General features: G+C 32.0%; 46 protein-coding genes, 10 tRNA genes, 1 pseudogene and 1 other annotated feature (2 of these 58 cut by a window edge). Of the genes and pseudogenes, 26 read left to right on the forward strand and 31 right to left on the reverse strand.

The window, feature by feature from the left end:
* Nucleotides 1–1,535, reverse strand: the 5' end (the start) of a protein-coding gene (locus tag ABWU82_RS01565) for an ABC transporter permease (RefSeq protein WP_353289757.1). It extends 2,869 nt beyond the left edge of the window; only the first 1,535 of its 4,404 coding nucleotides appear in the window; its start codon is at nt 1,533–1,535; the stop codon falls past the left edge of the window.
* A gap of 419 nt (nt 1,536–1,954) precedes the next feature.
* Nucleotides 1,955–2,626, reverse strand: coding sequence for a potassium channel family protein (locus ABWU82_RS01570; protein ID WP_353289758.1), 672 nt, complete (start codon nt 2,624–2,626; stop codon nt 1,955–1,957).
* A 181-nt stretch (nt 2,627–2,807) separates the two neighbouring features.
* Here ABWU82_RS01570 and ABWU82_RS01575 point away from each other — a divergent pair, with 181 nt between their 5' ends.
* Nucleotides 2,808–4,445, forward strand: coding sequence for a potassium transporter TrkG (locus tag ABWU82_RS01575; RefSeq protein ID WP_353289759.1), 1,638 nt, complete (start codon nt 2,808–2,810; stop codon nt 4,443–4,445).
* A 59-nt stretch (nt 4,446–4,504) separates the two neighbouring features.
* Here the strand turns inward: ABWU82_RS01575 and ABWU82_RS01580 are convergent, their stop codons facing one another.
* Both ABWU82_RS01580 and ABWU82_RS01585 read right to left on the reverse strand, forming a co-directional pair.
* A complete protein-coding gene (locus ABWU82_RS01580; protein ID WP_353289760.1) occupies nt 4,505–5,176 on the reverse strand; it encodes a deoxynucleoside kinase in 672 nt (223 codons plus the stop codon).
* Nucleotides 5,177–5,219: 43 nt separating this feature from the next.
* Nucleotides 5,220–7,043: a ribonuclease J gene (locus ABWU82_RS01585; RefSeq protein ID WP_353289761.1), complete on the reverse strand. Its 1,824-nt coding sequence runs from the start codon at nt 7,041–7,043 to the stop codon at nt 5,220–5,222.
* A 334-nt stretch (nt 7,044–7,377) separates the two neighbouring features.
* Nucleotides 7,378–7,471: a sequence feature (ribosomal protein L10 leader region), on the forward strand.
* Nucleotides 7,472–7,506: 35 nt separating this feature from the next.
* Here ABWU82_RS01585 and rplJ point away from each other — a divergent pair.
* The 5 genes from rplJ (at nt 7,507) to ABWU82_RS01610 (ending at nt 11,129) form a co-directional block, all read left to right on the forward strand.
* Complete coding sequence (gene rplJ, locus ABWU82_RS01590; protein WP_353289762.1) at nt 7,507–8,001, forward strand: 50S ribosomal protein L10; 495 nt, start codon at nt 7,507–7,509, stop codon at nt 7,999–8,001.
* Nucleotides 8,002–8,043: 42 nt separating this feature from the next.
* Nucleotides 8,044–8,409: a 50S ribosomal protein L7/L12 gene (gene rplL, locus ABWU82_RS01595; protein ID WP_353289763.1), complete on the forward strand. Its 366-nt coding sequence runs from the start codon at nt 8,044–8,046 to the stop codon at nt 8,407–8,409.
* A gap of 88 nt (nt 8,410–8,497) precedes the next feature.
* Nucleotides 8,498–9,154 (forward strand): hypothetical protein, encoded by a 657-nt coding sequence (locus tag ABWU82_RS01600; RefSeq protein ID WP_353289764.1) that lies wholly within the window; start codon nt 8,498–8,500, stop codon nt 9,152–9,154.
* Nucleotides 9,155–9,276: 122 nt separating this feature from the next.
* Nucleotides 9,277–10,728 (forward strand): MFS transporter, encoded by a 1,452-nt coding sequence (locus ABWU82_RS01605; protein WP_353289765.1) that lies wholly within the window; start codon nt 9,277–9,279, stop codon nt 10,726–10,728.
* A gap of 257 nt (nt 10,729–10,985) precedes the next feature.
* Nucleotides 10,986–11,129: a hypothetical protein gene (locus ABWU82_RS01610; protein WP_353289766.1), complete on the forward strand. Its 144-nt coding sequence runs from the start codon at nt 10,986–10,988 to the stop codon at nt 11,127–11,129.
* Nucleotides 11,130–11,923: 794 nt separating this feature from the next.
* Here ABWU82_RS01610 and ABWU82_RS01615 read toward each other — a convergent pair.
* The 5 genes from ABWU82_RS01615 to ABWU82_RS01635 form a co-directional block, all read right to left on the reverse strand.
* Nucleotides 11,924–13,477: an ABC-F family ATP-binding cassette domain-containing protein gene (locus ABWU82_RS01615; RefSeq protein WP_353289767.1), complete on the reverse strand. Its 1,554-nt coding sequence runs from the start codon at nt 13,475–13,477 to the stop codon at nt 11,924–11,926.
* Nucleotides 13,477–14,265 carry a Nif3-like dinuclear metal center hexameric protein gene (locus tag ABWU82_RS01620; RefSeq protein ID WP_353289768.1) on the reverse strand — a complete coding sequence of 263 codons (789 nt, stop codon included), beginning with the start codon at nt 14,263–14,265 and terminating at the stop codon, nt 13,477–13,479. The genes ABWU82_RS01615 and ABWU82_RS01620 overlap by 1 nt, the downstream gene beginning before the upstream one ends.
* Nucleotides 14,243–14,920, reverse strand: coding sequence for a tRNA (adenine(22)-N(1))-methyltransferase TrmK (locus ABWU82_RS01625; RefSeq protein ID WP_353289769.1), 678 nt, complete (start codon nt 14,918–14,920; stop codon nt 14,243–14,245). Before ABWU82_RS01625 ends, ABWU82_RS01620 begins: the two co-directional genes overlap by 23 nt.
* The gene (locus tag ABWU82_RS01630) at nt 14,910–16,577 is read right to left on the reverse strand and encodes an RNA polymerase sigma factor (RefSeq protein ID WP_353289770.1); all 1,668 of its coding nucleotides are present in this window, start codon (nt 16,575–16,577) and stop codon (nt 14,910–14,912) included. The genes ABWU82_RS01625 and ABWU82_RS01630 overlap by 11 nt, the downstream gene beginning before the upstream one ends.
* Before the next feature lie 134 nt (nt 16,578–16,711).
* Nucleotides 16,712–18,022, reverse strand: a complete 1,311-nt coding sequence (locus ABWU82_RS01635; RefSeq protein WP_353289771.1) for a thymidine phosphorylase — start codon at nt 18,020–18,022, stop codon at nt 16,712–16,714.
* Nucleotides 18,023–18,390: 368 nt separating this feature from the next.
* Between ABWU82_RS01635 and ABWU82_RS01640 the strand changes: the two genes are divergently transcribed.
* The 9 genes from ABWU82_RS01640 (at nt 18,391) to ABWU82_RS01680 (ending at nt 25,341) form a co-directional block, all read left to right on the forward strand.
* On the forward strand, nt 18,391–18,990 hold the full coding sequence (locus ABWU82_RS01640; RefSeq protein WP_353289772.1) for a hypothetical protein: 600 nt from the start codon (nt 18,391–18,393) through the stop codon (nt 18,988–18,990).
* Nucleotides 18,991–19,123: 133 nt separating this feature from the next.
* The gene (locus tag ABWU82_RS01645; RefSeq protein WP_353289773.1) at nt 19,124–19,978 is read left to right on the forward strand and encodes a hypothetical protein; all 855 of its coding nucleotides are present in this window, start codon (nt 19,124–19,126) and stop codon (nt 19,976–19,978) included.
* Nucleotides 19,979–20,379: 401 nt separating this feature from the next.
* Nucleotides 20,380–21,471, forward strand: a complete 1,092-nt coding sequence (locus tag ABWU82_RS01650; protein ID WP_353289774.1) for a hypothetical protein — start codon at nt 20,380–20,382, stop codon at nt 21,469–21,471.
* Nucleotides 21,472–21,477: 6 nt separating this feature from the next.
* A complete protein-coding gene (locus ABWU82_RS01655) occupies nt 21,478–22,107 on the forward strand; it encodes a hypothetical protein (protein WP_353289775.1) in 630 nt (209 codons plus the stop codon).
* 14 nt (nt 22,108–22,121) lie between these two features.
* The gene (locus ABWU82_RS01660; protein ID WP_353289776.1) at nt 22,122–22,751 is read left to right on the forward strand and encodes a hypothetical protein; all 630 of its coding nucleotides are present in this window, start codon (nt 22,122–22,124) and stop codon (nt 22,749–22,751) included.
* 6 nt (nt 22,752–22,757) lie between these two features.
* Nucleotides 22,758–23,387 carry a hypothetical protein gene (locus ABWU82_RS01665; protein ID WP_353289777.1) on the forward strand — a complete coding sequence of 210 codons (630 nt, stop codon included), beginning with the start codon at nt 22,758–22,760 and terminating at the stop codon, nt 23,385–23,387.
* Nucleotides 23,388–23,402: 15 nt separating this feature from the next.
* Nucleotides 23,403–24,032 (forward strand): hypothetical protein, encoded by a 630-nt coding sequence (locus tag ABWU82_RS01670; RefSeq protein ID WP_353289778.1) that lies wholly within the window; start codon nt 23,403–23,405, stop codon nt 24,030–24,032.
* A gap of 14 nt (nt 24,033–24,046) precedes the next feature.
* Complete coding sequence (locus ABWU82_RS01675) at nt 24,047–24,667, forward strand: hypothetical protein (protein ID WP_353289779.1); 621 nt, start codon at nt 24,047–24,049, stop codon at nt 24,665–24,667.
* A 41-nt stretch (nt 24,668–24,708) separates the two neighbouring features.
* Nucleotides 24,709–25,341, forward strand: coding sequence for a hypothetical protein (locus ABWU82_RS01680; protein WP_353289780.1), 633 nt, complete (start codon nt 24,709–24,711; stop codon nt 25,339–25,341).
* 44 nt (nt 25,342–25,385) lie between these two features.
* Here the strand turns inward: ABWU82_RS01680 and ABWU82_RS01685 are convergent, their stop codons facing one another.
* The 15 genes and pseudogenes from ABWU82_RS01685 to ABWU82_RS01755 all read right to left on the reverse strand — a co-directional run bounded on the left by ABWU82_RS01685 (nt 25,386) and on the right by ABWU82_RS01755 (nt 43,981).
* The gene (locus ABWU82_RS01685; protein ID WP_353289781.1) at nt 25,386–27,020 is read right to left on the reverse strand and encodes an MATE family efflux transporter; all 1,635 of its coding nucleotides are present in this window, start codon (nt 27,018–27,020) and stop codon (nt 25,386–25,388) included.
* A gap of 273 nt (nt 27,021–27,293) precedes the next feature.
* A complete protein-coding gene (locus ABWU82_RS01690; protein WP_353289782.1) occupies nt 27,294–28,925 on the reverse strand; it encodes an MATE family efflux transporter in 1,632 nt (543 codons plus the stop codon).
* A gap of 215 nt (nt 28,926–29,140) precedes the next feature.
* Nucleotides 29,141–31,498 (reverse strand): annotated as a pseudogene (lon, locus tag ABWU82_RS01695) (endopeptidase La); the annotation flags it as partial.
* Nucleotides 31,499–31,698: 200 nt separating this feature from the next.
* A complete protein-coding gene (gene tig, locus ABWU82_RS01700; protein ID WP_353289784.1) occupies nt 31,699–33,048 on the reverse strand; it encodes a trigger factor in 1,350 nt (449 codons plus the stop codon).
* Nucleotides 33,049–33,197: 149 nt separating this feature from the next.
* Entirely contained in the window at nt 33,198–33,998 is an 801-nt protein-coding gene (locus ABWU82_RS01705; RefSeq protein ID WP_353289785.1) for a DUF3196 family protein, read from the reverse strand.
* Nucleotides 33,999–34,003: 5 nt separating this feature from the next.
* Nucleotides 34,004–34,591: a DUF402 domain-containing protein gene (locus ABWU82_RS01710; protein ID WP_353289786.1), complete on the reverse strand. Its 588-nt coding sequence runs from the start codon at nt 34,589–34,591 to the stop codon at nt 34,004–34,006.
* Entirely contained in the window at nt 34,581–34,817 is a 237-nt protein-coding gene (locus ABWU82_RS01715; protein ID WP_353289787.1) for a hypothetical protein, read from the reverse strand. The genes ABWU82_RS01710 and ABWU82_RS01715 overlap by 11 nt, the downstream gene beginning before the upstream one ends.
* Nucleotides 34,818–35,218: 401 nt before the next feature.
* Nucleotides 35,219–35,434: a translation initiation factor IF-1 gene (gene infA, locus ABWU82_RS01720; protein ID WP_353289788.1), complete on the reverse strand. Its 216-nt coding sequence runs from the start codon at nt 35,432–35,434 to the stop codon at nt 35,219–35,221.
* Nucleotides 35,435–35,619: 185 nt separating this feature from the next.
* A tRNA-His gene (locus tag ABWU82_RS01725) sits at nt 35,620–35,698 on the reverse strand.
* Between the two features lie 443 nt (nt 35,699–36,141).
* Complete coding sequence (locus ABWU82_RS01730) at nt 36,142–37,776, reverse strand: hypothetical protein (protein WP_353289789.1); 1,635 nt, start codon at nt 37,774–37,776, stop codon at nt 36,142–36,144.
* 311 nt (nt 37,777–38,087) lie between these two features.
* A complete protein-coding gene (locus ABWU82_RS01735) occupies nt 38,088–39,080 on the reverse strand; it encodes a hypothetical protein (protein WP_353289790.1) in 993 nt (330 codons plus the stop codon).
* A gap of 104 nt (nt 39,081–39,184) precedes the next feature.
* Complete coding sequence (locus ABWU82_RS01740) at nt 39,185–41,077, reverse strand: APC family permease (protein ID WP_353289791.1); 1,893 nt, start codon at nt 41,075–41,077, stop codon at nt 39,185–39,187.
* A gap of 60 nt (nt 41,078–41,137) precedes the next feature.
* On the reverse strand, nt 41,138–42,184 hold the full coding sequence (gene scpB / locus ABWU82_RS01745) for an SMC-Scp complex subunit ScpB (protein WP_353289792.1): 1,047 nt from the start codon (nt 42,182–42,184) through the stop codon (nt 41,138–41,140).
* Nucleotides 42,185–42,186: 2 nt separating this feature from the next.
* On the reverse strand, nt 42,187–43,047 hold the full coding sequence (locus tag ABWU82_RS01750; RefSeq protein ID WP_353289793.1) for a segregation and condensation protein A: 861 nt from the start codon (nt 43,045–43,047) through the stop codon (nt 42,187–42,189).
* A 127-nt stretch (nt 43,048–43,174) separates the two neighbouring features.
* On the reverse strand, nt 43,175–43,981 hold the full coding sequence (locus ABWU82_RS01755) for a lysophospholipid acyltransferase family protein (RefSeq protein ID WP_353289794.1): 807 nt from the start codon (nt 43,979–43,981) through the stop codon (nt 43,175–43,177).
* A gap of 144 nt (nt 43,982–44,125) precedes the next feature.
* On the opposite strand from ABWU82_RS01755, the gene ABWU82_RS01760 reads away from it, so the two are divergent.
* Complete coding sequence (locus ABWU82_RS01760; protein ID WP_353289795.1) at nt 44,126–45,055, forward strand: deoxyribonuclease IV; 930 nt, start codon at nt 44,126–44,128, stop codon at nt 45,053–45,055.
* Between the two features lie 75 nt (nt 45,056–45,130).
* Here ABWU82_RS01760 and ABWU82_RS01765 read toward each other — a convergent pair whose 3' ends face one another.
* The 5 genes from ABWU82_RS01765 to ABWU82_RS01785 all read right to left on the reverse strand — a co-directional run bounded on the left by ABWU82_RS01765 (nt 45,131) and on the right by ABWU82_RS01785 (nt 53,122).
* Complete coding sequence (locus tag ABWU82_RS01765) at nt 45,131–47,320, reverse strand: APC family permease (protein ID WP_353289796.1); 2,190 nt, start codon at nt 47,318–47,320, stop codon at nt 45,131–45,133.
* Between the two features lie 320 nt (nt 47,321–47,640).
* Nucleotides 47,641–49,425, reverse strand: a complete 1,785-nt coding sequence (locus ABWU82_RS01770) for a hypothetical protein (RefSeq protein ID WP_353289797.1) — start codon at nt 49,423–49,425, stop codon at nt 47,641–47,643.
* Between the two features lie 346 nt (nt 49,426–49,771).
* Nucleotides 49,772–50,710, reverse strand: a complete 939-nt coding sequence (gene arcC / locus ABWU82_RS01775; RefSeq protein ID WP_353289798.1) for a carbamate kinase — start codon at nt 50,708–50,710, stop codon at nt 49,772–49,774.
* Nucleotides 50,711–50,760: 50 nt separating this feature from the next.
* Entirely contained in the window at nt 50,761–51,786 is a 1,026-nt protein-coding gene (gene argF, locus ABWU82_RS01780; protein ID WP_353289799.1) for an ornithine carbamoyltransferase, read from the reverse strand.
* Between the two features lie 121 nt (nt 51,787–51,907).
* Nucleotides 51,908–53,122: an arginine deiminase family protein gene (locus ABWU82_RS01785; RefSeq protein ID WP_353289800.1), complete on the reverse strand. Its 1,215-nt coding sequence runs from the start codon at nt 53,120–53,122 to the stop codon at nt 51,908–51,910.
* A 403-nt stretch (nt 53,123–53,525) separates the two neighbouring features.
* Here ABWU82_RS01785 and ABWU82_RS01790 point away from each other — a divergent pair.
* From ABWU82_RS01790 to ABWU82_RS01835, 10 genes are all read left to right on the forward strand, one after another.
* Nucleotides 53,526–53,600: transfer RNA gene (locus tag ABWU82_RS01790), tRNA-Cys, on the forward strand.
* 3 nt (nt 53,601–53,603) lie between these two features.
* Nucleotides 53,604–53,680, forward strand: a tRNA-Arg gene (locus tag ABWU82_RS01795).
* A gap of 4 nt (nt 53,681–53,684) precedes the next feature.
* A tRNA-Pro gene (locus tag ABWU82_RS01800) sits at nt 53,685–53,761 on the forward strand.
* 5 nt (nt 53,762–53,766) lie between these two features.
* Nucleotides 53,767–53,843, forward strand: a tRNA-Met gene (locus tag ABWU82_RS01805).
* A 5-nt stretch (nt 53,844–53,848) separates the two neighbouring features.
* Nucleotides 53,849–53,925 (forward strand) — tRNA-Ile (locus ABWU82_RS01810).
* A 6-nt stretch (nt 53,926–53,931) separates the two neighbouring features.
* Nucleotides 53,932–54,024 (forward strand) — tRNA-Ser (locus tag ABWU82_RS01815).
* A 65-nt stretch (nt 54,025–54,089) separates the two neighbouring features.
* Nucleotides 54,090–54,166: transfer RNA gene (locus ABWU82_RS01820), tRNA-Met, on the forward strand.
* 3 nt (nt 54,167–54,169) lie between these two features.
* Nucleotides 54,170–54,245 (forward strand) — tRNA-Asp (locus tag ABWU82_RS01825).
* 1 nt (nt 54,246) lies between these two features.
* Nucleotides 54,247–54,322: transfer RNA gene (locus ABWU82_RS01830), tRNA-Phe, on the forward strand.
* Nucleotides 54,323–54,448: 126 nt separating this feature from the next.
* Nucleotides 54,449–54,889 (forward strand): hypothetical protein, encoded by a 441-nt coding sequence (locus ABWU82_RS01835; protein WP_353289801.1) that lies wholly within the window; start codon nt 54,449–54,451, stop codon nt 54,887–54,889.
* 1,091 nt (nt 54,890–55,980) lie between these two features.
* Here the strand turns inward: ABWU82_RS01835 and tuf are convergent.
* Nucleotides 55,981–57,165, reverse strand: a complete 1,185-nt coding sequence (gene tuf, locus ABWU82_RS01840) for an elongation factor Tu (protein WP_353289802.1) — start codon at nt 57,163–57,165, stop codon at nt 55,981–55,983.
* Between the two features lie 205 nt (nt 57,166–57,370).
* A protein-coding gene (fusA, locus tag ABWU82_RS01845) for an elongation factor G (protein ID WP_353289803.1) crosses the window boundary here: on the reverse strand, nt 57,371–57,671 show its end. 1,772 nt of this gene lie beyond the right edge of the window; the window shows 301 of its 2,073 coding nt (coding positions 1,773–2,073); its start codon lies beyond the right edge, outside the window; it ends in the stop codon at nt 57,371–57,373.

Consider the following 57,671-nt stretch of genomic DNA (forward strand, 5'->3'; position numbering starts at 1 on the left):
AAGAAGGCAACTACATATCCTAATACACTCGCAATAATACATGGGACAACCCCAATTAAGGCAATACTGCTTAATACAGCTAATTTGTTTACCCCGTTAGAAATTAAGATTGCAATTGTTTGTTTGTTTTGTTCAACGAATCTCTTAGCAAATAATGACATCACAAATAGTGATAACACTACGATGAAGATTGTAATCGCAATACTTACCCCTTGAATTGCTGCCACTAGTTGCACAATAAAGTTAACTCTTAAACTAGCGGGTGACATTTGGTTCTTAGGGTTGTAGTATGTATAAGCTGGGGTAACATTGGATGGTCACGCCATATACTTTCTCGCTAAGACATTAATTTTAGATACGATGGCTTCTAAAGCTTCTTTGCCATCATATTTCGCTAAAATAAATGATTCGTGTGGTGCAGTTGGGAATGAGAACTGAGTTCTATTGTAACCCGTTTCATTCATATATAAAATCGCTTCTTTTTGTGGGTTAGGAATCACGTTTTGGAACGAAATAATCGGATACATGAAGTCTGGTGAAATACCAGTTCCCACAATTAAATAAGGAATGCTATTAACGTAAACCTTATATTTATTCGGAATGCTTTGGAACCAGTTAATAAACTGATCGGTTGTTGGCATTGCAGTTGATAAGTCGTGAATATTGCCCATATCCACTGAAGTAGTTTTAGTTTCACCTACTTCTTTTAAATAATTATCATAGTGATAAATTTCTTTATGATTATCTTTCGCAAATTCTGGAGAAACTACAGCTAAGTATGATGACGGATCATCAAAGTAACCCGTTGCTGGAATGTTATTGTTTCATGCATCCATCACAAAAGTAATTCTAGAACCCCTAATCTTTGGCGGAACCACCAAACTATTGTTAGGATCCACGAAAGCTTTAATATAAGGTTCAATCGTCGTTAACGCTTGTTGGTCAGACGTTGATAATCCTGTTAAATCAGGATTATAAGGGTCAATATTAGGATGTTGTAATAAGACCTTTCAGGCCGCTTTAAATTCGTTGGCAAACTTTGAAGTACTTCAAGCTGCGTTCGAAGCGAAGTAGACTAATTCTTGTCTTGCAAAAATATCCTTAGCGCTAGCTTTACCAGTTAAGCCTTGTGAGCTTTGCTGCAAGATTTTATTGAAATCAATTCCTGTTGGTAGGGTAGCTTGGTTATCTTTGTTAACCGGTAAACCATAAGATTGGAAAATATCTAGTTTATCAATCGTATAACTATTACTATATTTAATTACTTTATATTGGTCTTGGTTATTACCGTTAATTACTCTTAATGATTCAAAATTTCTATATTTAACACCAAGCTTATTCAATTCGGCGTTAAAGTCTGACTCATTTTTCTGTCTAACACTATTAACATCAGACCATTTATCATAAATGACAATGTTATGTAAATTATAGTTATCCACTAGGCCATCATAAGACTTAATCATGGACTTACTCAGACTGGTGAATAAAGTAAACGCAGCGATAGCGATAAATAATAAAATAATGAGCCCGAACATCGACGCTTTATTTTTAAAGACATACCGCAGCGTATTTCTAAATAAATTTCGCATGCATCTCTATTCCTTTCTGTGATCTTTTATAAAAAAGACTAGAAGAGAAGAACGTGCAGTTTTCCTGTTTGTAACAAACTCAAAATTACACTTCTTAAAAAAGTTAATTTTAAGTATTTATCGTAAGGTAAGTGTGTTTTTAAGCATAATCAAATTGTAAAAATTAAGACAAAATCAAAAACGTAATAATTAGGTTTTCTAATCATTACTTTTCATAAAAATACAAAAAATGTAGTTAGAGTGCTTAAGGGATTAGCATAATTAATGTTGCTACAACACTCAAGGTTTTTGATTTGCTTCATTTTAATTTGCACTTACATTAAATATGTATATTATATATAAACTTAGTTAGTACTTTTCAATAATTACTTTTTCGTAAATAAGGCAACCACGTTTTCTGTAGTTCCTGACTTACAAGCCAAAGTAACAATGTCACCATTTAATAATTTCGTTTGTGAACTCACTGGGAAAATAACTTCTGTCCCTCTGTTAATCATAATGATGTTAGTTAAGTATTGTGACTTTAATTCAAAGTCTTTGATATCAACTTGGAATAACTTAGGGTTTGTCACCGGAATTTTAATAATGGATACCCCATCATCAAACATTGAAATGTTTAAGTCAATGTCGTGAATTAATCTAAATGAAGTAAATTCGGCCATAGTTTCTTCTGGTCAAATAATTCTAATTTTATTGTCAGTTAAAATGGACAAGACTCTTTTTTGCACTTCATTTCTAACTTTAGCAATAATATTTCTTACTTTTAATTGACGCAAGTTAGACACAATTAAAATTGAGTCTTCCATAGAACTTACCCCAACAATCACTTGATCAAACTCAGAGATATTGATATCTTCTAAAGCTGTTAGGTTAGTAGCATCTGCTTTATACACAAATTCAAATTGGGTAGACAACATGTCTACTTTTTCTTGGTCGTTGTCAATTAACACAACTTTTGCCCCAGCGTTAGCTAAAGAAGTAGCAACTTCTTTAGAAAAGTTTTCTACCCCAATAATACAGAATTCTTTTTTTTGCATTTAAAAAACCTCAATCGATTTATTTCAACTATTATATATAATAGATATGTTTATCTTTAAAATCATAACAAAAATTAGGAATGTTTCATTACACGAATTTAATCTATATTTAAAAGAATAAGCGTAAAATATGACTTCAAGAAAATGAAAACCCTTCGATTGGAAGCGATTCTTATACCGAATGTTTATCGGAGAATCCGCAGCCAAGAAATTATTTTTATTTTATTTATACGCAATTATTATTGGTGTAATTCTATTATTGTTACCCATTTCTTTGCGTAATCCCAGTCATTACGTTGTCACCTTGTATAATGGCGACACGCATCCGTACACGTTCATCGATGCTTTATTCACAGCTATTTCAGCGTTCTCGGATACTGGGTTAACTTCGTTTGCAATTATGCAAACTTACAACATTTTTGGTCAAATTGTAATCTGCTTGTTAATTCAAGTTGGTGGTATGGGATTATTTACCATTTATTGAATTCTTTGAAATGTAGTTTTTAATAACTATATTTATAAAAAAATTAAAAGAATTCCGACTTACGAAAGAAACAAGATTGGTTTCAGTTTCTCACTATTAATGTCTTCTGAAAGAGGAAACAGTAAATTAGGGTTATCTAACCAAACCATTAAATCAGCTGTTATCTTCATTTTAACTACTGAATTAATTTTCGCAATCTTCTACAGTTTATGATTCGGTTTAGTGCCATCATATGTCCAAGTAAACGCTACTTCAGCTAGAATGGTCGTAGCCCATACTGGTGAAGTGTTAAACAATGATGATTGAGTAATTAATTCCAACCAATTAAACCCGCAATACCATAATCCTGGTTTAGCTATTTGAACAGGCATTTTCCAAAGTGTCTCAACAATGAATAACGCCGGATTCGATGTCATTGGTAACTCATCACTTTCATGTTTTAGAAATGGCACAGGTACAATTTTCCAAATTGTAGTTATCTTGCAATTTGTTATTGGTGGAATTGGTTATCCTGTAATTTATGATGTTTTACAGTGAATCAAACTAAGACACAGACGTCAAAAATTCAGATTCTCATTATTTACTAAGGTTTCTTTAAGTACTTACTTTATAGTAGCTTTATTTGGCTTAATCTTATTATTAGGATTTGAATTTGGTTTAAACGACAGTTTAATTTACAAAGTTAACAACTGTGCTTATTTAGAAAACGTCTACTTTGGCAAAGAAGGAGTTGCACGGAACTGGAACGAGTTCGTATATGTACTTTTCAATGCCTTCAGTAGTCGGAGCGCTGGTTTTGCCACTGTCACCGAAAACGATATGTCAGCTCCAGCCAAATGAGTCATGATTATTTTAATGTTTATCGGTTGTGCGCCAAGTTCTACCGGTGGAGGGATTAGAACAACTACTTTAGCCGTTATGTTTATGGCTACTGTTTCAAAAGCGAAAGGTTTTAAAGATACAAGAATTTGAAAACGTTCTATTACGCAAGAAACAGTTATCTCTTCATTATTAATTACTGTTATTAGTGTGGCGTTAGTGGTTGGTTTTGCTTTAATTAGTTATCCACTAGCGATCAAGCTTCTGGGACCAGTCAACTCTTCTGTTACTGATTTAATCTTTGAGTTTGCGTCCGCTTACGGTACCGTTGGTTTAACTAGTGGTATCTCGCCAGCACTTTACACTAATAACTTAAACGGGGTGTTTATCGCCATCTTCATCTGTATTGTGATGATTATTGGACAATTAGGTGTGCCGTCAGCACTCTTCGTGTTCAAAAAAAGAAATACCAGCAATGCAGTGAACTATCCAGTCGATGAAATCCGGGTTGGTTAATCATTACACCATTTATGACAAAGAAAATCCTAACTGAGTTAATTCAGTTAGGATTTTTCTTACATTTCTTTTAAAGCTTCTTCTACTAAACGAACTTTTTCTTCAAGTTCTAATCTTGCATCGACTACTAAATATTTAATACCGAAGTCTTTACAAGTTCCGATTAAATATTCTTTATAAATTGATAACAAGTGTCTGAAGTAATCTTCGTTTTTAGTGAAGTTATCAATTTCTACTTTACGGTTTCTTAAGAAGATTCTTTCTTTGAACAATTCTCAGTCACCATCTAGAATGATGTAAAGTTTAGGAACCCCGAATTCATAAATTAATTCTTGGCAAATGTTTTGTCATAGTGAATCATAGTAATTAAACACTGAAGGTTTATTAATGTTTTCTCTCGCAAATAATCAGTCTTCAAAGATTGATCTGTCGAAGATTGTTAAATCACTTGAATTACAGTTTTTCTTGTAATTTTCAAAACGGTTTAAAACAAAGTATAGTTGGAATAATGAACCAAATAATACGTTGTTACTTCTTTGGTACATTTTATCCAATAACAACATCATTAATTCGTCTTTATCGTCTAATTCAAAGACTAATTTTGAAGGTTCGATTCTTTTGTGTAAAGTTTCAGCTAAGGTTGATTTGCCAAAGGCAATCATTCCACCGATAACGATGTTATTAGCTACTTTAATACTTTTATGTACGGGTGTATAAACTTTTTCTGCCATCTTAAACTCTTTCCTTTATTGCACTTGAAAGCAAGAAGAATCTTTATTCGATTGAATCTTCTTCTAGTTCTTCTTCAATTGCTTCTAATTGTTTTTTATCTTTAATTTTTTCTTCGTAGTAACTTCCAGCTTTAATTTTGGCTGTGATGTCATCTAAATTAATAAATTCCACAATAATAATTGGGTTTTTTCTCTTTCACTTTCACACTAATTGTTTAGTAATGTCATGAGTTGCTTGGTATAAATCGTTTTCAGTATATTGTGGGTTAGTTTCCATAGTTTCACATAATTTACCCTTAACTGAAGAAGTAATTTTGTGAACTAAACTTGTAGATTCTTTTGCAAAGAAACTACCTCTAATAATTACGTTAACAGAACCAATTGTGTTTTCTGTTGGTGAGTAAGTCACCACTACATCCATAATCCCTTCAGAAGATAATAAGTTTCTGTCTGTTAGTAATCCAGCTGAGTCAGAATTAATTTCGTGACCGTTGATATACATTGGACTGGCTTCGTGTTTAATTTCTGTGGTTGTTAATTTATGGTTCAGTAATTGTAAAACTTCACCATTCTTCACAATGATAATGTTATCTTTGTCATAACCTAAATCCATTGCATTTTTCTTCAAGGTTCTCAACATTTTGTATTCCCCATGAATTGGCACAATGTATTTTGGATCAATTGATTTAATCATCAATTGTTGTTCACTTCTAGTCGCATGACCTGAAGCGTGAATCTTTTTATCAGGGTGATTTTCGTAAACTGTCACACCTAATTTGTAAAGTTTGTTAATCATTTCTTCCACTTGAGCGTAATTTCCCGGAATTGGGTTAGAAGATAAAATGATTGTGTCATTAGGTTTTAAGCTTACTTTAGAGTGTTTTTGAGAAGCCATAACGTTCAACGCTGCGTTTTCTTCTCCTTGAGAACCAGTTAAGATTACTAACACTTCTTCATCAGGCATAGTTGCAATGTCTTTTGCTTGAATAAAGTCAGAGTCTTTAGCTTTTAAGTAACCTAATTTTCTACTAATTTTGACGTTAGCTTCCATTGATTTACCTAAAATAGCTACTTTACGGTTCATGTTGATGGCCATTGCAACGATTGATTCAATTCTTGATAGGTTCGATGCAAATGTTGAGACGAATACTCTACCTTTAGCACTTCTAATGTAGTCTAAAATGTTTCTAATAATGTATTTTTCTGATTCACTAAAACCAGGTACTTCAGCAGAAGTAGATTCACATAATAAGACATCTACACCTCTATGTGCAATTTTCATTAATCTGTATAGGTCAGTTTGGTCACCTTCAGTGGCAAAGTCAAATCTGAAGTCACCAGTTTCTACAAGGTTACCATTTGGTGTTTGGAAAGATACAGCAAATGCATCAGGGATACTGTGACATACTCTAAAGAAATCAATTTTGATGTCACCAAATTCAAATGTGTCGTTATCAGAATACATGATTAATTCTGGTTGGTAGATGTTTTTGTATTCTGACATTTTCTTTTCGATTAATTTAACAGATAATTGAGGGGCGATAATTTTTGGAACAGGAACTTTTTTTAATAAGTGTACAATAGCGCCAATGTGGTCTTCGTGACCATGTGTAATAACTAATGCTTTGATTTTGTCTTTACGTTCTAATAAAGAACTGTAGTTAGCGATCATACCATCTACACCTAATAAAGTACTGTTAGCAAATTTAATTCCTGCATCGACGATAATGATGTTGTCGTCATATTCAACAACGTAAGTGTTTTTACCAATTTCTTCTAGGCCACCTAGAGCATAAATATAGGTAGGTTTAGTGTTTTTGGGTGGTTTAATAGACTGAGAACCATTATTTTTTTTATTTGGTTTCATATAAAAATCCTTTAATTTCAACAAATGTTCATTTTGAAACATAAAAATACCATTTATAAGAGTCGTTCATTTATAGATGGATTCAAATGAATATGATATTTTTATGAAAAATATTAAGATAACTTAGTGTGGGTACCTAAGTCACGAGTTTTTAAGATTAACTTAAATGATATGTATTTATATTAATATAATTTTTAAAATCCAAAGACACTAATGTAATTTTTTTCTAGGAAATAAGTGACTTTTTTTATATCTATATTAATAGGGCGATTTTTTTAAAAATAATTCTTCTTTTTTAGAAATAAAAACTCATTTCATTTATAGTCATGCTATAATTTAAATTGTCAATGTGCCAAAGACAGTAACTGGCTTGTCCTTAATTTGTTACCGAGGAACGTTATCTATATAATTCGTTTATTATTTGCATATTGTCAATAAATTAGATATATAAGGTGGTGTAGAAATGAGCCAACAAGCTATTCAAGCTAAAGAAGTTCAAGTTCAAAGCATTACTAGTGATTTACAAAAAGCTAAATCATTTATTGTATTTGAATACTCTGGATTAACAGCTAAAAGCATCACAGCTTTAAGATCTGAATTATACAAATCAGGTTCAAAAATGTACGTATTAAAAAACAACATTTTACGTCGTGCATTAAAAGAAGCTGGTATTAACGATTTTGAAGGATTAGTAAAAGGTCCTAACGCAATTGCAATCGCTTTTGAAGATGAAATTGCTCCAATTAAAAACGTTAACAACGTAGCTAAAGAATTTGATGTTGTAAACCTAAAAGGTGCATATATCGAAAATACATTTGCTGATCAAAATAAAATTCAACAATTGGCAAATATCCCAGGAAGAGAAGGATTGTACTCAATGTTCTTATCATGCTTACAATCACCTATCCGTAGTTTCTTATATGCTGTTAAAGCAGTGAGTGAAACAAAATCTGAATAATAAATTCTATTTATCAAAGATGTCATATAGGAGAAATCAAAAATGGCAAAATTAACAAACGAACAAATTATTGAATCATTAAAAGAAATGACAATTTTAGAAGTTAGCGATTTAATTAAAGCTATCGAATCTGAATTCGGTGTATCTGCTGCAGCTCCTGTAGCTGTTGCAGCTGCAGCTTCTGCTGAAGAAGCTCCATCAGAAGTTAACGTAGTATTAATGGATGCTGGATCAAACAAAGTTGGCGTTATTAAATTAATCCGTGAAATTACTGGATTAGGTTTAATGGAAGCTAAAGCAATGGCTGAAAAAGCTGGTAGCGTTTTAAAAGAAGACGTTAAAGTTGAAGAAGCTAACGAAATGAAGAAAAAATTCGAAGAAATCGGCGCTAAAGTTGAATTAAAATAATTTCTCAATAATTATTTAAACAAACATAATTAACCTCTCTTTCATCTCTTGTTGAATGAGAGGTTTTTATAATAAAATAAATATCATTATGACTTATAACTTAACAAAACTATTAGGAATTTCTCAACCTCAAGATGGTGTGGTAACCTTAAGAGATTGCGTTAATAAATACGTGAAATTATTAGGAACTTATGTCCCTGAATTAATTGACGAATTAACCGCTTTTAGCTACCAACAAAAGTTATACATTTTTCCTGATACTAGTCCTGAGTTAGCTGAAAGTATTAAAAAGTTAATTATCGCGGGTTTCTTAATTACCCACGAATTTACTGGGTCACCAATTGTATTAGTACAAATGGAAGACTTATTAAAAAACAACAAGTTATGTACCCCTGACGTGTTGTTTTTCTTAGTTACTTTACTAACCAATTTATTATGAAGGGTGAACCTTCACGATTGAGATAAAGAACTAGCAGCAATCAACGAAAAAATGACCAAAGTAACCGAACTAAATCCCAGATACTTTGACGTTAATTTATTTAACTTAAAAAATTTGGAAATCGGTGCTCAAACTTTAAGTCGTGATTTTGAGAACAGTGAGGAAGCCTTCCAAGTATCCTTGGACGCTTTCAGACAAACTATCATAGATTCGGTATCACAGGATTCAGATTCAGCAAACCATGAAGAAACTGATTCTGAGTTCGATGACCAGCCTAAAACTACATCAGATCTAACCAACAATTAATTAGGTGCGGATTTGATACCTCTTCTTTCTTCAAAGAGTGCTTAACAAACAATCTAAGAACCAAACACTCTTAGGTTGTTTTACTAGTACAGTTTATTTCATTCTTTCTATGAAAGGAATCTATGCAGAGTATCACACTAAGCCACCCGCAAATTGTGAGTATCGCGGTCAACGTGGCTATCTTCGTGCTAATTGCTATCGGGTCGATAGTCTTCATTAGCCAATTAAAATTAAAAGAAAAAGGATACAAATACCTATTTGTCCTTTATGTAATTTATTGAGTTCCGATTATGTTAGTACGTCCTTATAGAGGGACAATGCAACACGCCTTGGGCGATGTTGAATTAATGTGAGTGGTTCTGGCCGCTTACGGATTTGTCGGAATTTTCTTGAGAGCGTTTGCTGACGTTATTAGCTACGTTTTCAAATTTAGAAAAGCTTTCTTGTACTTCAGTTTAGTGGTACAAATTATCTTATTCATTCCTGTTATCGCTCACCCTTCAACTGCAACTAACATCGTTGAAGCTTTCGGTATCGGGGTCGGGGCCAGCTGTATTGGTACCTACGAATTATTATTCAAAGAACAATACGGTAAAAAAAGAGCCTTCTTAACCGTTTCATTATTATCTATTCCACCATTATTAGCTAACTTCTTAACTGCTCCTATTCAATCAGTAGTTAAAACAGCAGCTACAAGCCACGGTAAAACCGATCCACATATCTTATTGATTCTGTGAATGATTGCTTTAGCTTTCTGTGTCTTAGCGTTAATCATGATGTTCTTCTTAAAAGAAAAGAGAAGAACTACACCAGGTTTATTCAATGCTATTGAAGAACAATTAAGTGAAAAGAAAAATAACCGTAGTCAAGAATTAGGTTTCTTCTTCGGTTTAGCCTTTGTCGGTATGCTAATTATGTTCATCAAATTTAGTAACTCAGGCAGTATTGGTACAATGCACGTGGAACAATTAGCAAAATACAACCACACTTCAAGTGCTGCTTACGAAGGATACTTATCAGTTATTTTCAGTCTATTCCAACTAGTAGCTGGTATCCTTGTTGGTACAGTGTTAATTAAAAAATGAAACACATTATCAATCTTCTTATTAGGTTCAGGAATTTGAGTAATCTACGAATTAGCTGCAGCCTTCATTAGAAGCCCAATCGCTTACTTCTGTGTTCACAGTTTAAACGGTTTCGCTTACGGAATCTTATACAACTTAATCTTAGCTGTTGTATTAAAAATCTCAACATCAGGTAAAGTCGTTACAAAGATGGGTGGTTACCAATCTATCTTAGCTATCGGTATTACTGGTGCCGGATGATTCATTCCATGAGTAAAACACAGATTAATGGCAAGCAACCACTCATTCAACAGTTACATGCACACATACATGGTTGAAAACTTAATCTTATTCGGTTGTGTATTATTAGCCATCGTTACATTTGTGTTATTAACTTACTTCTTTGACAGAGACAACGCTTCATTCAAATTTAAGCAACCAAAGGCTGTAGAATCAGCACAACCTTTAGAAGCTAAAAAAGAAGAAGTTTTAGTATCTGAAAAGATCTAATTATCTTATAAAAGTTGGTTTGAAAAAACCAACTTTTTTTCTTTTCAATATTTAAGTTAATGTAACGAATTACTTGATAATTACTTATTAAAAAACATTATTTTGTTGATTAAAAAATAGTGCCCAAGCATTCTAATTATTTATGAGGTTTTATTAAAAAAGTAATATAGATTTTAAGCACAATCAGATTTAGCATGACATAACCACGTTGTAAGTGATATATAAAATATATAATAAATACAATAAATGGAAGTTAAATGATGAAGCAAGATAAGAAAAATAAAATTATTTTGAATCGTTGACCTGACAATTTTTTCGAAGAATCTTTTAAATATTTTGATGAAAATGAAGAAATAAACGAGCATTTAAATGGTTTATTAAAAGCTTTATCAAAAAAATAATCTAAACCCACCTCCATAATTAACCAAGTAATTATGAAGGCGATTTACACGTTATAAAATTGATTATTTCAAACTTTAATATATAATTAAATTAAGTAAGAACATTATGTGCTCAACTTTCAAGCGCAAATTAAAAATCAAGCGGTCCGAAACGCTTGATTTTTTTGTTGCCTATACTTGGAGCGTTTTAACTTAACTACTTACGAGCAATCAAGTATAACAATAATAAAATTATTATTAACGCTACTAAGTATCACATAAAAAGAAGAACACTATATGCTCCTTTCTAGACACAAAATTATTATAAATAATAATATTTTTAACACAAAAGATAACGTTAATTAATAGACTAATTATTGTGTTAAAACATATTTTTTTCGTGTTGTTTTTTTAAAAAAATAAGTAAAATTTAAAGTTTTGCATAAACTTATTACATAATTAACTGCGCAATTACGAACGCGGTTTAAACTATGTTATAAAATTTATTATTTCCGAATTTAATGTATAATGAAATCAATGAAATCATATGTGCTTAACTTTCAGGCACAAATTAAAAACCAAGTGCTTCGACACACTTTGTTTTTTTCTTGTTTATACTTGGAGCGTTTTAACTTAACTGCTTACGAGTAATTAAGTATAATAATGAAATTATTATTAACGCTACTAAGTAGGCCATGAAAATAAAATTATAAAGCGTTGAAATTTCAAGCATAAATTAAAAACCAAGTGGGTCGAAACACTTGGTTTTTGTTATCTATTAAATATTTGTTTCAGAATTATTAGATTAATTTACGTTATCTAATTAAGTCTTGAATTTCTAAGACTTTAGTTACTAACCCTTCATAGAATTCAGGCTCGTGACACACTAAAATAATTGTGCCATCAAATTTCATTAAGGCTTCTTTTAAGACTTGTTTAGCCACTTTATCTAAGTGGTTAGTGGGTTCATCTAAAACTAAAACGTTGTATTCAGAGTTCATTAAAATACTTAATTTTAATTTGGCTTGTTCACCACCAGAGAGTTTGCTGACTCTGTTTTCAATGTTTTCTTTCTTTAAACCTACTTTGGCTAATTCACTTCTTAATTTATATTGGGTTCTGTCTTCTGGAGGGAAGTGGTCGTAAGCGTATTCAAAAGTTGTTTGGTTAGAATCAAACTTGGTTTCTTGTTCAAAGTAACCAAAGGTCACGAAGTCACCAATTTTAATTTCACCACCAATTAGTTTAATTTGGTTAATGATAGATTTCAATAAAGTGGTTTTTCCTAAACCGTTGACCCCAACGATTGCTACTTTTTCTTTTCTCTTAATCAATAAATCAAACGGATGGTTTAATGAGTGGTTGTAACCAATTTCAATGTTAGAAGCATTCACAATTCTTTTGGCTGGCGCGCCATGTTCATAAAATCCAAAGACTGGTTTTTTATCGTCTTTCACGATTTCGATTCTTTCAATCTTATCCAACATTTTTTGCCGAGATTTAGCTCTGGTACTTGTGTTTGCTTTCGCAATATTTTTTGCAATGAAAGTTTCCATTCTTTCAATGTATTTTTCTTGCCGTCTTTGTTCACTCACTAACTTTTCGTGTTGCATCGCATGCACTTTTACAAAGTTATCGTAGTTACCTTTGTAACGTGTTAATTGATAATTTTCAATATGGTAAATAACGTTACTTACTTCGTTTAAGAAGTTCATATCGTGTGAAATTAAGACAAAAGTTTTTTCGTAATTTTTTAAGTAGTCAGTTAATCAAGCAACGTGTTCTTCATCCAAGAAGTTAGTGGGTTCATCTAAGAACATTAGATCAGGTTTTTGTAATAATAATTTACATAATAAAACTTTAGTTCTTTGACCACCAGATAATTTAGACACTAAAGTATCTAAACCAAATTTATCAATCCCTAAACCTCTAGCCACACTTTTGATTTTTTCGTCAATGCTGTAAAAATCACTGTAAGACAATAAGTTTTGGATTTCACCAGCCCGGTGCATCATCTTATCGTATTCTTTTTCAGAAACATCGCCCATCGTCATGTACAAGTTAGTCATTTCAGTTTCTAAATCGTAAAGACTTTGGTATGCTGTTTTTAAAACGTCATACACACTTTGAGTGTCACCTAATTGAGTATGTTGGTCTAAGTAGCCTACAGAAATGTAAGGACTAATATCTAATCTTACTTCATCCGCTTCTAACTCTTTTAAAATAATTTTAAATAAAGTAGATTTACCTTTACCGTTGGCTCCAACTAAACCAACGTGTTCCCCTTCAAAGATTTCTAATTCAGCGTTTTTGAAAATATCTTTATCAATAAAACTATGAGTTAATTCGCTTACTTTTAAAAATGCCATTATCTCTCCTTAATGTAACCTAAATTAAAAACTTTATAGATAGGTAACTCTGTATTTCATTCTCTTAACTTGTTATAAATCACATCCACAAACACTTGTTCAGCGTCGTGACCAATATCCACCATACATAAATTAGCGTTTAGACCATCTTGAAAACCATGTCATTTAACATCTCCCGTTAAAAACATCTGAGTCTTATGGCTTAGCACTTCATTCATCATTGATGAACAAGATCCAGCTCCAATAGCAAACGTGCTTACCGCTTGTTTGTTTTGCACTTGTAAATATCTTCTGGAATTAAAGCATTTATGTTCCACTAAATAATCTATAAATTGTTCCAATTTCATCGGTTCATTTAATGTACCATACACCAAAAATTGCGAAGTTTTAGTAATTTCTTCATCCAATTTAGCAATCGGACTTAAATACTTTTTAAAAATTTGGTAACTTGTACCTTGTAAATCCATATCAAAACAAGTGTGTAAAGCAATATGTAAAATTTGGTTTTCTTGTAAAGCGTTAAACAACTCTACGTTTACCACATTCATTACATAATCATCAGGATTTTCTACATTATTTTTAAACAACGGATGGTGTGTCACAATGACATTACAGTTATTTTCTAACGCCATTTTTAAAGATAACTTATTTAAGTCTAAAGCTACCAACACGTTAGTGATTTCTCCATCTATGTTTTGATCTAAATCATAACTGCATTGGTCTCATGCTTCTGCATGTTCAAATGGATAAAGGTGATTTAAATAATTAACAAGTTCAATTTTTTTCATCTTCTAAAAATTCTTTCATCACTAAATATTCTTGTTTTAACTGAGAACTAATTTTTTCTAAATCAAATCTTTCAATGCCTTTAATTCTTTGTAAGAAATAGGCTTTCTTTACTTCAGTTAAACTTACTTTATTTACTGGACCAACAAATAAATCTACATCATCAAGAATGTTTGTAGTATCAGCCTTGTGGAATTTTAAAATTTCGTAATGCAAACCGGCATCATAAATAATTTCTTCATTATCAATGATATAGTTGTGGTTCTTTAAGAAACTTCTTAATTTATGAACATCATTGTTAGGTTGCACAATGTAATATTGTGGCACTTGGTGTAAATTATTTTCCACGATATTCATAATACTTGTGGCACCCATGCCACTAATAGTTACGTAGTCAATTGCTCTTTTTAAATCTAAATTTTTAAAACCATCATTCAAGACAAAGTCAATTTTGTCTAATAGGTTATGTTTTTGTACATTTTCATAACCATTTTTTAACGGTAACTCGTTCACTTCAATGTTAGTTACCCGGTCAGCTAACCCATTTTCAACTAAGTAAATAGACAAGTAAGCGTGGTCGCTTCCTACGTCGATCACGCTTACTTGATGATTATGAGATTTAATCAGGTTAGCGACAGCTAATAATCTATTTGTCACCTAAAAATCCTGGTCCGAAGAATGATGATAATTTTTTAATTCTTGGCAATTGTTTTAGTCTACGTAAAGCTTTAGATTCAATTTGTCTTGCACGTTCTCTAGTGAAGTCACATTCACGACCAACTTCTTCTAAAGTCATTTGTTTTAGATAAGGTTTTAAACCATATCTCATTCTGATAATTTTTTCTTCTTTTTCAGTTAACACTTTTTCGAAGATTTCGTCGATTTGTTCTAGTAATAATTCCATTTCAGTATGTTCTTCTGGAGATACTACATCGTTATCTTGAACAAAGTCTACGAATTGTGATTCTTCGTCATGTCCGACTGGTTTATCTAAAGATACTGGATCAATGTTTAATTTCTTAATATCACTCACTTTTTTAGGAGTTAAACCGCTAATTGATCCACCCATTTCTTCACATAGTTCTTCAACCGTTGGATCTCTACCCAATTCTTGAACAAGTTTTCTTTCAGCCTTGATTAACTTGTTGATAGTTTCTACCATGTGAACAGGAATTCTAATGATTCTCGCTTGGTCAGTAATCGCTCTCGTAATTGCTTGACGAATTCATCATGTAGCGTAAGTACTGAATTTATTCTTTAAGCTGTAATCATATTTAGTAATTGCTTTTAATAAACCTTGTGAGCCTTCTTGAATCAAGTCTTCAAGGTCTAAACCTCTGTTTAAGTATTTCTTTGCAATTGAAGTTACTAAACGTAAGTTTGATGTGAAGAATTGGTCAGTGGCGTATTGTCTTTGTTCTTCGTCACCTTCTTTAAGTAATCTACCTAATTCTAATTCTTCTTTGTTAGTTAACATCTTAGACTCACCTAAAGTACCTAAGAACGCTTTAACCCCATCATCTACTCTATCGTTAATTGAAGAAGTATAACCTGATTTATTAGCGTTTAATTCATCAGTATCATCAATTCCGTAATCTTCTTTTTTCTTACCGTTTTTAGTTTTCTTAACTGGTTCTTCGTCAGATAATTCAATACCGGCATTGATAATAGTTGTATAAATTTCTTCATATTCATCATCACTTAAAGCAAAGTGAGCAAATGCGTCTTGCACTTGAGACATGTAGATTTTATTTTTATCTTTTTTAGTTTTCTTTGTTCTAGCGTTATTAATTAAAGTGTCTAAAATTTTGTTTGGACCTAAAAGTAATAGAGTGTTTTTACTTGAAGATTCTAAAACCATTTTTTGGTCAAAAGTTTTACTTAAACTATCGTTAAATGATAATTCAGCAATTGATTCAATTTCTGGTTTTTTTACACCTCTTTTGACTACAGGTTCAGCAGTGGTTTTACTACCACCTAGAATAATAGAAGTTTTTTTCTTCTTTTCTTTATGGATAGGTTCGATTCTTTCGGCAACACCTTTTTCAATACCGTGGTCTGTATCTTCAACGATAACAGTTTGAGAAGAAGGTCTACCTCTTCTTGTTTGAACCGTTCTTTCTTTTTTCGGTTTTTCTACAGTTACAGTTTTACCATCAGCAGATTCGTGTGTGACTTTTACACTAGATCTTCTACCAGATCTCACGACTTTAATTCCTTCTTCAGGAATTGCGGTTTCTTTACTTGAAACCTTTTCGGCAGTAGATTTTGTTACTTTAGTTGTTTGTTCAGTAGCAGCTTTTTTAGTTGGCATATTTATCACATTCCTTAATAGTAAAAAAAGTCGTTTGTAGTCAAACTACCCCCGCTTTTTTTAGATACATCTTTTATTATATAATTTTTTTCTACAATATTGAAAATTATTTTATTTTTTTGTTATAATAAAATTTACTTCATTACCTTTAGAATGGTTTTTTTCTTTGTTAATGGTTCATTTAATAGTTGAACATTAGCTAAGAATTCAGTTTCTAATTGCATAGCAATTGGTTTATCACTGTATAAAGTAGCAATTACTTCACCAGCATTTACAAAATCATTCTCTTCTTTATTTAAATAAATTCCAGCATTAAAATCTAATGCTTGACCTTTAGTAAATCTACCAGCACCTAACTTTGCACTAATCATACCTACTTCTTTAGTTGAAGCATAAACTACATAACCAGCTTGTGGTGCTGTAATTTCATGTTTATATTTAGGTTCTCAGAATGTGTTATCTCTAATTTTTTGAGCATCACCATGTTGGTTGTTTACGTAATTTAAGAAACATTCGTAAGCAGCTTTACTTTGTAAAATTTCATCAATTGTTTTAGTTGCTTCAGCAACATTGTTGTTCGGTAAAACGTTTGTTTCTAATAAAATGTCAGTCACAAAACTATAAATCAATTCTTTTAAGTTTGCTGATCAAATTTCGTTTTGTAAGAATTTGACAGTTTCTAACACTTCAATTCTGTTACCTACACATTTACCTAATGGTGTAGACATTTGTGTTAAGTGAATAATAGTTTTTCTGTTGAATCTCTTAGAAATGTCTAAGATGGCTTCAGACAACTCTTCAGCCATAGCTAAATCTTTACAGAAGGCACCGTTACCAACTTTAATATCTAAGAAAATGTAGTCAGTTTCAATTGCCAACTTCTTTGACATGATACTTGCGGCAATTAAACCTACTGAATCTACTGTTCCAGTTACATCTCTTAAAGCATACATTTTCTTATCAGCTGGTACAATTTCCGCACCTTGCATCATTAAGAAGAAGTGGTTTTTATCAATTTGTTCTTGGTAGTGGTGTTCATCATATTCACAGTCTACACCCACTGATTCTAATTTGTCGATTGTGCCCCCAGTAAACGCTAAGCCGCGGCCAGATAATTTAGCGACATCATAGCCTAAGACAGCTAAAATTGGCGCTAAGATTAATGACACTTTATCACCAACACCACCAGAACTATGTTTATCAATTAAAATGTGCAATTTATTAGTTGCCTTAGGATGCATTGTTACCCCAGAGTTCAACATCGCTTTGGTTAAATAATATCTTTCGTCTGCTGTGGTACCTGTTAATCTAATGGCCATCAAGAAAGCTGAGGCTTGATAATCAGGAATTCTATCATTTGTAAATTCTGTTACAAAGTAGTTGTATTCTTCTTCAGTTAACGCTACTTGGTTAACTTTTTTTGTGATCAAATCTAAAATATTCATTTGATACCCTCGTTTCTACATACCTGTTTTCTGCATATAGCAGAAAGTATAAAACTATATTATAACTACAATAATAAATTGAGTTAAGCTTTTATACATCCAAAAAAGAATTATTTTTAGATAAACTACCAAACCCTACATAATTGAAAGATTTTGCTATTTATTTTTTGTGTAGATATAATAAATATCCCGACTTATTTCGTATATTTCAAAGGTTAAATATGAAAACACATTTCTTTCAACCTCTAAGTATCCAAAAACGTCAATTAGTCTCACACTCCTCTTTAATTGCGGGTGGTGGTTTTCTTCTTGTATCGGGATTTTGTTTACTGTACTGGTGAATAGTCCAAACCTACTTTCCTCATATTTTGCACGAAGAAGCCTATTTCTATGCTTCTTTAGCAATCAGTATTAGCTTACTAATCTTGGGAATGATATTAAAACCACTATTATTAAGAAATGCATTCCAGACTGCATGGTGAAAAATTAGTTTAATTTGAGTTCTATATTTATTTGCTTATGTAAGCATCTTAGCACCATTAATTACGATCATTAATGATGCATGAGTAATTTTCATCGCCCTTGGATTTACGGGCATTAGTTTCATAGTAATGGGAGTTATCGGTACCTTCTTTGTTTCTGATAAATTCGCCAATTCTTTAGGCTGATTCTTGTTTATCTTAACAGCTAGCATTTTTGTTATCCAACTAATTTTCTTGTTAGCCATTGGGTTCACTTACCCACATTATGCGACATGACAACTAATTTTTGAAATTGTCTTTAGTGTGGTCACTTTAATCATCACCGTTTTAACTTTCTACAGAATTTCTAAAATGGAAGTAATGTACCAAAACTTAGACGCTCAAAGTAAACCTAAATTAGCCTTTATTTTGGGGTTAGAAATTTTAAATATGTTTATTTGATTGTTCTACTACTTGTTGAACATCTTAAGTTGATTTAGAAATTAGATATAATTCAATAACCTTCGTAATCAATAAGAATTACGAAGGTTTTTTCTCGTTCACTTCAAAAAGATGCTCACGAATATATATATATATATAATCTTAGGCGAATCTACCAATTAGATTCCCAGGTGATTGTATGAGAGTTTATAAAATTAAAACAATGTCTTCCTTAAACCGTATGATAATGGCTAATTCATCATTAGTGTCCGGTGGAGGATTTTTATTAGTATCTATATTATGTTTTATTTATTGAAAAATCATGACAGTAGACTGTGCATGATGCTTACAAACTAATAGTTATATAGAAGTGACTTTATTTGTTAGTATTGCGTTAGTAATAGTGGGTAACTTTTTAAGAATATTTCTTAACAAAAACTTATTGAAAAACTGAGGCAGCATTATTAGTTTATGAATCACTTATTTAGCGATTTATTTTGGAGCAATTGCACCAGTCTGTAGCGCTGCTCCTGACGCATGAATCATTTTTATTGCAATAAGTTTTACTGGTATAAGTTTTTTAGTTACTGGTTGTATTGGCCAATCTAAAATCACGAACAGATGAACTAACAACTTTTGGTGATTTAGTTTCGTTTTTACAGCGAGCCTTTTTGTTCTTGAATTATTTTTCTTATTATTACTGCACGCTAATTACAGTGGCTACGCGCGTTGACAATTAATTTATCAAGTGGTGTTTAGTTTAGTGATGGTAACGATTTTAACCCTTTATTACAACTCCATCTCGCGTTGAAATTTAGCTAAACTAAGAATGATAACAAACGAAAAAAGAAAAGCCCAACTTTTATTAAAGATATATTTTCTTGCAGGATTAGGTCTTTTAAATACGCTGATTTGTGTTATTTACAACACAGGCAAAATTCTTCTATTTATTCTCTTTATTTTTGCACTGGTCAATTCTGCAAGTAGTAACAATTCTACTAGAATTCATTACATATACAGAAGACCTTGATCTGACGAAGAAATCGTTGAATAAATATTACATTATTAAAAAGAATCGTTTATCTCATTACGAGATAAACTTTTTTCTACTTGTTTAACCTGAAATAAAACCAATTTTACAATCAGAACATTTTATGTGTGAGTTTAAATTGCTAGATAAAAATATTGCTTTTTTTGTTTTGGATAGCGTTATGATTTAGGTAGATTAATTGTGATTAATCTAGAGATTATTACAATTCAAGTTTAATTTACATGCTGACACTTTTATGTTTTATTGTCTCAAATTTAAATGACATAAAAGTTTATTCATTTCCTTTCAGTTAGCATAATTGACTTTCTATTTTAATAACTCTTATATTCTTTTTAGAAAGAAATAAATTATGAAACCTAACTTAAGTAAAAAAAACATGAATTATTCTAGGCAGTATCCTTGGTTTGACTGCTGTTACTGCCACTGCAGTGAGCGTACCTTTAACTGTAACTAAACACGTTGAACAACAAAAAACTAATAACTGTATCAGTTTAAGTAAAAACACTTTTACTACAAATTACAAATTAAATTCTAGTCATATTAATTTTGAACAAATGTTGCAAAAGACTAATTTACAGTCTGTTGATAAATACATTAATAATCAAACTAATAATCTTATGGATTCAATGTTAATTGCTAATCCTCATTTATCAAAAACTTATCAACAAAACGCAAAGTACCGTGCAATCGTCAAAGAAAAGGCTTATAAATTAAGTAAATTAGTCTTTGAACACAAGATTAGCATGAACACCTTAATCAAGAATAACATTAAAAAATTTAATAACTTACCAGAAAATAAAAGACAAGCTATTGAACAAAAAATTCATAAGTACCAAGAACAAGAAAAGAAACTACAAACTAAGCGTGCTTTAGCATTGAAACAAAAATATGATGCTGAACATGCATCATATGTTGCGTTTAGTAGTCCTATTAGTTTATTTAGTAACAATTCTAACAATAAACAAAGTTATACAATTAACGAACAAGCCGCTAAGAAAACTAATGCCAGAATGAAAAAGCAGCTAACAATGTTGGCAGCATTTGCTGGCACAATGACTGCTGCTGCGGCAGCTAGTTATATTATTGCTGCCGCTCAATTTACAATCCCTTTTTGAGGATGATTTGTATCGGGTCCTATAACTTTAGCTTCAGCAGTAGCAGATACGGCAGCAGCAGCTATGGGTTGAGTGGCATACAAAGGAATTAATAATATTTATGCTGAAGTTTCGACATTTTTAATTTCTGGTACTAGTGTAACATATTCTGTAAATGATATATTTGCTTTTATAAATGATTTAAATCATTATAAAGGATGAGAAATTGAAAAATTACCTACTCTTCAAAGATGTGTTGAAGTATGTTTGGGAGTAAATGATGCTGATGCGGTATTTAATCTTTCAAGTTTGGAAGCTACCGTGGCAATAGATGTGATTCTTACATTTTTAGATTTAGTTACAGCTTCGATTGGTATAGCTTCCACTGTTATAGCTTTTTAATTAAATATGTACAAATATAAAAATTTTTCTGACATCTATTTCAAAAAAAGAAGCGATTACTTACCAGTAAATAATGAGTTAGATGAAATTAGCAAAGATTGAAAATTCATCCAACCATTTTTAAATAAATATAAAGAAGTTCATGTCATCGATATAAATTACAATGTTCCTTGAAATTTTCATTCTTACACTAATTATTGAGTATGTATAGGTTCGACACAACCTGACGCTATTTTAGGTATAGATTTTATTATCGTACTTTATTATGTTCCTGATTCTCCAATGCTGCCAACTTTAAAATATTGTTCTTTTTATTTAGTTGTTTGTGGTCCTAGTTTAAAATACAATCCCAGAATTGGAACACAATGAAATACAAGCATTGTAATGAGCCCAGCTTCAGCAATTTTTTTTAAAAGACTTGCAATTAGTAGTTATGCAACAGAATTATCCGATTTTTTAATAGCTTGCTGCATGGCTGGTCAAAGAAAAACTCTTAGACTTATTAACAGATACTTTCCTAACTTATTAAAGCAACCAAGTAAACATAAAAATAAAGCTTACTGCAAAGTCAACAATAAATACATTAAAGAAATGAAAAAATTAGGATTATTTCCTGATAAGAATAAAGAAAATTAAATTTTTACTTACTTATGATTAAGTATAAAGATTACAAAGAGATCTATTTCAAACAGAGAAAAGATTTTTATGAAGTAAATCCACAAATGGATGAAATTGCTAAAGATTGAAAGTTTATTCAACCTTTTAAAGAAAAATTTAAAAATGTTCACATTTTAAATGTGCATTATAACGCTCATTGAAACGGTAGATTCTACACAAATTATTGAATTTCTATTGGTTCGAATGAACCTAATGCCATTTTAGGGATTGATTTTATCATTGTGCATTATTATGTACCTAGAGGAGATGTCAGTGATTTAAAATCTACACAAACATTCTTTTTAGTTGAATGTGGACCTAGTTTAAAATATAACACTCGTATAGCCACTGCATATAATACTAGTAATGTTTGTAGTCCAGTTTCAGCACTATTCTTTAAAAGAATTGCGATTAGTAGCTATGCCACCAAAAGATCTGATTTTAATATTTATGGATGCTTTGTTTACCCCAAGCAAACTATTAAAGTTATCAGTAAATACTTTCCTAACTTATTAAAAGAACCAAGCAAACATAAAAATAAAGCCTACTGTAAAGTAAACAATAAATACATTAAAGAAATGAAAAAATTATGGTTGTTTACTGACCAAAATAAAGAATATTAAATCATTATGATTCAATATAAAGATTACAAAAACATTTACTTTAAACAAAGAAAAGATTTTGAAGAAGTTGATTCTGAAATGGACCAAATTGGTAAAGATTGAAAATTTGTTCAACCTTTTAAAGAAAAATTTAAAAATGTTCATATTTTAAATGTTTATTACGATACTCATTGAAACGGTAGATATTATACTGATTATTTATTTGCAATTGGTTCTAACGAAAAAGAAGCTGTTTTAGGTATTGATTTTATTGTAGTTCACTACATGGTTCCGAGAGGAGATGTTAGTGACTTAAAATCAGTGTATACGTTCTTTTTAGTTGGATTAGGACCGAGTTTAAAATATAACACGCGTGTAGATACCAATTTAAATAGTAGTATGGTTTGTAGTCCCGTTTCAGCACTTTTCTTTAAAAGAATTGCAATCAGTAGCTACGCCACAAAAAGATCTGATTTTAATATTTATGGATGTTTTGTTTACCTTAAACAAACTATTAAAGTGATCAGTCAGTACTTTCCTAACTTATTAAAAGAACCAAGCAAACATAAAAATAAAGCCTACTGTAAAGTAAACAATAAATACATTAAAGAAATGAAAAAATTAGGATTGTTTCCTAGCGATATTAAAAAACATTAATTAGTCATTTACATTATGATTAAATACAAAGATTTAAATAATATTAATTTTAAAACTAGAAAAAACTTTGAAGAACTAGACGCAACCATTGATGAAATGTGTAAAGATTTAGAATTTTATAAACCTTTAGTAAATCTTTGCAAAGAAGTCCATATGCTAGACTTACATTACAATGTGGTATGGAATTTTTGCTACTACAATGTGTATTGAATATGCATCGGTTCTAATGAACCCGAGGCTATTTTAGGCATAGATTTCATCATTATACATTATTACATTCCTAGTGAAGATATAACATCTCTAAGAAAACCTACACCTTTTTATTTAATTGAATGTGGTCCTAGTTTAAGATATAAAACCCATAATGAAAAAATTCGTGACGCTAACGCTATTTTTCAACCAATTTCAGCTTTAACTCTTAAAAGATTTACTATCAGTAGTTATGCCACAGAGAAATCTGATTTTTATATTTACTGTTGCTTTATTCGGTTAAAAAGAACCATTAAACTGATCAGTCAGTACTTTCCTAATTTGTTAAAAGAACCAAGTAAATATAAAAATAAAGCTTACTGTAAAGTAAACAATAAATACATTAAAGAAATGAAAAAATTAGGGTTGTTTCCTGACAAAAACTTAAATAATTAAAAAATTACATCATTATGATTAAATACAGAGACTTTAAAGAAATTTATTTTAATAAAAGAAAAGATTTTGAGGAAGTCGATCCACAGATTGATGAAATTGGCAAGGATTGAGCCTTCTTTACACCATTTAAAAACAAATGTAAAGAAGTTCATATATTAGACGTTCATTATAATATAACCTGAAATTTTATGTTATATACAGTTTACTGAGCTAGCATTGGTTCCACCGATCCTGACGGAATTCTTGGTATAGACTTCATTATTATCCGTTATTACGTTCCTAGTCAACCAGTTATGACTTTAAGAAAAACGACTACCTTTTATTTGGTTCAATGCGGACCAAGTTTAAAATGTAATAATAGACCTGATACTAGAGGAAAAGCTAGCATTGTTATTGCTCCTGTTTCAGCTCTTACCTTTAAACGTTTTTCTAATAGTAGTTACTCAACCAGAGCTTCTAACTTCAGTACTTTTTGTTGTTTCACTACAATAAAACATACTATGTTACTAATTGAGCATTACTTCCCTAATTTATTAAAACAACCAAGTAAACATAAAAATAAAGCCTACTGTAAAGTAAACAATAAATACATTAAAGAAATGAAAAAATTAGGGTTATTTCCCACAAATAAATAACTCTAATCTAGATTTTTAATTTTCTTTTAAAAGGATGCATTATGATTAAGTACCAAAATTTAAAAGAATTACACACTTTTACCCGTAAAGACTTTTATCCTATCAATACAAAGTTAGATGAAGTTGCTCAAAGCTGAAGTTTTTTAACTAAATTCTGAACCCACTGTAAAGAAGTCCATGCCTTAGCTGTCCATTATAATGTCACTTATAACTTTCACAAATACACCATGTATTTGATTAGTATTGGGTCTACCAAACCAGATGCAGTATTAGGGATTGATTTCATTATTCTTCACTATTATGTACCCGAAGAAGGTTTACTACCTACTCTAAAAAACTGTTATAGTTTTTATTTAATTATGAGTGGTCCTAGTTTAACTTATAACACAAGAGTGGGAACACCTATGAATGCTAGCATTGTTCTAAACCCTCCTTCAGCTCTTTTCTTCAAACATTTCGATCATAGTAGTTATGCTACAGCTAAATCTCATTTCAATGTCTATTGCTGTTTCTTAACTGCACGGAAAACTGTAAAAGTGCTTAGCCAATTCTGACCGAACTTACTAATTAAACCTAGTCCCTATAAAACTAAATGCTATTGTAAAATTAATAATCGTTACATTAAAAAGCTTAAAAAATTGGGGTTAATGCCCAATCCAACCAATAATTATTAATAAAAAAATCTTTATGGCTCTTCAACCATAAAGATTTTGTTTTATTAGTACACAACATCTACCGCTGGTGCATCAATTTTTTCTTTAGGCACTGACGTTAAGTTTCTTGCTCAGTGTGAATATTTGAAAACCAGCGCACTGGCAATCATTCTTAAAATTTGTTCACATTGAACTAAGAAGATGAAGGCTACCGGATCCATAAATGATAATTTTCCCGTAAAGGTTAAAATAGCCATGATAACGGTTCAAATCCCCATAATGACCGAGTCACAAAGAACCACTAATTTGGTACCACCTGTTCTCACAGAGTAGTAGAAAATTGAGAAGATGCCTTGAGATAGAACGATTGGCATTAAGACTCATTCCATTTTCATAGAAAGTCAGTTTAAACCGTTTACGTCTAGATTTTTCATTCCAACTTTAACTGGATCAATGTCTGCATCTAAAGCTTTATTAATACCCCATGAAATACCAAAGATTAATAAGCTTAACGTAACAGACACAATAAATGATCACAATAACGATCTTTTCGCATTTAATTTGGCTTCAGCAATTTTACCTTCGCCTAACGAACTACCTACTAATAGAGAAGTAGAAGCAGCCATTCCTGGTCAAATTACGTTAGCAAATTGCATAATTAAAGTAACGTTTGTTGTCGCGGGTTGGATGTTACCATACATGTCTGTGTTATGACTGTAACGCAAGATAATAATGGTTTGCAAAGTGGCAAAACAAGCAAATAAGAAGTCATTCATAAATGAGGGAAAACCGTATTTTAAGGTTTTTACTCAAACTTCTTTCTCAATTCTAATATTTTTAAAAATGTAAACTGGCTGATATTTTTTAACAGCAATGTAAATTAATAAAAATATTAATTGAGCAATCCGTGCTAAACCATCAATAACTGCAACTAATACAATCGCTAATCATGGATTAGTTTTCGTTAAAATAATGGCGATTGGGTCAAACACCAAACTAATCACAACCCCAATTAAAGAACCAATAAATGAAATACCAGCTCTTTCAGTAATTTGTAAAGCATTAGAAATTGCTTCTGAGAAAATTAACGGAATAAAGGTTCACGTTAACATTCTCATATAAATTGCCCCATAGTCCATAGCACTTCTTAAATCAGCGACATTTGTGTTTTGGGGAATTCCACTAGTCATCGTAATTAATTCTTTAGGAATTGCTGCTAACAGCACCAATAACGGAAGCATTAAAATACTTGCACTAATAAATGAGTAGACGATAATTTGTTGAGTTCTGTGGTATTCATTACTACCAAAATATTGACTCAACATAACAGTGATTCCACTTAATCAAGCAGTTAATACGATAAAGGTAAAACTTAACACAGGGTCAGCTAACCCTAAACCAGTTTTAACTAAAGAACCATCTGTACAAAAGGATGCTAAGTAAAAGTTATTAATAAAAATAACGAAAATTGCCGCTAAGGCTTGCCCTGAAGAAGGTAAGAAAAGTTTGAAAAATGTTTTAATAAATTTGCGGTCACCACAATAGTAAGTAAAACCTTTTTCGCGGCGTTTCTTTTGGTTAGGCTTAACAGTATCCATCTCAGCCAAATTAGCTGGATGTTCCGAACCATTATCACTCGGTTTGAACCCGGTTGATTCGGACGAAATGTTACTGGTACCAGTAACATTTTTCATAGCCATAGTTAATTTCCTCTCTTATAAAATAAGTTAATTATACATTACTCTCTCTGTTTATTATTTTACATTACTAAAAATAATAAAAAGAGACACTTAACAGAGTAATTTGCCACCATTATTACTAATAATTTTTTGATAAAGAGTTTTGTTTTATGACGTTGAACTATTAATCTTTTTATAGCAACAAGTGTTATATAGCAATTCAGCCCTTACATTAAAAAACCTTCATAATGGGTTAGACCATTATGAAGGTTGGATTTTATGGATTTAATTCTATTAATATATTACATCAACAGCAGTTGCACCAATTTTTTCTTTTGAAACAGCTGTTAAGTTTCTTGCTCAATTTGAATATTTAAAGACGAGCGCGCTCGCAATCATTCTTATAATTTGTTCACATTGAACTAAGAAAATAAAGGCTACTGGATCCATAAATGATAATTTACCAGTAAAGGTTAAGCATGCCATAATAATAGTTCAAATCCCCATAATCACAGAGTCACAAAGGACTACCAATTTGGTACCACCTGTTCTCACAGAGTAGTAGAAAATTGAGAAGATACCTTGGGACAAGACGATTGGCATTAAGACTCATTCCATTTTCATAGATAGTCAGTTTAAGCCGTTGATGTCTAAATTTTTCATTCCCACTTTTGCGGGAACCACATTCGCATCTAAGGCTTGGTTAATACCTCACGAAATACCAAAGATAAGTAAACTTAAAGTAACTGAGACAATAAATGATCATAACAATGATCTTTTCGCGTTCAATTTGGCTTCTTCAATTTGACCATCACCTAGTGAACTACCTACTAATACTGAAGTCGCAGCCGCCATTCCCGGTCAAATCACATTCGCAAATTGCATAATTAAAGTGACGTTAGTTGTAGCTGGTTGGATGTTGCCGTACATATCAGTATTATCACTATAACGTAAGATAATAATGGTTTGTAAAGTTGCAAAGCAAGCAAACAAGAAGTCATTTGTAAATGATGGAAAACCGTACTTTAAAGTTTTGGTTCAAACTTCTTTTTCAATTCTAATTTTTTTAAAAATATAAACGGGTTGATGTTTCTTTACAGCAATGTAAATTAGTAGAAATGCTAATTGTGCAATCCGTGCTAAACCATCAATCACAGTTACTAAGATAATAGATTCTCAAGGGTCACCCTTAGTTAAAATAATAGCAATCGGGTCAAAAATAATACTAATGATTACCCCAATGATAGAACCAAGGAAAGAAATACCGGCTCTTTCAGTAATTTGTAAAGCATCAGATAAACCCTCTGAGAAAATTAACGGGATAAAAGTCCACACTAACATTCTCATATAGATTGCTCCGTAATCCATTGCGTGTTTTAAGTCTGGGGTGCTAGTGTTCATCGGAATCCCACTAGTCATCGTAATCAATTCTTTAGGAATAGCAGCTAATAATACCAATAACGGTAACATTAAGATGCTATAACTAATAAACGAATACACCACAATTTGTTGTGTCCGATGATATTCGTTACTACCGAAATATTGACTCATCATGACAGTGATACCACTTAATCAGGCGGTCAAAACAATAAAGGTAAAACTTAAAACCGGGTCGGCTAATCCTAAACCCGTTTTCACTATTGATCCATTTTTGCAAAAGGATGCTAAGTAAAAATTATTAATAAAAATAACAAAGATTGCTGCTAAGGCTTGTCCTGAAGAAGGCAAGAATAATTTAAAAAAAGTTTTTATGAAGCTACGGTCCCCACAATAGTAGGAAAACCCTTTTGGACGACGTTTCTTTTGGTTAGGTTTTGTGAGATTATAATCAGTATTCACTGACTGGTTCGAATCACTGTCGTTTGGGTCTACACCTGTGGATTCGGATGAAATGTTACCGCTGTCGGGAACACTCTGCTCGGCCATATTGTAATTCCTCTCTTATAAAAGTAAATTTAATTTTGTGTATACTTCCATTATTCTATTATCTTACAATACTTTTAGAAATTTGTAAAATGATAGAAAAAGAGTTGCAACCTACACCAGTTGCAGCTCTTTTTTAAATTATGTTATTTTGTTTTTGCGTTTTTTTCAAAAGATTCGTACAATTCTTTGTTAGCTTCAGTTTGTGCTAATGGTTTTTGACCTTTGAAAATTTCGTCATAAATTTCTTGGTATTTTGAAACTAAGTGGAATTTAATGTTCTTTCTGATGTCTTCTGGAACATCTTCTAAGAATCTTTCGTCATCAATTGGTAAGAAGATTTCTCTCACACCTGCACGGTATGCTGAAATAGTTTTTTCTTTTACCCCACCAATGATACCGACTTTACCTCTTAACATAATTTCCCCAGTCATACTGATTGTAGTTTTTACTGGAATGTTTGTTAAAGCAGAGATAATTGCAGTTGTTAAAGTTACCCCAGCAGATGGACCATCTTTTGGAATACCCCCAGCTGGTACGTGTACGTGAAGGTCAATATCCTTAAAGATATCTTCATTAATACCGAAGTGTTTTGCGTTTGCTTTTACATAACCTAAAGCAACAGACACTGATTCCTTCATAGTTTGTTCAAGGTTACCAGTTACTACAATGTTACCTTTACCTTTGAAGTAAGTAGCTTCGATTGGCAATAAATCACCACCAGCAGCAGTGTAAGCCATACCGTTAACAATACCAGGAATTTGGTGAGTTTCTTTCATTGTTAAATCGAATTTCTTTTTACCTAAGTATTCTTCGACTACTTCTTTAGTAATAACTTTAGCACCCTTAGTTTTTTCTTTAGCAGTTAATTTTTCTACTAAATATTTTCTAACGATTTGTTGAATAATTCTTTCTAATTCTCTGACCCCAGCTTCTCTAGTGTAGTAGTTAATGATGTGGTCAATTGCATCGTCATTGAATTTCACGTCTTTGCTTGTTAAGTTAGCACCGTCTAAAACTCTTTTAATTAAGTGAGTTTTAGCGATTTCTTTCTTTTCGTTAGCTGTGTAACTTGATAATTCAATCACTTCTAAACGGTCGATTAAAGCGTAAGGAATTTGGTTGTAGTAGTTAGCAGTGGCTACGAACATCACGTTTGATAAGTCGTATTCTTCTTCAATGTAGTTATCACTGAAGTGTGAGTTTTGTTCTGGGTCTAAAACTTCAAGCATAGCACTTGATGGATCGCCCTTGTGGTCACTACCCATTTTGTCGATTTCATCAAGTAAGAATAATGGGTTAATCACACCCGCTTTTTTCATACCCTTGATGATTCTACCAGGCATTGCACCTAAGTAAGTTTTTCTGTGACCTCTAATTTCAGCTTCGTCTTTTACCCCACCAAGTGAAACTTTCACGTACACTTTGTTTAAGGCTTCAGCGATTGATTTAGCTAAACTTGTTTTACCAACCCCCGGAGGACCAACTAAACAAATAATTGGACCACGAGCTTTAGGGTTTTGGGTTCTCACAGCTAAGTATTCTACGATTCTTTGTTTTACTTTAGAAATACCGTAGTGGTTTTTATCTAAAACTTCTTGAACGTTGACTAAATCATGGTTGTCAGCACCTTCTTGTCATCATGGTAAATCTAATAATCAATCGATGTAAGCTTTTGTTAAACTTGCTTCGTTTGAGTTCATTGACATTTCGTATTTAGCTAATTCACTACGCACTTTGTCTTTAATGTATTGTGGGTAAGGGAATTTTTCTAAACGTTTCTTGATTGATTCAGTTTCGTCATCACGGTTACTGATTTCACCAAGTTCTTCTTTGATAACTCTTAAACGTTCACGTAAATAGAATTCTTTTTGTTGTTTTTGTAAGTTATCGTTCATTTTTTGATCGATAACGCCGTTCACTGATTCTTGAATTTGTGTATCACCCTTTAATTCAAAGATGAAATCAGACACAACTCTAAGTTTTGCTTCTAAAGTTTGGGCTTCTAAAATGTCTTGTAATTTTGTAAATAATTGTGGACCAGACATTAATGAAACAGCTAGGTTGTGGATTGCTTTTTCTCATTTAATTTTTTCTGGTTTTTCGTTTGATAATTCTTTTTCGAAAGCAGACATTAAACGAGCATCAAAATTAATGTTATTTTTAGTGATAAAAGCTAAGTCAGATTCTAAGTTTTCTTTAAATGCATCTGTCACTTGGCTTTCCACTTTCACTGGAGTGTAAGAAGCTACAAGTTCTACTGGTGCATCTAAATCAGCTGGTTTGACTAATTCAACTGTTTCTTTACCGACAACAGTAATTTTTCATTCACCAGGGGCAGTTTCGACTGCTTTTTTAACTCTTACTAAAGTCCCGATATTAAAGATATCTTTGTATTTTGGACTATCGATTTCAAGTTCTTTTTGTGCGACAAAAATTAGTTCTTTTTTATTTGGTTCTACTAAAGCCATTTGTAAAGCTTTAACAGATTTTTCTCTGCCTAATTCTAAAGTTTGTTCTACTCCTGGTAAAACAACGCTACCTCTAGTAACTAGTAATGGTATTTGAGTGTTCAAGTTCAATACCTCCTTTGACATTTATATAAATAATATCACATTATTTAACCTTTTTAGCACTCTTATATAATGATTGCTAAAAATGTCTGATGCAATGAGAGAAAAAAGAATTTAGATATTCTAAACGCTTCCATCCATAAGCACTTTTAGGTATCTAAATCCTTCTTAATTTAGTAAATTGATTGGTTATTGTTTAACAATTAGTGTTGGTGGTTGTGTTCTTCAGCTTTTACTTCTTTTACAGGGTTAGCTTTGTTTCATTCGATTAATGATTTCACAACTTTATCGTTTAATAATTGTTCTTTAAGAGCTTCTAAGTTGCCTTTAATTTGTTTCTTTAAGTCTTCTACTGACACGTTGTAGATCTTAGAAACACCTTCTAAGTATTCTTCAACTTCAGCATCGCTTACTGAAATTTCTTCTTGTTTAATGATTTGTTCAACTGCTAAAGCGTATTTTAATGATGTAATAGCATCTTTAGTTAAATTCATGTCGAATTGTTCTTCAGTTGTGTTGATGAATTTTAAGTATTTTTCTAAATCTAAACCTTGTTGTTTTAATTGGTTGTTTAACATAGTTTTGATTTTTCTCTTTTCTGCATTAAGCATTGATGCAGGAATGTGAGATACTTCTGTGTTTGCAACTAAGTCAATGATTAAATCGTTGTTTGCTCTGTCTTTGTAGTTTAAATCGTATTGAGCTTGTAATTGTTTTTTAACGTATGCTCTGAATTCTTCTACAGTAGCAACACCAGCGATGTCTTGAGTTTTAATGAATTCTTCGCTGATTGCTGGGATTGTTTGGCTCTTCATGCCGTTTAATGTTACTTTGAAGATTGTTTTTTGACCAGCTAATGATGGTTCTTGGTAGTTTTCTGGGAAAATGATTTCTAATTCTCTAGTTTCACCTAAGTTCATACCTACCATTTGGTCTTCGAAACCTGGCACGAATTGGTTTGTACCGATTTCTAATTCGTAGTTCTTAGCAGTTCCACCAGCAAAAGCTACACCATCTTTGAAACCTTCGAAGTCGAAAATTGCGATGTCGCCTTTTTCTAAGCTACCTTCAGTTTTGTCGATAACTTTCTTTTGGTGTCTTAAGTATTTGTTGATTTCTTTGTCAATGTCTTCTTCTGACACTGTTTCGTGTTCGTTTTTAATTAAACTAATTTTTTTGTAGTCACGAACTGTTACAGTTGGGAATACATCGTAAGTTAATGATAATTCAAGTTCTTCTTCGTTAACTTTAAGTACGTCTACAGTTGGAGTTTCGATTAATTCGATGTCTTCTTTGTTGAATTCATCAGAATTTTCTAATTCTTCACGAGTTTTTTCGATTGCTGGTTCTAAGCTACGAGTAGCTAAGTCACCGAATGAAATGTATTTCTTAGCAATTTCAAAAGGTACGTGGCCTTTTCTAAAGCCTTCAACTTGTACAGATTTTGCTAAACTTAATTGTTTTTCTTTTAAAGCATCAGCTCAAACTTTTTTGTCTACTTCAATAATGTATTTGATAGCTTCTACTTCTTTTTTGATTTCTTTAATTTGCATATTATCACCTGAATTTTTATCTTTAAATATTAATATGTTTTAAAAAGTTATAGCCTTAACTCCCATAACTTTTAAGAATATTGTTTAAATTATACTAAATAAACGCTAGTTTTTTGCAAAAATTAGCACTTATTCTTTACGACTGCTAATTATAAGTCGCCGGCTTCGTCTTCGTCAAAACTACGAATAACTTTTTCAACTAAAAGATCATCTTCAGTCATTGTGCTACGGTCAGCATCGACCATATTAATTGAATTATTAATTGAATTTAAAATGGCAAATGCTAATTCTTCATCTGATGAGAAGGGGAATGAAGGGAAGTAGTGGTACGCTGTTGCGTTTAGAACATCTAACGCAAAGTTTTGTAGCACTGGGTCTTTAAATGTTTCTTCATTAATAATTTTGCCTGCTTCATCATAAGGTTTTAAAGCGTCTAAAGTTCTGTAAGTAGTTGGTGATAGTACAATATCATCATCTACGTTAGCGTTGTAGAAAATGAACTTTTCGTCCACATTGTTTTCAGCTAATGCATCTAGAATAAAGAACTTGTTCAAGTTTTTCATATTCTTATCTTGTAATCATAGTTGCATAATAGCTAGTTGTGGTTTTTCTAATTTGTCTCCGTATTTTTGAATAAATAATTCAAATAAGAAACTATTAAATTTACCACCACGGTTGATTTCGACTAACATGTCGTTTGCAGACATGTTTTTAATGTTTTCGTCAATCGTTTTTAATTTTAATTCTCTTTGATAAGAATAGAACATATCACTTAGCATATCTTCGTATTCATAAGGAATGTAAGGTTGTTCTAATTCTTCTTCAATTCTTTTTAACGCCCCATCGTAATTTTGGTTTTGTCATTCTTCTGTAATAGAAGCGATTAATTTATCGTAATATTTGTTCACTTCTTTGTCGTCGTGAATTCTTTCAATTGGTTTTTTATCCATAACGTTTATTTACTTCCTTTAGAAATACGGTATTGTTTTTTAATAAGTTCGTTACTGTACTTTTTGCTAATAAATTTATCAAAGTAATGGTTTTTAATTTTCTTAGATAATTTTTCTTCTACATCACGAATAATATCCACTAAGTTTGGTGGATAGTTATATTTTTTGGAATTCTCCAAGAATTCATTAATGTCAACTTCTCGTCATTGTTGGTGAGCATTGATTTTGAAGTCTAAATCAAAATCATAATATTTAATAGCACCCTCTTCAAAGATGTACGGACTAGATAAATTGATGTACAAACGGTTACCTTCGTCTTCCACTGTCAGAATGAAATTAAACCATTCTTTGTTCGAAATAAACCAAAAAGTGTCTTTATACATTCAAGAGCTAAAGCAACGAATGGAATTTTCTTCTGAGGATAACACCCTTGTTTTGATTAATGATAAAACCGTGTAATCATCATTAATTTCAATAATTGTTGGATATTCTCACGTACGGTAAAGTCAACCATTATATTTGTAGGCATGGACCATTACTTTGTCTCCAACCTTTAAATAGGATTTTCAAGGATTAATTTTGTTATTTAACACGAATCATTACCTCCCTTGTCATGCCTTGTTGTTGACGTTTTCAGTTGAGTTGAGCTTTGTATTCTACCAATAAGGTTTTAAAGTTAAAAGTGTAGTAGCTGATTCATAACACTACAACAGTTAGTATTCCAAAATTAATACTGTTATAAACAGCATTAAATCTAATACTGTAGTTTCACGTAGCACTATAAAATAGCACACCAGAAACCGTGTTTCAAAACCACATTTGGATAAAGCTCACCACTATACCTATAATGATTCACCCAAAACTTCTTCAATAAGTTTTTCGTAAAATTCACTTACTAATGAATAAAAAAATCCACCAAGATCAACCTGTAAATAAGTAGTCAAAGACGGGATTGCCGCTAAAACCAAATATTAACAAAATTACAGGACTCAGTAGATACAAAATGGTTTTGTACTTGACTAAAGGAATAAAAATCATTCCTAAAATCAACGGTAAGTATTGTAATTGCAAACTATAACCCTCAATAAATTTAAAGTAGTGGGTAATCAGCTTACATACAATAATAAAACTTAAAAAAACTGCTGTTAAACCTAAGTTGTAAATTTGGTTTGCAATCGTGGGTTTAACGCGCACTTTCTTTTGCATTTTCATCATTATGATTATTTATGACGGTAAGTGATGATGCCTTGAGTTAAATCATAAGGACTTAATGAAACGTCAACTTTATCACCTGGTAAAACTCTAATTGAGTTCATTTTCATTTTTCCAGATAAAGTACATTTAATAGTCATTTCGTTTTCTAAAATAACATCAAATTTTGATCCTGGGTAAATTTCAGCGATAGTACCTGACATTTTAATTTTGTTTTGATCCATTTTTTCTCCTAAATTTTTTATTTATTTTGATTATAAGAAAGCGTTTTTGCTCTTCTTTAATTTATAAATAAATTATCTTCTATAAGTTATCTTATAATAGTTTACTAAATTTTTAATAGTTTACTCACTTTTTCCGTGATATAAAAAAAATAAAAACCTAGATACCTAGGTTTTTAATTAAAAGATGGGGCGATTAACGGGGCTCGAACCCGTGAAAATACCTGAGTCACAGTCAGGCGTGTTAACCAACTTCACCATAACCGCCATATAACTTCTTAATTATACAATAATTTAGAAAACTTTGCAAGCTTTTATATAAACTAAATGGTTTTCGTAGAATAGATATGTATATTATACCTTAAAAGAACATTATAAAAACCTTATCACATCCTGTGTGACAAGGTTTTCTTAACAATTTAATCGTTCCATATATGGACTAATAAAAAACTATTTTCCTTTGTGAGAAGTTTCTTCTTCAATTTGAAGATCATCGTACATATATGTAAAACTTAAGTATTTATTAAACATAATTTTCTCCTTAAACTTACATATTTCTACAATTATTAAAATTTGTATTCTTATAAATATAACACACTTATCAAAAAAACGCAAGTTATTTTTTATTTTTTTTCAACAAAATGAAATGGGGGTTTAAGTAGTATTTTTTAGTACAAAAAAAGAAGGAAGCTAAATCCTTCTTTTTATTATTATTCAGAAACTAAATTTTCATCATTTAAACTAATGATTGTAGTTTTATCTTCCCTGTTAGGAATGTTGTCGTATTCATTCAAGACAATAAAGTCTGAACGACGTCCCTTGAATTCTTTTTCAATTTCAATGCATGTCTTCGCAAATTCAATTGAGAAGTATAACAGTGATACAATCCCAATAATAAACATCGGGAATGATCAAGCATCTAACATAGGGAATGTGGTTCCACTTTGAAGTTCTAAACCACATGTAATAATTGCTGTTAAAGCAATGGCTTGTACTACCATTAATCTTACTGATTCGAAAGCAGTTGGATATCTTCTTTTCATTACTGATGCGATGTTGTTCATCATGCTGGCTGTTGAATAGAACACAGCATAAACAGAAATAAAAATGTATGATCTTGATTTTGGATAAAGAATCATTGATGCTAAACCTGGTCCGTTCATGTTTTGACTAGATAATAGCGACACAATTGAATATTTTAAGAACTCTTGTAGTTTTTGTGTTCCGTAAGGATCGGCTTCAATTATGTTTAAAATTTGGTTGACATAAGATTGGTCAATATTTTTCTTTTGTGCAATTTTCATTAGCATAAATGATAAATTTACTTTGTCTAAGTCAATTGTGCTTCAATCTAATTGTGAGTTTTTCGTATAGAACGTTGATAATGGTTCTACGGTTCATCTTAAACCAATAGCAATACCAGCTTCAATTAAGAAGCAAGTAACAATAATTACAATAAACGCCACAAACATTTGTTGATATTTAATTTCAATCTTTTTTCTCAAACCAAAGAACATCATCGCGTCACCAATCCCGTAACAAAAGAACGGAATTAAGTACACATAGTTATATCAAATTACCCGACCGTATTGGTAGCCCATTGGAACAACTGATTGCATTGTGTCAGAAATAACTAACCCCATAACAATTAAAGCAACCGCTTTAAAGATTTGAATAAATAAAATGGTGCTGGCTAATTTCATTGTTTGTTTAATAACGAATAAGATTTCTCCAGCTTTGAACTTAAACTTTGAGTATCTTAATTCTGTCGTTAAGAAAACATATACCGATAAAACAATTGCAACAATTAAAGAACCAATTGTCATTCCCAATCCCGTTCCCATTGCTTTGATGTCATTGTTAGCTTTAGGTGTTAATGTTAAGATTGCTGACATCCCCACAATTAATAAGTTAGACAAAATCATTACAGTGATAGAAATCTTTTGTCCTTTGTAACTATGGATGAAAAGGATTAATAAGGAAATGAATGGTGATAAGAAAATGTAACCTGCTAATGTATAGATATAAACGTAAGCAGATTTTTGGGAAATTAGGGTGTTAACGTGGTCGTTAGCAAATTTAGAATACGCATAGGAAGGGCCGACAAATAACGGCACTAACACTAAGCCATAAATTCACGTAATCACAATAGCTACGAACATCATATCCCCTTGAGATTGACCTTCAACTTTATCCGATTTAGTAAACTTCATTTGGATTAAAGTATAGGTAATCGCAATAGATACGGACCAGCCAATTTGAACATAAGCCAATTGGAAGGCGGTTACGTACCCAATCCCAATTACATAGTATGCTCCGTCGCCAGGAATAGTGGCAGAAATCATACAGATAGCAATCGGGACAAAACCGTTAATAAACCAGAACACAATGAAAATCCAACTTTCCTTAGCAAATCTGGTGATTAACTTGTACGCCATCTTATTGTGTTTTAAAAAACCTATCATATTTTTATCTAAATATTTGGCGAACCCCTTTCAATGAAGATATTCTTTAATTATAAATTAATATTTTTATGTTTAGGAAAATTAAAGGAAACACAAAATTTAGACTGAGAGCTATTTTTTAAAGTTTTAGACAGAAAAAAAGCCTTAATTTTCATTAAGACTTTTTAAAGTTAGAAACATCTAATTATTTATTAACTCTTAAAACTGCTAGTAAAACTAAAGAAGTAATAATTATCTTCTAAGGTCACTTTAAAACCGTTATAGTCAGTCTTTTGCATCTTTTTACATAGTTCACCTTCATCGTTTAAAGACGGAATCGTGAACTCAGTAATGTCAACTTCGGGAGCCACAGTAATCAATTTAGTGTTTACGCAATTTTTAATTTGGCACTTTTCCATAATATATTTATCTAATAATAGTAAAGTTTGACTCTTATCATAAAAATTTAACTTTACTTTGGCCAAATTACTTTTCACCATTAAAAATTCTTTTAAGTTGTGACTAGTAATGTCAACAGTCACATCTTCAGAATTACTTTCAAACAATAAAACTTCTTTTAAATTAGAAAATAACGAAAAATCTAATTTTGGTAATTCTAACCCCACAATATACAGTCTTTCAACGGAATCTGAATAACGGTTCACCAAAATTTCAGCTTGCGTAGCATCAATTTCAGAACCAATAGCTAAAACCGCTTTGTATTCTGGAAATCATCAATCATTTAAATCCATAGTTAAATCGGTTTTTTTATTTTCGTTGACTAAAATAATTTGTTTATAAAACTCTAAATTATCTTGTTTATCAGCATTAATATTAGTCAGTAAACTAGTTACATTCACATCTTTAATTAATCCACGATCATTTAGTGTGGCCACAGATGAAAAAATTGCTAAACATTCGCATTCTTTACTTACATTTGGTACATCAAACGAATCAATAATACTTTGTAATACGTAAATCTTTTCAACTTGAGCTAACGGACTGGTCAAGATATTCTTAATAAAACTCTTATCAATAAAAATGTATTTTAAGTTGTGAAAATCTCTTAAATCTAGTTCTATTAGTTGGGAATTATGAATCAAGATAGAATTAATCGTGTCAGGTTTTTTGATTAGTTTTAAATCAAGATAGTTGTCGTTAACACTACTTAATGATAAGACGTTTTGTTCAATAGTTAGATTCATGCATAACTCCTTTAAATCTCTATACAAAATTATATATTTAACTGGTGTACTTCTAAAAGAAAAAAAGTTTAGAAACCTTTTACAAAGGCTTCTAAACACTTTTCTTAATCAATATTACTGTCAATTGGTAAAACGTTTACTTCAGCAGAGACCGGTACATCTCCTAACATTTTAGCCCCTTGTTCGAATTCTACAAATTCTTGTTGAGCTTGTTCGGCTAAATCTTGTTTTTTAGCTAACAAGTCTTGTAATGCTAATTTCTTGTCATGTAATTGAATTTCTAAACGATAAATTTCTTTATTCTTTTCGTTTTTCGCTTCAAAAATAGCAGGAATAAATGACATTGCAATAATCACTACTAGAATTACAATTAAACAAATTTGTGATACTAATGATTCGTAGTGATCAGGGTGTAAGTGGTTTCATTGTACGTTAATAATTAAGTTAGCAATTGGTTCCATAAATTGGAAACACATTGCGAATACAGTAATTGTACAACTAATAATAGCACTTACCATTTTGACATAATCAGACTTTAATTTTGGATTTTGTTTATCTAATGTTTTCTTTCTGAATCAACCTAAAATAGTGATACATAAGAACATGAAGGTAATAACTGTTTGTCAGTTAGAAATTAAGTCAATAAACATGTATAAGTAGGCAGTTTTTAGATATGCACCTTTGTAGTTGCTAAAGCCTGCGTTACTTGCGGCTAACGGTCCTACTTGGTAACCTAAAGCGCCCACAATAGTTAAGACTGTCGTAAAGAATGTTACTACAATCAATAAGTAAATCATACCAGCGACAGGTTTTCTTAAGTTATTTCATTTAGCTAAATGTTTAGCACCTGGAACTTCTCTGTTTCTAATTAATGTTTGGAAGAATAAAGAGAATCACATTGCATAAGCGTTTACTTCGGTTAAGATACCGACAGAAATTAATAACGACATTAAAACATATACTCAAGCACATTTTTTAGCGACAAAGAATAACCCAACTTTAGTTCAGTCCCCTTTGTATGCTCCTAATATAATACTTAAGCTAATAGCTAAGTATAAAACGGTTACAGTAATTAAACCAAATAAGATAACTAATGAAATTTTCTTTGGTTGTTTTAATTGTCCTTGAATACCTACAGCCACATAGAAACCATCATAAGCATAAAAGATGGCTGACATACTCATTACAACCCCAATAAATGGGTTTAATAATGTGAATGGTTTTGGTGCAGTTACACCAAATCTGTTATTCATGTTGTCTGGGTGGTATAGTCATGTTGATTTAGTTGGATCGTCTTTTGGGGTTAAGTAAGCTGGGTTTAAATCACCCTTATTTAAACCTAATACGATAAATCCAATTAAGAAGGCAAAGGCAATCGGAATGAATTTAACATACATAATTGACATGTTAATTTTGTTACCAGCGTTAACCGATAAACCAGATACCACAATAAAGAAAGTATTAATAATTGTTACGATAATTAAAATACTTCATCACGGCATGTCCATTACGTGTTTACCGAAATCACTTAAGATTAGTACATGGTTTACTGGGTCAATCGTGGCTCCTACATAAGATAGCCCGCTTTGGAAACTTTGGCAAATATAAACTGGTACTACGAAGAATTTTACAGGAATGAAAATAAATGAGTAAAAGTTCTTATTAACCTTATAGAAGAACAAGTTGTTAAAGGTGTGAGTCCAGGACACAATCCCTAAACTATCTTGTTTCCCTTGCGCGGCCACATCAATTAACGCGATCCCCATCGCGATTACGGCAAAACCCGCAATAATTCAACATCCTAACGATAACAGAATAGAGTAGTTAACGTTAGACATAATGGTACCAGCTTTAAAGAAAATTCCGGTACCCACGCAACTACCAATTACCACTAAGATAGCTGCAAAAAATCCAATTCTTTTTGGTTTAGAGTCTGTTACTCGGTACTCTTTTTTTAATCCGAGAGTTTTTCGTTTCGAGGTTTCTTTTATATTCATTTTGACCTTTCTATTAAAATTGTTAGTTTCTTTGGAATTTAAGAGTTCTATTGTTCAAACTTATTCTTCGTCAATTACAATAAAATCTTTTGCTCCGGTTTCGTCATCATAATACTTAGATTGACGGTCGATTGGAGGTAGTTCTGATAACGATTTAATACCGTATAAATCGTAAAACTTTTGTGAGACACAATATAATCATGGTTTACCAATAGCGTCAGATTTTTCTTCAGCCTCAATTAAACCTAATTCTACTAATCTGTGTACAGCGCCAGCAGAGTCCCGACCCCGAATTTTATCAACCGTACCTTTAGTACATGGTTGGTTGTAAGCAATTACAGACAGTGTTTCTAATGCTGATTCTGATAATGGCTTTCTAGTTTTTTGGTTAATTACCTTACCGATTTGTTCGTTATATTCCGCTTTCGTAACAAATTTGTAACGATTACCGTATTGCACTAATAATAACCCTGAGTTTTTATTGTTGTGGTAAAACTCCATCATTTCATCTAAAATACTTTTCACTAGTGGGACTGGCAATTCAGTAACCTTTCTAATGTCATAAAGATTTAACCCATCTCTACCTAAAACATAAATACTAGCTTCAATCAATGATCTAACTTCTGAAATATTGATGTAACGCCCGTTAGGTTCGTACATCTTAGCAATTTCTTTTCTTTCTTCTTCTGTTTTAGCTAAATGTTCTGCGGCTTCAATAATTTGTTCGTCAGCCACGTGTTGTTTTGCGTCCATTGTTACATCCTCATTTAAAGAAGTGAATTGATCTGGAATGGTTTCACTTTTATGAAAAACTACTTCAAATTTACCAAATAAGTTTTCTTTGTTGTAGTCTTTTTTGAATTGTTCCATTGTGTATGACGCAGTTTTATCCGTTTCTTCAACGTCTTCTGCATCATCTTCTAATTCATCATCTTCTTCCTCTTCATCATCTTCGTATGTAGCAGCAATTAATTCTTCATCAGAAACGTCACGAGGATTTAATTTAGCGATTAAATCTTCAAATTCGTCCACTGTATCTTCTTGTTGCATCACTTTAGAAATTGACTCACTTAAATCGTTGTCTTTTTTAAAATTGTCTCCGCTCATTGTTATTCTCCGATTAAATCATTTTTAATATTTCTAATGAATTCATCAGAAATACCTTTGTTGTATAAAATATGGTCACTCACTTTCAAGAATAAATCTTGGTTACGTTCTTCCATAACAATATTAGCTTGGTGAATTAACGATAAAATTACAAAAAACAACATACAGTAGTAATCGATGTTTCTTTTTGTAAAGTTAATTTCATCAAAATATTGTGACAATAATACACCATCTTTATTCACGATTAAGTAGGTAATTAAGTCATGAATAACTTCACTCACTGAATACTCGTGGTTTTGGATGTGTAAGTCAATCGGCTTTTCTAGTTGTTCTTTAATAGACTGACGGTCTAAAATACTTTCAAAAATTTCTTTTAATTTTTCGACATTAATTCTTTTTGGCAATTTACCCATCGGAATTTCTGCAGATAAATATTCTTCAAATTCTTCAGGATCTTTATCGTAATGTAATTGTCTTTGCGTTTTTAATTCATTTAATAACGGAATAGCATTCTTATACATTTGGTGTTCTAATAACCGCTTAATAAACGCTTCTTTTTCTTCTTCTAACGTTCTGTTATACTTAGTTAAATTGTTTGCATAATCGGGCAATAAACTTCTCGTTTTTAACTCAATTAAATAAGCAGACATGTTTGCATAATCACTAAATACTTCTAAGGGTACTTTAGTTTCCATTAACATTACGTAAGCTAAAAATTGGTCGGTTAATTCTTTGATGTCGATGTCACGAATATCTTTTTTCTTTTTTTGAATCAAATCTAAAAGAATGGTTAATGAACCTTGGTATTCGTCTTCTAATGAGGGGCTAAACTCATATAAGTCTTTGTTGTCTTCTAGTGTCATAGGATGAGGGTTCTTTTCTGAGAATGAAATGGTTTCAACTGACTCAGTTGGTTAAATAAAGAAAAAATACCTAAAAGATATTCTTTGAATAAAAGAATCCTTGAAGGTATTTGTTATCGAGTATTAACTATTTTTCTTTATCGAATTTAGGATTATCAATTGGTTCATTATGAACTTTGGCTAATCTTTCATATTCTTCATGCATACTTTGTTGTAAACGGCTCACAAAGATTGTTTTATCAATATTAATAAATTCATTAGTTTGAATTACAGGCATATAAGAAATATCTACCACTCTTTTACCTTTGTGTTTTCATTTCTTATCTCTGTCTAATAAACCTTGTGAACTATAAATTACTACCGGTTGAATACAAGCGTAAGTTTTATAAGCAGCTGCTAAAGCACCAGCTTTAAATTCGCCGAATTCGTCACCTTCTACTCTGGTTCCTTCAGGGAAGATACAAACAGATGTTTTTTCTTTTTGAATTGTATCAGCTTGTTCGTTAACAGCTTTGATCGCTTCTCTTAAGTTTCCACGGTCTAAGTAGATTGTGTCAATCAAGTTTGCTACGCCAGCATATTTACTTGAAGCTAATTCCATTTTAGCAACAAAAGTAATATATGGCACCTTTTGATCTAAAACTGTTTTTAAAATAATTAGTGGATCAACGTTAGATTTGTGGTTAGCCACAAACAACATTTGTTTGTTTTCTAATTTTTGTTTACCCCGGTAAGCAATCTTGATGTCTTTGAAATATAGAAGATGTTTCACAAGATTTTTTACCTTGTTGTAACGTTCTTCAGGTTCTGCACATGTTGGATCTTTTGCGTATCTTTTTGCAGCAGTATTACATGACATTAACTCAATGAAGCAAATAATTGCCATAAACGGTCATGCAAGTACTCAACCTAATTTTTTTAAAAAATCTAACATTTATTTATCACCTAACTTGTAAATTTTAATGTTGTTAAAAATAACACATTATTGTTATTTTACTAGAAAATAATAGTTTTTGTTTTGTTTACTTTGGAAATTATAATTTTAATAACGAATTTTTTCCAAAGAAAGGGAACATAAATGAAATCTGAAAAATATAATTTATTGCTCGGTAGTCATATTGGCTTAAGTGCCCCTGATTACTTTTTAGGCAGCGCTAAAGAAGCGGTCTCATACGGCGAAAACGCTTTTATGGTTTATACTGGCGCGCCACAAAACACCATTAGAAAATCTACTGACAGTTTTAAAATTCCTGAAGCACACGCTTTTTTAAAAGAACATAATATCGATTTAAAAAACGTTATTGTACACGCCCCTTATATCATTAACTTATGTTCAGAAAAACCTGAAACCAGACAATTAGCAAGAGATTTCTTGGTAAAAGAAATTAAAAGATGCGAAGACTTGGGTATCAAATATGTTGTATTACATCCAGGCAGCAGATTAAAACAAACTGTTGAAACTGGTTTGGAACAAGTGATTGACGGCTTAAACTTTGTTTTCAACGAACACCCAACTGATATAGTCATTTGTATTGAAACTATGGCCGGTAAAGGCAGTGAAGTAGGTCGTAATTTAGAAGAATTACAAGCAATGATTCAAGGTGTTACTTCTAAGAAAAATATTGGTGTTTGTTTGGACACTTGCCACGCTAATGATGGCGGTTATGAAATGGGTGATATTGACGAATACTTAGAACAATTTAACCAACTTATCGGTTTAGATTACTTAAAAGTAGTTCACTTAAACGATTCAAAGAACCCATTAAACTCACATAAAGACCGTCATGAAAATATTGGTTACGGTACAATCGGCTTTGAAAAATTATTAAAAGTAGTGTACCACCCGCTATTAAACGGTATTGTAAAAGTCTTAGAAACACCTTACGTGGTAATCGACGAAGACAAGAAAAAAACCGTACCACCTTATAAAGAAGAAATTGCTATCTTAAGAAATAAGGAATGATACGATTTTAAACAAGAGTTAATTAACAAGTACAAAAACAATTAAGGACAGAAAAAAAATCTAGGTTGGATGGTAACCTAGATTTTTTATTTGTTTTATATTATTTAGAAACAAGAAAGATTATTTGTCTAAGCTTCAGTCTTGACCTTCAGCTGATCTTTTTTGTTTAAAGATATCACGTAAAGTTTTTCTTTCAGCAGGGCTGTTTTCTTTTGAGCAGCAGCTGTCCACAGATGAACATGATTCACTTGGAGATACTTGTGATTCTTCGCTAATAGCAGCGTAATCAGAAGAGTTATCTTCTAAATCGTCTGTATTAACTTCTTCGCCTTCAACGGCGTGGATTTCCATAATTTCAGCTTTAGTTAAAGGTCTTCCTAAAATTGCAGCTTGTCATGGAGTCATTTTAACTTTTTTGTTTGCTTTTAAGTCTTCTAGAACTTCTTCTTCAGCAGTAACACCTTTTGCTTCAGCGATAGCTCTAATTTTGTGTTCTTCACCAGCTTCAACTGAACCGAATTTACGTCTTAACATAGCATCTTCGATTCAAGTTGGGATGAACATTAAACCAATATAAAGAATTAATACAACAACGATCATAATTCTTGAAACTAATTCGTTCTTGTTAGCTCCACTTAAGTTAGGGATTCTGAATAAGAAGAATAAGTCAGCGATTGGTTGGAAGAATGTGAAGAAGATAGGAGCAGCCATAGTGATGATTGCACAAATAGCCATTGGTACAAAGATCTTAGACTTAACTACCTTAACTTCGTTAGTTTTTCTGTTTCTTAAAGCACCAAAGATGGCGAATAAGATGAATGTGAATGCGGCAACTGATGTTCATGTAGCCATCAAGTCACAGAATGAGTATAATTTACCAGAACCAACACCGTAGTAGTAGTAAATTTCACCATCAGCGATGAATGGGTTACCTTTAGCGTATAAAGGTGCATTTTCTAATCATAACTTAGTGAATGCGTTAGCACCTGTTAAGTGTCCGTTGTAATCTCCGATTACACGGTGGCTTAATACAGCTTCTAAGTGTTCAACAGTTGCTAATGGAACACCACCAGCGTCGTATTTATTGATGTAAGCTAAACCACCAATAATACAGAAGATTAAAATAATTGGTAATGAAATAGCTAAGTTGTATAAGATACCAACGATAGCTTTACCGTCTGTTCTAATCTTGTTTACGAATTTTGTAGATCATGGTAATTCGTTTGCTTTAATTAAGTCTTCAACGAAACGTGTTGATCATAAAGCGAAACCATTAATAATACCAAGTACCCCAACTGCGATTAACATTTGGAATGCTGAGTATAATCATGCTGAACCTGCACCGTGTGCAAATAAGAAGTCAGCATAACCTTGAGGAGCACCGTTAGTTGATCCTAATGACATAGCAATCGCAATAATTAAGTAAATAACTGTTACGATAATTAAACCACCAAGAATAGCTAATGGAGTTTTCTTAGGTTCTTTCATATCTGTTTGGACACCCGCAGCAACGTAGAATCCATCAAATGCGAAGAAGATTGCACCCACAGCAATGAACATACCAAATCCTGGTGTCATTGTTGTGAATGAGTAGATGCTAGATGCATCTGGAGCACCTTTTGAAGTAATTGCACTTGGAATAAATCCTGCTGCGTAACTACCTGCAACGTGTCTTGCCATACCAACGATTACGAAACCTAAAATGGCTGCGAATACTAATGGTAAGAATTTAAATGCTGTAATGATACCGTTTTGGATTGTACCAGCACGTGATGACAATCCACATACAACGATGAAGTATACTGACACGATGATTGTGATAACCATTAAAATGGCTCAGTCAGCGTGTGTTCCCATTCCATGGTAAGGTAAACCTTGTTGCGCATAAATTGATGCGATACTATCTTGGAATGAAAGAATTGTATATAAAGGCATGAAGAAGTATGTTAATGGTAAGTAAACATAGAACATGAAGTTCTTACATGCTTTTGCAATCAAACGACTATTAAACGTTTGACATCAACCAATCATAGAAAGGTTGTCGTTTCTAGCACTTGCAATTTCAATCAACGCTAGACCCATTGAAATTACTGCGAACGCAGCAAAAATTCAACAGAACATAGCGAAAACGATTGAACTTTGAGAATCAGTTAACACAGAACCAGCTTTGAAGAAAATCCCTGCACCAACAGATGATCCTACTACTACCATCATGGCAGAGAAGAATCCGATTTTCTTTTTAACAGGAGCGTTAGCTAAACCTTCTTGTGCTTCTTTCTTTTGCTTTTGTAAAGCACTTTCAGTAGACATTGTTTTCTCCCTTAAATTACAATAGAAAGATAAATTTTAAATCTTTCCATTAGATATTATACAATTTAGACCCCTACTTATATATATAAAGGAAAAGAGATTTTATATTTTTTTTAGAATATTTTTTAAATCTTCAATAAAATATAAAATCTTCATATTTTCTCTTAAAAATAAAATTTATTATTATATAATGCTTTTTACTTTTTGGATATATAAAAGTAAAATATCGTTTTTTATTTAAAGAATTTGTAAAAACCCAAAATATTACAGAAAAAAAATCTACCGTGAAGGTAGATTTTTGTTAATAATTAATAAATTAATTATTTTTTAGCTGGGTTTGCGTTTTCACTGTGTTCGTGTTCTGTGTTGCTATGACTTGTTGCAGGGCCTTGTCCAGCTTTTACTTCTTTTTGTTTTGCACCTTTTTCTTGTGCATCTTTTTTAACAACTGGAGCTGGAGTTACTTTTTTAGATGCAGGTGCTTGTGAAGAATCTGATGATCCAGCAGTAACTGAAACTGCTTTAAAATCTTTAGTTGCAGCGTAGTCAAATGAAGTTGCAAAAGTTCCGCTAATGCTTGTTACTTCTTTACCGTTAACTTCTACAGAGCTGTTTAATTTAACGTCAAATTTAATTTGTAAGTTTGTAGCAGCAGCTTTCTTTGTTGCTTGTGTAGCAGCGATTGTGCTAGCTGTTAATGAGTTTACATTAATTGCAGATAAAGGTAAACCTGAGTTTAATAATGCTAATACTAAAGTATCTTTTAAGTTAGCAGCACTGTTAATTTGGTCTAAACTTGAAATGCTTACATTTTGAACCATTGGATCGTTAGTTGAGTTAGCGATGTAACCGCTTAATGCACTTGCATCGTATGATGCAGCTAATTTTGAACCTTTAGCTTGTACTAATACTGAATCTTTAGTTGCAATGTTGCTGAATTGGATTTGACCAAATGCGTAAATTGCTTTGAAAGTTTCTTTTTTGTGTTCTTTTTCAGTTTTTGGAGTTGTTTTAGTAGATTCTGATTTTGATGTTTTTTCAGCATCTTTTTTAGCTGGAGTTTCTTTAGAATCTGATTTTGTTTTTTCAGCATCTTTTTTAGCTGGAGTTTCTTTAGAAGATCCTGATTTTGATGAATCAGCATCTTTTTTAGGTTGTTCTTTGTGTGAATCTGCTTGTCCTGCAGTTCCTGTATTTGCAGGAGCTGGAGTGGCAGCTTTGAATTCTACACCAGAAATAGTTAAATGACTTGATGCAGGTTCTGTACCTTCTTTAGCTGTCATAAAACCATCGTTTAAATCGATAGTTAATGTTCCGTTAGTATTATATGTAACTGATTTAACTGAATGTTCTGGTAAATCACCAATGTGGCTGTTTTCTAATGCTGAGATAATTGCGGCATTAGTATCTTTTGTAGCATCAGCTTCAGTCATTGTTTTCATATCTTCAATGAATGCTTTTTGAGCAGAAGCAGATAATTTTACAGTAGTAGTTTTTGCTGGAGCAACTGGAGCTTTAGCAGCGAATGAAGATAAGAATAAAGCTGCAGCTGTTGAAGGTTTAGCTTTTTCTACTTTCTTTCCTGTTGCATCGTTAGCTTGGTTAGGAGTTTTGTCTTTTTCTTGGTTAGATGTTGATTTAGCACCATCATGGTTAGCTGATGAAGCTGCTGATTGGTTAGTGTTGTGTGTGTCAGCTGCTGGTTTAGCAGTTGATGAAGTTGAACTTGAACTTGTTGATGCTTTTGGCATTTGACCTTGGTAAGGAGTTCATGCGTCGTTTCCGTTTAAAGGAATGTATAAGTTGACTGTTTTGTTAGCGTTTTCAGTAATTTTAATACCATTTTCGTTAATTACTGAAGTATTTGTTAATCCGTTTTGTTTTAATAAACTAATAACTTTTGCTTTAGTAATTTCTTTTACAGATAAACCATTAATTGCTTTAATAAAGTTTTCTTGGTTTTGAGCAGTAAATAATACTGTGTTAGCTTTAGTTGCTTCTTTTGCTGTATTAGAACATGAAGTTAAAGCTACTGGTAAAGTTACTGCTAAAGCGGCAACACCTAAAATAGGTAAACCAATTTTTAATAATTTTTTAAGTTTCATATATAACCTCTTATTTTTTATTAAATTTACTTATTCTTCTTATAAAATAAATAAATTTATTTTATGTTACCATAGCAAAAAAACAATAATAAGTTAATTAAGTGATATACTTAAAAGATTATCTAATTTTCTGTAAAAGAATAACAAAAAATAACTTTTCCTAATTTTTGTTGGTTTTTTTTCTGAAAATGTGTTAAGTTTGTGCTAAAAGTACAAAAAAACTCTAGCCTCGAGAACTAGAGTTTTTTTATCTTTTATTGACCGTTTTAATAATCGTTAAATAAAACTGTACAATTTTATCCATCCGAAAATTTAACAATTATTAAGCGTATCTTTTAAAAGTAAATTATTCTTTATCAGCAACGATAGCTGTACCGATTTCGCCTTTTAAAGCTTTTTCGATTTGGTTTAAGTCAGCGATAATTGCTTTTTTACCAGGTTTGCCTTTTACAAATTCCATAGCAGCTTGTACTTTTGGTAACATACTACCTGGAGCAAATTGGTTTTGTTTAATGTATTCAGCCATTTCAGAAACAGTTGCTTCTTTAAGAGCTTTTTGGTCTGGTTTTCCTCAGTTTACGTATACGTAGTCAACAGCAGTTAAGATTACAAATACGTCTGCATCAGTTAATTCAGCGATCTTAGCACATGTTAAGTCTTTGTCGATAACACCGTCTAAACCGATAATTTCGCCGTCTTTTTCAACGACTGGAATTCCACCACCACCACCAACGATAGCAATTGCTGCACCGTGGTCGATCATGTGTTTAATTGTTTTGATACCTAAGATGTTTAATGGCTTTGGACTTGGAACAACTACTCTGTAACCACGACCAGCATCTTCAACAACTTTAGCACCTGGGTTAGCTTGTTCAGCTTCTTCTTTTGTAGTGTAGAATGGACCTACTGGTTTTGTTGGATTTTCAAAAGCAGGGTCTTTTGCATCTACGTGTGTTAATGTTTCGTAGTAAACTACGTCTTTTTCAACACCGTGTTTATTTAAGGCTGATTGAACTGCAGCTAACATGTGGTAGCCAATGTAACCTTGTGACATTCCACCAGCTTCAGCAAATGGAACGTTAGGAGTTTTTGGGTTTACCTTTTTAGCGTCAGCAAATGCATTGAAAATCATACCAACTTGTGGACCATTACCGTGACCGATAATAACTTGGTGTCCATCTTTTGCTAAACTAGCAGCTTTTTCAGCTGGAACTTTTACAAGTTCTTTTTGTTCAGCAGGGTTATTTCCTAATGCATTACCACCTAAAGCGATAACGATTTTCATATTTTATTTCCTAAGTTTATAAATTTAATTGTGATTGTTTGAAGTGTTAATTATTTTAAAACTTCTTGAATCATAGCAGCGATTGAAGTTCAACGGTTTCCAGCTTCTTGGAATGATAAGTTTCATTTTTCGTTAGAGAATACTTCGTCAGTAACTTCGATTGCACCGTTAGCTACCATTGGGTATTTGTCTCCGTACATTTCAGCAACTTTTTTACCGTATTCAGTGTTCATGTCGTGGAATGCAGGTAAACAGTGCATGAATTTAACGTTGTCAGCAGCCATTTCCATCATTTCTTTGTCAACTTGGAATGCGTGCATTTCTTCTAAACGTTGTCCTCATAAGTCGAATGATTCACCTAAAGATACTCAAACGTCAGTTGCGATAACGTTAGCGTTTTTAGCAGCTTCTTTTTTGTCTTCAGTGAATGAAACTGATCCACCGTTTTTCTTGAATAATTCTTTACAGAAGTTCATGATGTCTTGGTTCATTTCTTTTTCGTAAGATTTTGGACCAAAGAATACGATATCCATACCAGCGAATGCAGCTGCGTATAATCATGAGTGACCCATGTTGTTTTTGTAGTCACCAGCGAATACAACTTTTAAGCCTTTGAATGAACCAAATGCTTCTTTAATAGTTTGTAAGTCAGCGATTGTTTGAGTTGGGTGTTCTTGGTTAGATAAACCGTTAATTAATGGGATTCTTGCGTGTTCAGCGAATGAATCAATTTTGTCTTGACCAAATGTTCTGAATAAGCAAATGTCGTACATTTCTGTGAATACAGCAGCTGTATCAGCAACTGATTCTTTAGTACCCATGTTTGATCCTGTAGGACCATTGTAGAAGTAACCCATACCTAAGTAGTGAGCAGCACGGAAAGTTGCGTTTGAAGTACGAGTTGAGTTCTTTTCGAAGATACCTACGATTGTTTTACCTTGGCAAGTGTGGTCTACAACACCGTTTCTGTCGTTGTTTTTAATTTCGATTGATCTGTCTACTAAGTACATGATTTCTTCTGTTGAGAAGTGCATTAATGTATCAAAGTGACGAGGTGTTTTTAAGTTTCAAGACATTTTGTTTTCTCCTTAATGTCATTAAATTGTTTGTATGTAAATAAATTAAAATATGTTCAAATGTTTTAATAATTTTTTTGTTTGTTTGTTTGATTTGGTAAGTTTTAAATTGAACTAGTAATTATTTTTTAGAAACTGGTTCTCTGTATAAAGGCATTGTCATACAACGAGCTGAACCCATACCTAATGATAATTGGTCACCGTTTCAGCTTAATACTGTAATACCAGCTGCTTTTAATGCTTCGTTAGTTCTTCTGTTACGGTCGTAACCTACAACTACACCTGGAGCTACTGCAACATAGTTAGTTGCATCGAAGTTTGTTTCAATGTCAATGTCAATTTGGCTTGCACCGTGTCCAGCTACTGGAACAACAGTTGCTTCTTTACCAATAATTGTTGATAATAATTTAGCTAATGGTTCGTTGATTTCTTTTCAAACGATTTCTTCAGTAGTTAAATCGATTTCTCAGATTTTTAATACGCTCATCATGTTTGGTGAGTATAAGAATTTATCTGTATCTAACATTGTTAATCAAGTATCTAAGTGCATTAAGTTGCTCATCTTAGGAACGTTGATTGCGTAAATTGTATCGAATGTTACTTCTTTATTAGCTTTAATACGTTCAGCTAATAATTGGATAGCTTCTTGTTGAGTTCTTTCAGATACACCAACAACTAAAGTCTTGTCGTTGTATACGAATACGTCTCCACCTTCCATGTGGAAGTCATCTGTTCTGTTGTAGTATTTAGGAGTTGTTTTGTATTCTGGGTGGTTGTTGAATACAAATGTACAGAAGATTGTTTCACGTCTACGAGTTTCACGGTACATGTGGTGAATAGTTACACCGTTACCAACTGATGCAAATGGGTCACGAGTGAAGTATAAGTTTGGCATTGGGTCAACGATTAATTCAACAGCTGATTCAACGTTTACTTCTTTCGCTAAGATACCAGCCATCATCTTACGGATCATTTTAACTGGTTCTTTTTCCATTGATTTTAAGTAATCGTAAACTACTTTTCTATTTGATTTAGATAAAGCAGGAACTGATTCATCTAAGAATTGTTGTAAGAAAGCTTCTTTAGCTTGTTCTGAAGCTGCAGCGTATGTTTCAGCAGTAATTTCTGATAATTGAACTACTTCAACACCTTGGCCTTCTAAGATTTTAACGAATTCTTCGTGTTCAGCACGAGCACGAACTGGGTCTAAAATAGCACTGAATAGTAATTCATCTAAACGTTGAGGAGTTACGTATGAAATTTCATCGCCAGGAGTGTGAACTAAGACTTTCTTTAATTGTCCAATTTCACTATAAACATTAATTTTGTTGTACATATTTAATACATACCTTTCATTTTCGAATAATCGAACAGTTCAAATAGTAGGAAACTCTAATTATCTTCGGTTTCCTAATATAAGTATAGTACTTATAAAAGCGTTTAAATAAAAATTAGTATTTTTTTTATATTTTTTTTCTAAGAAGCGTAAAAACGCCTTTAAAAAGTGGATTAAGACTATTAAAAATAGAGAGATAAAGGTGTGAAAAATTAAATAATTCACTATCTCTACTATATATATGTAATTTTTTTCTACGTTAAAATTGCAAAAAAATAACTTTTTTTAAAAAAAATAAAAAATTTTTCATTTTTTTGTTGACATTTATTCAGAAAGTCTATATAATCTATTGTGTTGTGTTGATTAACTTTAAAGTTATTTCAAAGTTATCGATTCAACTGATGGTGCCGTAGCCAAGCGGTAAGGCCAGAAGCTGCAACCTTCTTATGCATCAGTTCGAATCTGATCGGCACCTCCAAATGCATCCTTAGCTCAATTGGATAGAGCGTCTGGCTACGGACCAGAAGGTTATGGGTTCGACTCCTGTAGGGTGCGCCATTGTCGGGAAGTAGCTTAGCTTGGTAGAGCACTTGGTTTGGGACCAAGGGGTCGCAGGTTCAAATCCTGTCTTCCCGACCATTTATGGCTGGATAGCTCAGTTGGCTAGAGCGCTCGGTTCATACCCGGGAGGTCCAGAGTTCGAGTCTCTGTCCAGCCACCATTAATGCTTCTATAGCTCAATTGGTTAGAGCCCCCGACTCATAATCGGTTGGTTACAGGTTCGAGTCCTGTTAGAAGCACCAATATACGGAAGATTACCCAAGCCTGGTTGAAGGGATCGGTCTTGAAAACCGAGAGGTGGGGAAACTCACGCGGGGGTTCGAATCCCTCATCTTCCGCCACTTTAAAATTTAAAAAATAAATTGTTAATATTGTTTCTTTTTATGTTATAATATTAACATGTTATCGCGGGATAGAGCAGCTTGGTAGCTCGTCAGGCTCATAATCTGAAGGTCGGTGGTTCAAATCCACCTCCCGCAACCAGAAGGTCTTGTGGTGTAGTGATTAACATGCCTCTCTGTCACAGAGGAGATCGCGAGTTTGATTCTCGTCAGGACCGCCATGGTTTTGTAGCTCAGTCGGTAGAGCATCGCACTGAAGATGCGAGTGTCGGCAGTTCGATTCTGCCCGAAACCACCATGATAAAAATAAAAAAGATATTAATCTTTATCAATTAAGACACATTAACCATATAGCTTTTATAGGCTATGTGGTTATTTTTTTGTTAAAATTATAACTATAATAATTCTAATAAAAGGACATTATATGGATGTAATTAAAGAAAAGCTCAACCAGATTAAAAAGTTAGCTATTACTTTCTTTCTAACTGAAATTGTAGGTCTCTGCTTCTTTGCTCCTGGAGTTATTATTATTCTTATCTCTAAAACTGAATTAGGGCACCAAATGTGAAGTGATATCACTACAGGGTATTCTTTATTAGGAGTTAGTTTATTCTTGCTTTTAATAGCCTTTATTGCGTGAGCGTTCGTGTTTGCTAAAGCGTTAAAAGTGAAACCATATTTAACTAATCCTATTCAATTCATGAGTGCTATCTTCTTTTGTACATATGTAGCTCATAAAATTGCTGTATTAAAAGATAAACAAGAAATACAAGCACAATTAGATAAGCAATTTAATATTGCTTCCTACGACCAAGACATTATTGATCTAGATGACGAAGCTCCAGAAGAAATCATTTATCCTTAAATACAATTATTACTTAATTTAATTAAGAATAGCCAGAGTGTAATAACTCTGGTTTTTTATTTTGACAACTAATAAATAGTATTAATAATGTATTTAGCACTCATTTAACAATCTTAATTACTATTCCTATGTCTAAATTAAGCCTATCTATCTTTGCTTCTTTGTGTCACGCTTATAACCACTTGTATACGCATTAAGAAGATAATTCCTGAGTTCATACAATCCATTATTTCTATATAAAATATATTATTCCCAAACGATTTAATCTTTTTAGTAAATAACTTAAATAAGTTATTGCATAAATGTATGTGAAATTAAACTCTCTGATGACTTGTATCTATATAGATTTATATTGAATAAGTAAGCATACAAATTTATTTTTACAGTAGAACAAACTGATATTTATTACTAACATGTGTATCTAATTTGATTATTGAAATCTATGAACAGGATCTATAAAAAAATGATTTCACAATAAACTTTTCAACTTGCTTATGCATATTATTGTCATTTAACAAAAGTTTTAAGTTTATAAACAATATCCCTGAAATATTTTCTTAAATTTAAAATTATTATTTGTTTAAGACGATCATAAAGGGTTTATTTACAGTATTTTATTATTAATTAGGTTAAAACTATTTATCTAAATATATTAATAATAAATGACCCTTTAACTTAGGCTATCAGACCTTTATTACATCTAAATTAATATACTTATTAAAACAAATACTTATTAACATTTTTATCTTATATATCTTAGTTAATTAAATTAATGATTAAAGATTATTTAATAATTAAAGAAGGTGTATATGCGCTCTTTTAAAACACTTTTAATGAATCATTTATTCTAATTAAACTAATTATTTTATTAATAAAACTTAACACTTATTTAGTAGCTTTATTCAAGTTTGAATAATAATATGATAAAGTTATTATAGACAACAAAAAACCGACTGCTGAGACCCCTCTCAGTAATCGGTTTTTATTTATATAGAGTTATAGTGTGTGATGTGTTTTAACTAACTGACCCCTCAGAATTAGTTAATTTCATGTTCACTATTTGTGTCTGTTTAAGATAATTGAATTTTAAATTATTCTAAAATTTCAGTTACTGTACCAGCACCAACTGTTCTACCACCTTCACGGATAGAGAACTTAGTACCTTTTTCGATAGCTACAGGAGCGATTAAGCTTACAGTGATCTTAGTGTTGTCACCAGGCATAATCATTTCTACGCCTTCAGCTAATTCGATAGCACCTGTAACGTCAGTAGTTCTGAAGTAGAATTGAGGACGGTATCCTTTAAATACTGGAGTGTGACGTCCACCTTCTTCTTTTTTCAATACGTAAACTTCAGCAGTAAATCTTGTATGAGGTGTAATTGAACCTGGTTTACATAATACTTGACCACGTTGTACGTCTTCTTTTTTAGTACCACGTAATAAGATACCAGCGTTGTCACCAGCTTGAGCTGAGTCAAGTTGTTTACGGAACATTTCAATACCAGTTACAACTGTTTTTTGAGTAGGTTTTAAACCAACGATTTCAACTTCGTCGTTTAATTTTAATTCACCACGTTCTACACGTCCAGTAACTACAGTACCACGTCCAGAAATTGTGAATACGTCTTCGATAGCTAATAAGAATGGTTTATCAGTATCACGTTGTGGTTCAGGAATGTAGCTGTCAACAGCTGCCATTAATTCGTCGATTTTAGCTTCGAATTCTGGGTTTCCGTTTAAAGCTTGTAATGCAGAACCTTTAATAACTGGAGTGTTGTCGCCATCAAATCCGTAAGAACTTAATAAGTCTCTAACTTCCATTTCTACTAATTCTTGCATTTCTGGATCATCCATCATATCACATTTGTTTAAGAATACAACGATGTTTGGAACACCTACTTGACGAGCAAGTAAGATGTGTTCACGAGTTTGAGCCATAGGACCATCTGTAGCAGCAATTACTAAGATAGCACCGTCCATTTGAGCAGCACCTGTAATCATGTTTTTAACATAGTCGGCGTGGCCTGGGCAGTCTACGTGTGCGTAGTGACGGTTTTCAGTTTCGTATTCAACGTGAGCTGTGTTAATTGTAATTCCACGTTCTTTTTCTTCTGGAGCGCTGTCGATTTGAGCGTAATCCATAGCTTTTGCACCACCACGTTTAGCTAATGTAGTACAAATAGCAGCTGTTAAAGTAGTTTTACCGTGGTCAACGTGACCGATTGTACCAATATTAACGTGTGGTTTACTACGATTAAATTTTTCTTTTGCCATTTTTTCTTTTCCTTATATAGAGATTAACAATAAATGTCTAATAGAATTTTGCTTCAGTCTTTGTCACTGAGCTAATTAATATGAACAAAGCCAACAAATCGCTACGATTGAACCGGAGTTACGTTGTTTGTATTAGACAAGTTAATTATATCAAATTGTCTATGCCTTGTTTTTAAATATTAATCGGTTTTTTTAGTTTTTGAGATTATTTTTTAGCACGACTAGCAACAACTTCTTCAGTTACTGATTTAGGAGCTTGTGCGTAGTGGCTAAATTGCATAACGTATTGACCACGTCCTTGTGTGAATGAACGTAAGTCAGTTGCATATCCGAACATTTCAGATAATGGAACTTTTGATTTAATAGTTTGAGCTGTACCACGTTGTTCAGTACCTTCAATGTTACCACGACGACTTGAGATATCACCCATTGTGTCACCGAAGTATTCATCTGGAACAGTTACGTCAACTGACATAATTGGTTCTAATAATACTAAACCACATTTT

Source organism: Ureaplasma ceti, assembly GCF_040369755.1.
GTDB classification, from domain to species: Bacteria; Bacillota_I; Bacilli_A; order Mycoplasmatales; family Mycoplasmoidaceae; genus Ureaplasma; species Ureaplasma ceti.